The organism is Actinomadura chibensis NBRC 106107 (assembly GCF_001552135.1).
Taxonomy (GTDB): Bacteria; Actinomycetota; Actinomycetes; order Streptosporangiales; family Streptosporangiaceae; genus Spirillospora; species Spirillospora chibensis.
Genome location: NZ_BCQP01000032.1, coordinates 56,373 through 112,082, shown reverse-complemented (window position 1 = coordinate 112,082; position 55,710 = coordinate 56,373). Strand labels below are relative to the sequence as shown.

Genomic DNA, 55,710 nt, shown 5'->3' with positions numbered 1-55,710 from the left:
TACAACGTGAACACGCTGGCCGTCCAGGTGCCGACGAAGGACCTGGTCACCGGCCAGGACCCGGTGATCGGCGTCAACTCCACCGTGCAGCGGCAGACGGCGGGCGGCGACTGGGCGCAGGTCTCGCGGCTCGGCGCCCCGCTGGTGAACGAGGTGGTCATCCCGCGCGGGAAGAAGGACACGTTCAACGCGTCCAACCCGTGGGCGGACGCGCAGTTCGCCCAGTTCGTCACCGATCCCGAGGTGCCGAAGCTGATCCAGCAGCTCTACAAGATCCCGGCGCCCGCGACGCCGCGCAAGGACCTCGTCCAGGCGTTCCTGACCGGCGTGCCGGGGCTGAACCAGCCGAAGAACGTGCGGCCGGCCGAGCTGCTGCGGCTGAACACCTCGATCAAGCCGAACCCGAAGCCGGACCGGCTCGGCGTCCTCGGCGGCGACGTCCAGGGCTTCCCGAACGGGCGGCGGCTCACCGACGACGTCACCGACATCATCCTCCAGGTCGCCGAGGGCGAGCTGCTCGGCAACAAGAACGACCTCGGCGACGCGGTCAACGCCAACGACCTCCCCTTCGACAAGGCGTTCCCGTACGTGGCGGCTCCCCGCTCCGGGACGGACGCCCGCGGCAGGACGCCGGGCGCCAGGACGTCCGGGCAGCGCACGGGCGCGGACGGCAAGCCGATGAGCTTCCTCAACGCGGGTGCGACGCGGAGCACGGCCGGCGACGGCGACGGCGGGTCGGCGCTGCTCGGCGCGCTGCCGGTCGCGGCGCTGGCGGGCGGCGCGACGTTCGTGCTGACCGGCGGGCTGCTGTGGTGGCGGCGCCGGAGCCCCGAGCCGGGACGGCGCGCGAGCTGATGCGCCGTCGCCCCCTGATCGCCGGGGCCTCGGCCGCCGGACTCGCCGTGGCGTTGACGCTCGGAGCGGCGGTGGCCCCCCACCGCCCCTCCGATGTGCGCGCCACGGCCGGGTCCGGCGCCGCCGGGGCCCCGGCCTCCGGCGTCGCGGGGCTGCAGGCGCGGCTCCGCGACCGGCCGCGCGACGCCGCCGGATGGGCGTCGCTCGGCCTCGCGTACGTGGAGCTGGCCCGGACCACCGGCGACACGACCTACTACCCGAAGGCCGACGGCGCGCTGCGGCGCTCCCTGAAGGAGGCGCCCGGCGACGACGGCGCGCTCGCCGGGCTCGGCGCGCTCGCCGCCGCCCGGCACGACTTCCACGGGGCGCTGCGGCACGCCGACGCCTCGCTCGCGGCGAACCCGTACGGGCAGCGGGCGGCGGCCGTCCGGGTGGACGCGCTGGTCGAGCTCGGCCGCTACGACGACGCCCTCGCGGCGGCGCGGCACGCGGACGCGGCCCGGCCGGGCATCCCGATCTTCACGCGGCTCGCGTACGTGCGGGAGCTGCGCGGCGAGGTGAAGGAGGCGCGCCGCGTCCTGGGCCTGGCGCGGACGTCCGCGACCGACCGGGGCGACCTCGCCTACATCGCGACCGCGACCGGCGAGATCTCCTGGAACGACGGCGACCTCGGCCGGGCCGGGCGCGAGTTCGCGGAGGCGCTGCGCGCGTCGCCCGGCTCGGTGCCCGCGATGGCGGGCGCCGCCCGCGTCCGCGCCGCGCGGGGCGACGTCGCGGGGGCGCTCGCCGGATGGGCGGAGATCGTCCGGCGGCTGCCGCTGCCGCAGTACCTGACCGAGTACGGCGAGTTGCTGGAGGCGGCCGGACGCCGCGCCGAGGCGGACCGCCAGTACGCCGTCGCCGCGACCTGGGCGCGGATCGCGAAGGCCGACGGCGTGGACGCCGACCTGGAGACCGCGCTGTTCGAGAGCGACCACGGCGACCCGGCGGAGGCGCTGCGCGCGGCGCGGGCCGAGTACGAGCGGCGCTGCCCGGGGGCGGCCCGCGCGAAGCAGTGCAGTATCCACGCGGCGGACGCGCTGGCCTGGGCCCTGCACCGCAACGGCAGGGACCGGGAGGCGCTCCGCTACGCCCGCCAGGCGACCGCGACCGGATACCGCCGCGCCGAGTTCCGCTTCCATCTCGGCGTCATCGAGAAGGCGGTCGGCGACCGCGCCGCCGCCCGCCGCGACCTCGCCGCGTCGCTGCGCCGCAACCCGCGGTTCTCCCCGCTGTGGGCACCTCGCGCCAAGGCCGCGCTGACCGACCTCGGAGGCACGCCGTGATCACACTCGCGCTCGCGGCCGGGCTCGCCGCCGCGCACCCGCTCGGCAACTTCACCGTGAACCACTACGACGGGCTCGTCGCGGCCCCGCACGAGCTGCGGATCGACCACGTCGAGGACCTCGCGGAGATCCCCGCCGCGCAGGCCCTGCCGGACCTCGACGCCGACCACGACGGGCGTCCGTCCGGCGCCGAGCTGGCCGCCTGGGCGGCCGGGACGTGCCGCCGCGCCGCCTCGTCGTTCCAGGTCACCGTGGACGGGCGGGCGGTGGCCGCGACCGTGCGGGCCGCGTCGGCGACGGCGCCGTCCGGGCAGGCGGGGCTGCCGACGCTGCGCGCCGAGTGCCGGATCACCGCCCCGGCCGGGCCCGGCGCGATCACCTTCCGGACGGGCGAGGCGGACGGACGGGTCGGCTGGCGGGAGGTCACCGCGCGGGGCGACCGGATGACGCTGTCCGCGTCGGACGTGCCCGCGACGTCGCGCAGCCGCCGCCTCACCGCCTATCCCGGCGACATGCTCGCGTCGCCGCTCACCCGGCGGTCGGCGACGCTCACGGTGCGGGCGGGCGGGCCGCCGCTCGCCGCGCCCGCCGCCGGAGGCGGACCCGAGCGCCTGCTCCCCCGCGGGACGGACGGCCTGACGCGGCGGTTCACGTCCCTGGTCGCGCGGCGCGACCTCACGCCGGGCTTCGCGCTGCTGGCGTTCCTCGTCGCGCTGGCGCTCGGCGCGCTGCACGCCCTCGCGCCCGGCCACGGCAAGACGATCATGGCCGCGCACGCCATCGGGTCCGGACGGCGGCGGACCCTGGACGTCCTCACCCTCGGCCTGACCGTCACCGCCACGCACACCGCCGGGGTGTTCGCGCTCGGGCTGCTCGTCACGTCCGGGACGCTGCTCGCCCCGGACGCGGTGTTCCCCTGGCTCGGCGCGGCGGGCGGCGTCCTCGTCACGGCGGCGGGCGCGGTCCTGCTGCGCCGCGCCCTCCGCGCCCGCCGCCACCCCTCCCACGGGCACGGCCACGGCCACGGCCATGGCCACGGGCACGGGCATGGGCATTCGCACGCGCCGCCGCGGCGGGGCGGGGTCGTGCTGATGGGCCTCGCGGGCGGGATGGTCCCGAGCCCGTCGGCGGTGGTGGTCCTGGTCGGCGGCGCGGCGATCGGGCGCGCGTGGTTCGGGGTCGTGCTCGTCCTCGCCTACGGGCTCGGGCTCGCGGTGTCGCTGGTGTCGGTCGGCGTGCTGGTCGCGGCGGGACGGGCCCTGGCCGGACGGCGCGTTCCGGCCATCCGGCGGTGGGTTCCGTCCGGGATGATGCCTATCGGGTCGTCCGCGACGGTCGTCGTCCTCGGGGTCGGCCTGACGCTGCGCAGCCTCGTCCTGTGACCCCCGATCCCCGGCGGGCCGCGCTGCGCGGCCCGGGTCGGGCGGCCCACCGAGGGGAGCGCGGCATGCCAGCGGAGACGGGACCGCCGGAGACGGGCGCCTCGCCGGGGCACGGCGCGGACGCGCTGCTCGGCCGGGTGGCGCGCGGCGACGAGCGGGCCTTCGAACGGCTGTACGACGTGGCGGCGGCGCCGGTGCACGGGCTCGTCCGGCGGGTCGTCCGCGATCCGGCGCTGGCGGAGGAGGTGACGCAGGAGGTCATGATCGAGGTGTGGCGGTCGGCGGCGCGCTTCGACCCGGCGCGCGGGTCCGCGCTGGCCTGGATCACGACGATCGCGCACCGCCGGGCCGTGGACCGGGTGCGGCGCGAGCAGCGCGCCGGGGACCGGGAGGCGCGGACCGCCGCCGCGCCCGGGTCCGCGCACGACCCGGTGGGCGAGCGGGTGGAGGCGCGGCTGGAGCACGAGCGCGTCCGGCGCTGCCTGCGGACGCTCACCCGGCTCCAGCGCGAGGCCGTGACGCTCGCCTACTACGCGGGGCATTCTTACCGTGAGGTCGCCGAGCTCGTCGGCGCGCCGCCGAGCACGGTCCGGACCCGGATGCGCGACGGCCTCGTCCGCCTGCGCGACTGCCTGGGAGTCGAGCGATGACCGAGGACCTGCACAGCCTCACCGGCGCCTACGCGGTGGACGCGATCGACGACCCCGGCGAGCGCTCCCGCTTCGAGGCGCACCTCGCCGGATGCGAGCCGTGCGCGGCGGAGCTGCGCGAGTTCCAGGCGACGGCGGCGCGGCTCGGCATGGCGGTCGCCGAGCCGCCCCCGCCCGAACTGCGCGACCGGGTGATGGCGAGCATCCGGAACGTCCCGCAGGCGCCCCCCGCCCCGGCGGACCGCGCGGTGGACCGGTCGCCGGGAAGGAGGGCACGTCCCGGGACGCCCTCGCGGCGGTGGCGGCGGGCGGTCGCCGCCGGGCTGGCCGCCGCCGCGTGCCTGGTCACGGCGGCGTCGGTCGCGCAGGCCGTCCGGGACCGGCAGCGGGTGGAGCGTGCCGAGGCGGCGTACCGGGACGTCGCGTCCGTGCTGTCCGCGCCCGACGCCCGCGCCGCGACGGGACGCGCCGCCGACGGCGGGACGGTCACCGTCGTCGCGTCCGCGGCGCGCGGGCGGGTGGTCGTCGCGTCCGCCGGACTGCGGGCGCTGCCGTCCGCGCGGGCGTACCAGCTCTGGCTGATCGGCGCGGACGGCCCGCGCTCGGCCGGGCTCCTGCCCGCCGACCGGAGCCGCCCCGTCGTCGCCGGGACATGGCGCCCGGCCGACAGGCTCGGCCTCACCGTCGAACCGGCGGGCGGCTCCGCGCGCCCGACCTCGGCACCGCTCGTCCTCCTCACTCCGGCCTGACCCGCGGCCCGCCCCCCCTTGTCGTCCTTCTGACGAGATGTGATCATGGCGGGATGTCGGTGAACGTCCCGCTGGGCCCGCTGCTCGATCCCGCCTTCCACCTCGGCGGTGTCCCGACGACCTGGGCGGAGCTGCTCGGCTTCGCGACGGGCGCGCTCAACGTGTGGCTCGTCGTCCGGCAGAAAATCTGGAACTGGCCGGTCGGCATCGCGAACGTGGTCCTGCTCGGCCTCGTGTTCCTGGACGGCGGCCTGTACGCCGACTCCGGGCTGCAGATCGTCTACGTCGCGCTCCAGCTCTACGGCTGGTGGGTGTGGCTGTACGGCGGGGACGGCCGCGACCGGCTCCCGGTGCGGCGCACCCGGGCGGCCGAATGGGCCGCGCTCGGCGCCGCGGCCGCCGCCGGGACGGCCCTGCTGACCTGGGCCCTCTCCGCCTGGACCGACTCGACCGTCCCCTTCTGGGACGCCCTCACCACCGCGATCTCGCTGACCGCGACGTACGGGCAGTCGCGCAAGCTGCTGGAGTCGTGGTGGCTGTGGATCGCCGCCGACCTCGTCTACATCCCCCTCTACTTCCACAAGGACCTGAAACTGACCAGCGCGTTGTACGTCGTGTTCCTGACGCTGTGCGTGTCCGGGCTGCTGGCGTGGCGGCGCGACCTGCGCTCCCGGGGCCGGGGCGCGGCGGGCCCGGCGGTCCAGCCCGCGTGAGGCACGCGCACGGGCTGGTGATCGGCAAGTTCTACCCGCCGCACGCCGGGCACCGCCACCTGATCGACACGGCCGCGGCGGCGTGCGACCGGGTGACCGTGGTCGTCGCGGCGTCGAGCGTGGAGAGCGTCCCGCTGCCGCTGCGGACGGCCTGGCTGCGCGAGGCGCACCCGCAGCCGCACGTGGAGATCGTCCCGGTGGTGGACGACACGAGGATCGACTACGGCTCGGCCGAGGTCTGGTCGGCCCACGTCGCGGCGTTCCGGTCGGGCGTCGCGACGTTGTCGGGCCTCGGCGTGCCCGTCCCGCCCGTGGACGCGGTGTTCAGCTCCGAGGAGTACGGCCCGGAGCTGGCGAAGCGGCTCTCGGCGCGGCACGTCCCGGTCGATCCGGCGCGGGACCGGTTCCCGGTGAGCGGCACCGCCGTCCGGGACGATCCCGCGGCGCACTGGGGGTTCCTCGCGCCGCCCGTCCGCGCGTACCTGGCGCGCCGGGTCGTCGTGGTGGGCGCCGAGTCGACCGGGACGACGACGCTCGCCCGCGCCCTCGCCGCGCACTACGCGGGCCGGGGCGGGGTCTGGGCGGCGACCCGCTGGGTCCCCGAGTACGGCCGGACGTTCACCGAGGAGAAGCTCGCCGCCGCCCGCCGCGCCGCGGGCGACCCGTCCCTGTGGCTGGACGACCTGACCTGGGAGCCGGCCGACTTCGTCCGCATCGCCGAGCACCACGCGGTGATGGAGGACGCCGCCGCCCGCTCGGGTTCGCCGCTGCTCGTCTGCGACACCGACGCGTTCGCCACGGCCCTCTGGCACGAGCGCTACCTCGGCGGACCAGCGCCCGCGGCGGTGGAGGCCGTCCACGAGCGGAACCCGCACCACCTGTGGATCCTCACCTCGCCGGACGGCGTCCCCTTCGAGCAGGACGGCTGGCGGGACGGCGCGTCCATCCGCTCCCGGATGTCGCGGCGCTTCGAGGAGGAACTCCGGCGACGGGGCCTGCCCCACGTCAAGGTGGCGGGCCCGCACGACCGGCGCCTGGCGGCCGCCGTCGCCGCGACGGACGCCCTCCTGGCCGAAGGCTGGACCTTCGCCACCCCGCTGACCCCCTAGCCCTGGGCCGCCTCCCGCTCGTCGGCGACGCTGAGAACCGCGTCGGCCGGACGGTCCAGGCGGAACAGGTCCTCGTCGATGCGGTCCAGGGCGAGCCGGACCGCGCCGAGGCCCACCGACTCGTCCCCCAGCTTGGACGCCTCGATCCGGACCGGGCTCGGGCACAGCGGCGCGACCCGCCTGCGCAGCTCGGCGACCAGCGCGTCCCCCGACCTGATCAGCGGCCCGCCGAGCACCACCATCTCCGGGTCGAGGACGAGCGCCATCGCCGCGATCCCGCGCGCCATCCGGGCGGCGAGCCGCTCGACCGCGTCCCGTGCGGCGGGGACGCCGCGGGCCGCGTCCTCCAGCACGCGCTTGGCCTCGTCGAACAGCGGCCCGGCGCCGGCGTCCGGGACCAGCGCGGCGGTGGTGTCGCGCAGGCCGAGCTCCGGCAGCATGCCGATCTCCCCGGCCGCGCCCCAGCGGCCCCGGTGCAGGCGCCCGCCGAGGAGCGCGCCCATGCCGGTGTGCAGCGCGGCGTGGACGCAGACGACGTCGTCGGCGTCGCGGGCGGCGCCGCGCCAGCGCTCGGCCAGCGCGGCGAGGTTCGCGTCGTTCTCCACGAGGACCGGGCACGGGAACGAGCGGCCGAGCTCGCGGCCCAGCCGCACGCCCGTCCAGCCGGGGACGACGGTGCAGGACGTGACGGTCCCGTCCGGCGCGACGACGCCCGGCGTCCCGGCGGCGACCGCCCGCAGCGACCGCCGCTCCACCGACGCGTCCCGCAGCCCCGCCCTCACCGCGGCGCGGACGGCGGCGATCCGCTCGCGCGGCGGGGCCTGCTCCGCCAGCCCGGCGCGGTGGCCGCCGACGACCGCGCCGGTCAGGTCCGCGACGACGACCCGGACGCGGCGCGCGTCGATGTCGACGCCGAGCGCGTGCCCGGCGCGGGCGCGGAAGCGGTAGCGGCGGGCGGGACGGCCGAGGCCCGCGCCGGGACGCGGCGCGTCCTCCGCGACGAGGCCGCGCTCCATCAGTTCGCCGAGCACGCCCTCGGTGGTGGGCCTCGACAGCCCGACCCGCGCGGCCAGCTCGGACAGCGTGCCCTCGCCGCCGTCGCGCAGCTCGCGCAGCGTCGCGGCGGAGTTGAGGCGGCGGAGCATCGAGGGGTCGCCCCCGCGCATGGAGTGTGGTGTCACGGCACCCTCTCGGACAGCGATCCGGCGGACGCGCCCATTATTCCAGGCCACTTATGAAAGACAGTTGCATAATTCGGCCGGGCGCCCGCGCCGCGGTCAGTAGTCGAGCCCGTGGCCGAACGGGAACAGCGGCGCCTTCCCGTCGCCCTTGTTGATCGGCTCCTGGCCGCTGTCGCGCATCCACGTCACGGGCAGGCGCCCGGTCGGGGCGGTCTCGCCGTACAGGACGTCGGCCACGCCCGCCCCCTCCGTGCCGGGGAGCCAGGCCGCGACCAGGGCGTCCCACCCCGGAAGCCGGTCGGCGACGTCCAGCGGACGTCCCGACACCAGCACGACGATCAGCGGAATATCGGCGGCGCGGAGCCGCTCGATGGTCTTCACATCGTCCGGGTCCAGGCGGAGGCCGTCCGGACGGTCGCCGTGGTACTCGGCGTACGGCTTCTCCCCCACGACGGCGATCGCCGCGTCGTAGGAGCCGTCGACACCGGCGCCGTCCCTCTCGTAGGTGATGTTGTCCGGCGTCTGGGCGACCTGGCGGATCCCGTCGAGGATCGTCGTCCCCTTGGTGATCGGGCCCGGCCCGCCCTGCCAGGTGATCGTCCATCCGCCCGACTGCATGCCGATGTCGTTCGCGCTCCGCCCGGCCACGAACACCTTGTCGTCGTCGTCCAGGGGCAGGGCGTTGTTCTCGTTCTTCAGCACCACCTGCGACTTCGCGACCGCCTGCCGCGCGAGCGCGCGGTGCGCGGCGCTGCCGACCGTCCTCATGTACGAGCGGTCCGCCAGCGGATGCTCGAACAGTCCGAGCTCGAACTTCTTCGTGAGGATCCGGCGGTTGGCGTCGTCGACGCGGGACATCGGGACCCTGCCGCTGTTCACCGCGTCGCGCAGGTAGTCGATGAACCTGCGCCATTCCGTCGGCACCATCACCATGTCGATCCCGGCGTTGACGGCCGCGACGACCTCGTCCTCGGTGAAGCCGGGCTTGTCGTCGATCCGGTCGATGCCGTTGTAGTCGGAGACGACGAACCCCTTGAATCCCAGCTCGCCTTTCAGCACATCAGTGATCAGGTAGCGGTTCTGGTGCATCTTCAGCCCGTTCCACGAGCTGTAGGAGACCATCACCGAGCCGACCCCGCGCCGCACCGCCTCCCGGAACGGCGGCAGATGGACGGCGCGCAGCTCCGGCTCCGTGATCCGCGCGTCGCCCCGGTCCTCGCCGCCCGCCGTCCCGCCGTCCGCCACGAAGTGCTTCGCCGTCGCGAGGACGGACGCGGGCCCGCCCTGCAGGCCGTCGACCAGCGTCGTCATCATCGAGGGCAGCTCCGGCACCTCGCCGAACGACTCGTAGGTCCGTCCCCAGCGGTCGTCGCGGGCCACGCACACGCAGGGCGCGAAGTCCCAGTTCACGCCCGTGCCCGCCAGCTCCTCGGCCGTCGCGGCGCCGATCCTGCGGACCAGCTCCGGGTCGCGGGACGCGCCGAGCCCGATGTTGTGCGGGAAGATCGTCGCGCCCGGAACCGTGTTGTGGCCGTGCACCGCGTCCACGCCGTACACGATCGGGACGCGCAGCGGCGAGGCGAGCGCGCCCCGCTGGTACCCGTCGTACATGTCCGCCCAGCCCGGCGGCGTGTTCGGCGACGGCGCCGACCCGCCGCTCGACAGCACCGCGCCGAGCCGGTACCGCGTGACGTCCTCGGGCGTGACGTACCTGCGTTCGGGCTGCGTCATCTGGCCGAGCTTGTCGTCCAGGCTCATCCGGCCGAGCAGGTCCCGGACCCGGTCCCCGACCGGGAGCCGCGGATCCAGATACGGCGCGGGACCGGGCTCCGCCCGCGCGGGCCCGCCGCAGACGGCCAAGGCGACCACCGCCGCGAGCCCGGACGCCAGCAGAGCCTTCAGGGCGGAACCACGCATACCTCGGGCTTTTCCCAGCGCCGATCAAAAACAATGCAACCTGATTCCAGCCCTTGGGCAATATCTACCCCCGAAAGGGCCCCCGATCGGGATCGAACCGACACTTCCAGGACCACAACCTGGCGTGCAGACCACTACACCACGAAGGCCGCGTCTCCGGCAGGACTCGAACCTGCGTCCTCCGGGTCCGCAACCCGGCGCGCTCTCCACTGCGCCACGGAGACCTGCGTGCTGAGCGCAGGAATCGAACCTGCCTGATGCGGCTTATGAGACCGCCGGACGCACCAGCGTCCCTGCTCAGCGCGGAGGGTGCGAGACTCGAACTCGCGCAGGGGGCGACCCTGACCACGGCTTAGCAAGCCGCTGCCTTCCCACTCGGCCAACCCTCCGAAAAACAAAAGACCGCCCGCGATCAGCGGGCGGCCGGAGCCGGGACGCGCGATTCACGTCCCCCGGCGGCACCCGAGATCGGAACGACGGCGATGCATTCGCTGACTGCGCATTTCCCCTGCCCCTTCCGATCCCGTTTCGGCTTCGTCCCTCATTCTGCCGGGGCCGCCTCCGCCCCGGCAAACCATTTTCCGGCGGCCCGCCGAGGGACGCCGGGCACGCCGCCGCGCCCGCACGCGGCCGCCCCGGCTGGATACCCCAGGGGGTATTTGCCATCGCGCCCGTCGCTCGGCTACCGTGGCGAACATACCCCCAGGGGTATCCGACGGGAGGAGGTCCAGTGATCGAGATCGTTGCGATGGACACGCCGTCGCTGGGAGACCGCAGCTACCTGGTGACGGACGGGACGGTCGCGTTCGTCGTCGACCCGCAGCGCGACATCGACCGGATGCTGGCGGCGGCCCGCGAGCGGGGCGTGCGGATCACGGACGTGTTCGAGACCCACGTCCACAACGACTACGTGACCGGCGGCCTGGCGCTGGCCCGCGCCACCGGCGCCGCGTACCGCCTCAACGCCGCCGATCCGGTGGCCTTCGCGCACGACCCGGTCCGCGACGGCGACGTGGTCGAGGTGGGGACGCGGATGCGGGTCCGGGCGCTCGCCACGCCGGGCCACACGTTCACGCACCTGGCCTACGTGCTGGAGGCGCCCGGACGCGCGCCCGCCGTGTTCACCGGCGGGTCCCTGCTGTACGGATCGTCCGGACGGCCCGACCTGCTGGGCGCCGAGCACGCCGCCGAGCTGGCCGCGGCGCAGCACGGCTCGGCGCACCGGCTGGCGGACGAACTGCCGGACGAGGCCGAGGTCTTCCCGACCCACGGGTTCGGCAGCTTCTGCTCGGCCACCCAGTCGCGGGCCGCGTCCTCGACCATCGGCCGGGAACGGCGCGGCAACCCGGTGCTCACCCTGGACCAGGCGGCCTACGTGGAATCGCTGCTGGCCGGGCTCGACGCCTACCCCGCCTACTACGCCCACATGGAACCGCTCAACACCGCCGGACCTCTGGCGCCCGACTTGTCGCCGCCGCGCCGCGCCGACGCGGCCGAGCTGCGCCGCCGCGTCCAGGACGGCGAGTGGGTCGTGGACCTGCGCTCGCGCACCGCGTTCGCCGCCGGTCACCTGGCCGGGACCCTCAACTTCGGGCTGGACGGGAGCCTCGCCACCTACCTCGGCTGGCTCATCCCGTGGGGGACGCCGCTGACCCTGCTCGGCGAGACGTCCGACGACGTGGCGGCGGCCCAGCGGGAGCTGGTGCGGATCGGCATCGACCGGCCCGCCGCGTCCGCCACCGGCGGGCCGGAGCGCTGGGCGGGCGGCGAGCGGCTCGCGAGCCACCCGGTCGCCTCGTTCGCCGAGCTGGCCGCCGTGCGGCACCACCGCCCGGTCACGGTCCTGGACGTCCGGCGCGATCTGGAATGGAACGGGTCGCACATCGACGGGGCCGTCCACATCCCGCTGCACGACCTGCCCGTCCGCATCGACGAGGTCCCGCCGGGCGAGGTCTGGGTGCACTGCGGCGCCGGATACCGCGCGTCCATCGCCGCCTCGCTGCTGGCCGCCGCCGGGCGCCGCGTCGTGGTCGTCGACGACGAGTACGGCTCCGCCGCCCGGACCGGACTGCCCCTCGTCACGGCCGCGTGACCCGCGCGGCCCCGTCCGCCCCGGTCCCGGACCCGGCCCGCACCGGGCCCGGGACCGGCCCGACACCGACACCCCGTTCGAGGTGAGACCGAGATGACCACCCTCCCCGCCGCCGTCGAGGCCGCGGACCTGCGCGAGCGCCTCGCCGCGCCGGACGCCCCGCGGATCCTGGACGTCCGCACGCCCGGCGAGTTCGCCGCCGCGCACATCCCCGGCTCCTACAACGTCCCGCTCGACACCCTCCGCGAGCATCGCGCCGACCTGCGCGCCCATCTGGACGAGATCGTCCTGGTCTGCCGGACCGGCAACCGCGCCACCAAGGCCGAGCGCGTCCTCGCCGCGGACGGGACGACCGGCGCGCACGTCCTGACCGGCGGGATCCTCGCCTGGGAGGCGGCGGGCGCGCCGCTCACCCGGGGCCGCGCCCGCTGGGACCTGGAGCGGCAGGTCCGCCTGGTCGCGGGAGTCCTCGTACTGGCCGGCGTCCTCGGCGCGCTCGCCGTCCCCCCGCTGGTGTGGCTGGCCGCCGCCATCGGCGCCGGGCTGACCGTGGCCGCGCTGACCGGCACCTGCCTGATGGGGACGCTGCTGGCCCGGCTGCCCCACAACCGCGCGCCCGGCTGCGACGCCGCCGGACTGGCCGCCCTGCTGCGGGACCGGGCCCCGCGATGACGCTCGCCCTCACCCTCGCCGCCGCGCTGGCGATCGGCGCCTCGCTCGGCCTGCTCGGCGGCGGGGGCTCCATCCTGACCGTCCCGCTCCTCGTGTACGTGGCGGGGGTGGACACGAAGCAGGCCATCGCGATGTCGCTGTTCGTCGTCGGCGCGACCGCCCTTGCCGGTGTGCTGCCGCACGCGCGCGCCGGACGGGTCCGCTGGCGCACCGGGCTGCTGTTCGGCGCCGCCGGGATGGCCGGGGCCTACGGCGGCGGACGGCTGGCCGCCTATCTCCCGGCGGGGGTCCTGCTGGCGGCGTTCGCCGTCATGATGGCCGTCACCGCCGCCGCGATGCTGCGCCACCGCGGCCCCGGAACGCCCGAGGGCCCCGAGGCTCCGGCGGACCGGCCCGCCGGACGGCCGGTCGCCCGGATCGTCCTCGAAGGCGTCTCGGTCGGGCTCGTCACCGGGCTGGTCGGGGCGGGCGGCGGGTTCCTGGTCGTGCCCGCCCTGGTGCTGCTCGGCGGCCTCTCGATGCCGACGGCCGTCGGCACCTCGCTGCTGGTCATCGCGATGAAGTCGTTCGCGGGCCTGGCCGGGTACCTGCACGGCGTCCAGTTGGACTGGAGGCTCACCCTCGCGGTCACCGCCGCCGCCGTCCTCGGCGGCGTCCCGGGGTCGCGCCTCGCCGGACGCGTCGACCCCGCGCGGCTGCGCCGCGCCTTCGGCTGGTTCGTCCTCGCCATGGCCGCGTTCGTGCTCGCCGGGCAGGCGCCGCCCGGGGCCCGCCACGCGCTGACCGCCCTCTCCGGCACCGGGACGGCGCTCGTCGCGGTCGCGCTGGCGGCCGGAGCCGTGGCGGTGCTCGGCGGCAGGCCCTGCAAGGCCCCCCTTCGCGCCGCCCCGCCACGACGGTGTTGGCGGCGCTGGCTGGACGTGGGAATATCAGCCGTCCGACGTGCGTCCGGATACCCATAGGGGTATATCTGAGGACGGCGCGGCCGAGCGCCCGAGGAGGAGAGCGGACATGCGGTTGGACAAGGACGACCTGGCCGACGTCGCGGTGCGGCTGCGCCGCGCCCAGGGCCAGATCGGCGGCATCGTCAAGATGATCGAGGAGGGACGGGACTGCGCCGACGTGATCACGCAGCTCGCCGCGGTCTCCCGCGCCCTCGACCGCGCCGGTTTCAAGATCATCGCGACCGGTCTGGAGCAGTGCGTCTCGCGTGAGAACGCGGGCACCGAGCAGAGCGAGATCGACCGCGCCCAACTGGAGAAGCTGTTCCTGGCCCTCGCCTGAACGCTGCCCGCCCTCAGCCGCTCGTCCCGCTCTCCAGGATGGAGACGATGGAGAACAGCGAGAAGCAGATGCCGCCGAGCCCCACGAGGACTCGGGCCGCGACGAGCACCGCCGGGTCGGCCGACTCGAAGAGGAACGCCGAGAGGTACAGGCACGCCAGCGCCGTGCCGACCGGGATCAGCGGGACCCGGTTCGCCAGCGGGGCCTTCCGCCGCCAGACGAGCGCGAGCAGCAGCACCTTGCTGAGGATGCTCCAGCAGATGAGCCCCAGCCCGATCAGCACGTAGAGCGCGGCCGGTTGCGAGGACCGGGTGTGGACGGCGATGGCGATCACCGCCCATCCGATCCCGACGGCCCCGAGGACGGCGGCGGCGCCGGGCCACAGGACGCGCTCCCGCGGCGTGTAGGTGTTCTGGATCTGCCGCAGAATGCTCGCCACCAGTCCGATGAGGCAGGTGCAGACGAGGGCGAGGCCGCCCATCACGTGCGCGGCGGTGAAGCGTCCCGCCGCGGCCCCGCCGCCCCCGCCCGCCAGCAGGAGGAACGCCCACGCCCAGGTGGCCAGGGCCGCGCCGACCGGAAGCGCCAGCAGGATCCGCGCGGCGGACGGGCCGAACGGCGCCGGGGACCGCGGCGGCGACCCCTCGGGCAGCGCCGAGTTCTCGCTGATCAGGAGGAACCGGGTGGAGGCCGTGGCGACGCACGAGACGCACACGCAGACCATGCCCACGCCGAAGATCACATGCCCGGCGACGAAGTCGGGCGGCGGCCGCGGGGTCCTCGCGAGCAGGTAGAGCCCGTACCCGGTGGGGACGGCGCCGACCGCGAAGCCGAACACCGGGTAGAGCAGCCGGTCCAGCGCGGTGTAGCGGCCGATGAGCTGCCTGATGATCGTGGCGGCGGTGGCGAACAGGCAGAGGCAGATCGCCGCGAGGAAGATGAGCACCAGACCGGCGACGCGTGCGCTCGGCCCGGACGAATGCGCGAGGACGTATCCCCCGAGCGCGGCCGATACGGCTCCCATGACGACGGGTATCGCGCGGAACAGAACGCTGATGTTGTAGTTCATCGAGCCCTCTGGGGAACGGCGTCGAGATCCGTCATCGTGCCGCTCCTTTCACATCATCAGGTGAGGGCGATGCAGAGAACGGCGATGGCGATCGCCACGGCGGCCAGCAGCGGCAGCCAACTTCGGAGGGCGGATTCCCCCGCCCCGGGGACGGCCTCCTTCGGCGCGACTCCCCCGCCGGTCCGCCGCGCCCGGAGAGCGGCGCCCCTGACGCCGCCCGCCACCGCCCCGACCAGGCACGCCGCCGCGACCAGGAGGATGCCGCCCGCCCAGTCCCCGGTGCCCACCCGGTAAAGGACCTGCGCGCCCGCCAGGACGGACGCGCACAGCCAGAACAGCGGCGGCGGGCGGCGCATCGGTCATTCCCTCCCGGCCCGGGGCTCGCTCGGGGGAAGGTAGGCGTCGGCCAGCTCGGTGCCGAGATGCGGATGGTGCAGGTCGAACGCCGGACGCTCCGAGCGGATCGCCGGAATGGAGTTGAAGTTGTGCCGGGGCGGCGGGCAGGACGTCGCCCACTCCAGGGAATTCGCGGTCCCCCACGGGTCGTCCGACTCCACCCTCCTCCCCCTCTTCCACGTCACGTAGATGTTGAGGAAGAACGGCAGCGTCGAGGCGCCGAGGACGAAGGAGAAGATCGAGGACACGTGGTTCAGCGGCTCGAAGAGGCGGGGGTAGTCGGCGTACCGCCGGGGCATCCCCCAGGCGCCGAGCCAGTGCTGGACGAGGAACGTGCCGTGGAACCCGATGAACAGCAGCCAGAAATGGATCTTCGCGAGCCGTTCGTCGAGCATCTTCCCGGTGAACTTCGGCCACCAGAAGTAGAAGCCCGCGTACATGCTGAACACCACGGTCCCGAAGACCACGTAGTGGAAGTGCGCGACGACGAAGTAGGTGTCGGAGAGCTGGAAGTCCATGGGCGGGGACGCCAGGATGACCCCGGTCAGCCCGCCGAAGAGGAACGTCACGAGGAAGCCCACGGCGAAGAGCATCGGCGCCTCGAAGGTGAGCTGGCCGCGCCACATCGTCCCGACCCAGTTGAAGAACTTCACCCCGGTCGGCACCGCGATGAGGAACGACATGAAGGAGAAGAAGGGCAGCAGCACCTGCCCGGTGACGAACATGTGGTGCGCCCACACGGTGATCGACAGCCCGGCGATCGCGATCGTCGCGAACACCAGGCCGACATAGCCGAAGAGCGGTTTCCGGCTGAACACGGGAATGATCTCGCTGATGATGCCGAAGAACGGCAGCGCGATGATATAGACCTCGGGATGGCCGAAGAACCAGAAAAGGTGCTGCCACAGCAGCGTGCCGCCGTTCGCGCCGTCGTAGATGTGCGCGCCGAGTTTCCGGTCGGCCTCCAGCGCCGCGAGCGCGCCCGCGAGCACCGGGAAGGCCAGCAGGATCAGAATCGAGGTCAGCAGCACGTTCCAGGTGAACAGCGACATCCGGAACATCGTCATTCCGGGGGCGCGCATGCACAGGATCGTCGTGATGAAATTGACCGCGCCGAGAATCGTGCCGACGCCCGACAGCACCAGGCCCGTCACCCACAGGTCCCCGCCGATTCCGGGCGACCGGACCGGGTCGGACAGCGTGGCATAGGCCGTCCATCCGAAACTTGCCGCCCCGTTCGGGGTGAGGAACCCGCTGACGGCGATGAGCCCGCCGAACAGGTAGAGCCAGTACGAGATCATGTTCAGCCGCGGGAACGCCACGTCCGGCGCGCCGAGCTGCAGCGGCATGACGGCGTTGGCGAACCCGGCGAACAGCGGCGTCGCGAACAGCAGCAGCATGACCGTGCCGTGCATGGTGAACATCTGGTTGAACTGCTCGTTGCTCAGCAGCTGGAGGCCCGGCCGCAGCAGCTCGGCGCGGATCGCCATCGCGAGCACCCCGCCGAGCAGGAAGAAGGAGAACGAGCTGATCAGGTACATGTACCCGATCACCTTGTGGTCGGTGGACGAGAGCCACGAGGCGACGATGCGCCCCTTGGACGTCCGGGGCCGGGCCGTCCGCGGCGCCGGCGCCCGCTCTTCGAGCGTGCTCACGGGCCGCTCCGGGGACCGGCCGCGATTCGGGCCATCGGGACGCGGGCGGGGCGCCGACCAGCCGACAGATTCGCCATCCACTGATCATCTCCGACGCCATTGAAATGGCCGCCCCGGCGGGCGCCAAAATGCGGGTAATATTCATCTCCGCCTGCCGTGACGCCCCCGGCGGGATCATCCCTCGCGCAAGGAACGGGTCAAGTTTGCGAGCGCGGCGTTTTTCCGTCCGGCGCGGGTGAACATAGTCGGCTGGAACGCTCCGCCCCGGCGGCTGGAATCCAACGTGGGGACCGGAGGGAGCGGCGACCGGAAGGTCTGGAATGTCCACGGGCTTGAACACGGGCGCCTCAGCGTGGCTGATGACCAGCACCGCCATGGTGCTGCTGATGACCCCGGGCCTGGCGTTCTTCTACGGCGGGATGGTCCGCTCGAAGAACCTCCTCACCATGCTCTACATGAGCTTCATCTGCATCAGCCTGATCACCGTCGTGTGGTTCCTCTACGGCTACGGCATCGCCTTCGGCCGCGACGCGGGCGGCCTCGGGCTGATCGGCTGGGGCGACTGGCGGCTCGGCCACGTCGGCCCGGACGCCCTGCAGGGCATGATCCCGAAGCAGCTCTACGCCTGCTTCCAGCTCACCTTCGCCATCATCACCGTGGCCCTGATCAGCGGCTCCATCGCCGGGCGGGCCCGGTTCGGCCCGTGGATGCTGTTCGCCACCCTGTGGACCACGATCGTCTACCTGCCCATCGCGCACTGGGTGTTCGCCTCCACCGGCTGGCTCAACAAGTGGGGCGTCATGGACTTCGCGGGCGGCCTGGTCGTCGAGCTGAACTCCGGCATCTCCGGACTGGCCCTGGCGCTGGTCCTCGGACGCGGCGTGGAGTTCCGGCGCGGGCACGGGCCCCGGCCGGACAACGTCCCGTTCGTCCTGCTCGGGCTCGGGCTGCTGTGGTTCGGCTGGTTCGGGTTCAACGCCGGGTCCGCGCTCAGCGACGGCGCCCTCGCCACCCGCGCCTTCGTCTCCACCATGATCGCCGGATGCGCCGGGATGCTGACCTGGCGGCTCATCGAATGGCTCCGCATCCGGCACCTGACCCGGCTCGGGTCCGCGTCCGGCGCCCTGGCCGGGCTGGTCGCGATCACGCCGTCCTGCGCCTTCGTCAGCGTCGAGGGTGCCTTCGCCATCGGGGTCATCGCCGCCGCCGTCTGCACCTACGCCGTCGAGCTCAAACTCGTCGCCGGGTACGACGACACCCTCGACGTCACCGGCATCCACGGCGCGGGCGGCGTCGTCGGCGTCCTGTCCCTGGGCTTCTTCGCGACCGGCTGGGACCAGGGCTCGGCGGGCCTCTTCTACGGCGGCTCGGCCACCGTCCTCGGCAAGCAGGCCGTCGCCGTCCTGGCCGTCGGCGCGTACGCCTTCACCGCCACCTACCTCATCGGCACGGTCGTCGACCGGCTCACCCGCATGCGCATGACCGACGAGGAGCAGGCCCTCGGGACGGACGCCCGCTTCACCGAGGGCTGACGGCCGCCGCCTTTCCGGAGCGTTGACGAGTGTTTGGCGCGCCGACTCCCATAGTCCGGCGAGCGCCGGGGATCACGGAGGACGGCGATCTCCGTGGGTGACCGGGTCATTCAACGCTCCATTGGCGAGCCGCCGCGATCGGAGGGTCGATGAACGAGCCGCCCGCGCACCGCTTCCACCATCTGCACCGGCGCGAGCGGGCCGAGGCCGCCGCGCTCCGCCCGCACAAGGCGAGGCCGTCGCCGCCGGCGCTGACCCCGCGCGTCGTCGCGGAGGTCGCCGGGGGCGGCGCGGCCGGCGCGGTCGCGAGGTACCTGCTCACCAAGGCGATCCCCGCGTCCGCGACGGGGTTCCCCTGGAACACCTTCACCGTCAACATCCTCGGCTGCCTCGCCATGGGCCTGCTGACGACGTACCTGCTCGGCGGCAGGCCGCACCCGCTGGCCCGGCCGTTCGCGGTGACCGGCTACCTCGGCGGCTTCACGACGTTCTCGCACCTCATCGACGGGATCTACACCCTCGGCGACCACGGGAGGCCGGGCCTCGGGATCGGCTACGCGGCCGCGAGCGTCGTCGTCGGCTGGCTCGCGGTCGCCGCCGGGCTGGTCCTCGGCCGCCGCATCCCGCACCGCTCGGAACCGGCATGACCACCTTCGTCGCGATCCTCCTCGTCTTCGCGGGCGGGGCCGTCGGCGCGGTGCTCCGCTACGTCATGGACGGCTACGTCAAGTCCCTCGCCGGCACGGCCTTCCCCTGGGGGACGCTCACCGTCAACGTGATCGGCGCCGCGCTCCTCGGCGCCCTGCACGGCGCGGGAACCGGCACCGACACCGAGGCGCTGCTCGGCACCGGCCTGTGCGGCGCGCTGACGACGTTCAGCACGTTCGAACTCGACACCGTCCACCTGATCCAGGACCGCGCGTACGGCCGGGTCGCCGCCAACGCGATCGGCAGCCTCGCCCTCGGCTTCCTCGCGTTCATCGCGCTGCACGCCCTCGCGGCGCACTTCCGCTAGGCGCCGGCGGAGCCGGGCAACTGCCCGGCCGGTACCGGCGACCACGAGGCGAGGACGCGGGCCAGCCCCGGCACCCGCTCGATCACCCGGCGGGCGGCCGGGTCGGTGTGCCGCAGGAAGGCCAGGTGGCGGACGGCGTGCGCGGCCACGTGCTCCATCCGCGGCCGGTCCGGCGACGGGCTCGCGGGGCCGTCGCCGTGGGCCAGCGTCCGGCCGGTCAGCGGGACGGCGGGGAGGTCGGGCCGCGGGTCGGGGCAGCACGCGTAGGTCAGCAGCACGCGGCCGGACGGCTCGTGCCGCCAGCTCGTCGAGTGCAGCAGGTGCGCGGCGGTGTCGCGGGGCAGCCCGAGCAGCCCCCGCGCGACCGCGTCCGGATGCCGTCCGCCGCCCAGCTCCCCCGCCAGCGCGCGGAAGGCCAGGCCGCCGTCGCCGGTCACGCGGAAGGCGAGCGCCTCCACCACGACCACCGACTCCACCGCGACAGCTTGCTGCGACCCCATCGCAACAGCATTTCACGCGCAGTACGGTCGGCGGCGGCCCGCCCTCCTCACGGGCCGGGGCGCCACCGGGTGCCGTCCGGTGTGTCGCGCACCTCCACTCCGACCGCCCGGAGCGCGTCCCGGACGGCGTCGGCGAGCGCGAAGCACCCCGTCCGGCGGAGCTCGGCGCGGACGCCGATCAACGGCTCCACCACCGGCTCCAGCACGTCGCGCGGGTCGGCCAGGCCGCGCCCTGCCGACTGCCCCAGCCGGACGATCAGGCTGCGCATGACGTCCCTGGCCCAGTCGGTGCCGCCGTCGTCCTCCTCGGTGTCCCCGGCCCACGCGGCCACGGCGGCGTCGATGTCCAGGACGGCCCGCACGAGCGCCTCGGCGTCGCGCTCGCGGAGCCCGGCCTCGAAGCGCCGCTCGCAGCGGACGACGGTGTCCCGCAGGGTCGCGGGGGGCGCCGCCGGTTCCGCGTCCTCGCCCCGCGGCCGGGCGGCCGGGCGCGCGACCTCGCCGCGCACCAGCGCCCGCAGCTCGGTCAGGGTCACCGACCCGCCCGCGGGGACGACCACGCTCTCCCCGCTGCGCCGGACGGTCATGCCGCCCCGCCCCCGCACCTCCACCGCGTCCCGGCCGACGTCGACCAGCGCGGCCGTGTGCTCGTCCAGCCCGAGCACGGCGGCGTCACCGGGGAGCTCGCGCTCCAGCGCGCGCAGGCGGCGCTCCCCGAGGTAGCAGTAGCGGGTGTCGTGCGTGCCGCCCTCGGCGTTGTCGTAGTGCGGGATCATCGCGACCTTCAGCCCGAGACGGCCGAGGACGTCCAGGCCGTCCAGCCAGTGGGGGCGTGCGCCGGACTTGTAGATCTCATAGACCGGCAGCGCGTACGCGCCGAGCGTGCAGGCCGCCGCCGAGGCGAACACGAGGGCGGCGCGTCCCGTCCGCGCGTGGTCGGCCAGGGCCTCGCCCACCGGGCCGTCCCGCCACTGCGCCAGCGCGTACGACGGGCTGCCCGGGCCCGCGAACACCCAGTCCGCGCCGCGCACCGCCGCCAGGCCCGCATCGCCGCGGGCACCGTCCGCGCCTATCGCGGCGGACCCGCGCAGGCCCGGCGCGACATCCACCCGTAACCCGACACTGCGCTCGAAGTAGGCCCGCGCCCGCGCCGAGATCTCCACGACGTTCTCCTGGAAGCCGTAGGGCGTGTCCAGCAGGACCGCCGACGCCGGACGCACCCGGGCCACGAGGTCGCGGTGCACGCTCACCATCGTCGGGGCGGTCTCCCCGGACCCCATGAGCGCCAGGACGGGTCTCCGCGCCCCGGCGTTCACACCGGCTCCCGGCGTCGCAGCCCCAAGTCTCCGGAGAACCCGCGCATGCCCGCAAGCATCGCACGCGGGTCAGGCGATCTCCCAGGGCGCTCGAACGGCCCGACCCGAGCCGTTCATGGCGAGCCGGGTGGTCAGGTGAGGAAGAACAGGCGGTTGAGCGGGAGTTCCGTGGCCGGTTCGATGTGGGCCGGCTCGCCGTCCACCGAGACCTTGTAGGTCTCCGGGTCGACCGTGATCTCGGCGAGCGTCGAGTTGCGCACCATGTGGCGCTTGTCGACCGTCCGGCACTGGCGGATCGGCCTGATGAGCCGCCGCAGGCCGAGCCGCTCGGGCACCCCGGCCTCGATCCCGGCCTGGGACATGAACGTCACGCACGTGCTCGACAGCGCGGACGCGTGCGCGCCGAACGTGGGCCGGTAGTAGACGGGCTGCGGCGTCGGCAGGGACGCGTTCGGGTCGCCCATCTGGTACCAGCTGATCAGGCCGCCCTTGATCACCATGAAGGGCTTGGCGCCGAAGGAGTGCGGCTGCCACAGCACCACGTCGGCGAGCTTGCCGTCCTCCAGCGAGCCGATCTCGTCCGCCATGCCGCTCGCCCGCGCCGGGTTGATCGTGAGCTTCGCCAGGTAGCGCAGGACGCGGAAGTTGTCGTTGCGGGACGAGTCCTCCGGGAGGGCGCCCCGCTTGTCCTTGTTGTGGTGGGCGATCTGGAAGGCGCGGGTGACCGACTCGCCGACCCGTCCCATCGCCTGGGAGTCCGACCCGATGATGCTGATGATCCCGAGGTCGTGCAGCACGGTCTCGCCGGAGATCGTCTCGGCGCGGACCCGGCTGTCGGCGAACGCCACGTCCTCGGGCACGTCGTAGCTGAGGTGGTGGCAGACCATCGTCATGTCGAGGAGCTCGTCGACCGAGTCGGCCGTGTAGGGCAGCGTCGGGTTGGTGGAGGCGGGCAGGACGTTCGGCTCCCCGGTGATCCGGAGGATGTCGGGGGCGTGCCCGCCGCCCGCGCCCTCGGAGTGGTAGGTGTGGATGGAGCGGCCGTTGATCGTGTTGATGGTGTCCTCGACGAAGCCCGCCTCGTTCAGCGTGTCGGTGTGGATGGCGATCTGGATGTCGTAGACGTCGGCGACCGACAGGGACGTGTCGATGACGGCGGGGGTCGTCCCCCAGTCCTCGTGGACCTTCAGCCCCGCCGCCCCGGCGCGGATCTGCTCCTCCAGCGGCGCGGGAAGGCTGCTGTTGCCCTTGCCGTACACCGCGACGTTGATGGGGATGTCCTCGTACGCCTGGAGGATGCGGGCGAGGTTCCACGGGCCGGGCGTGCAGGTGGTGCCGCGGGTGCCGTCGGCGGGGCCGGTGCCGCCGCCGACCAGGGTGGTGATCCCGTTGCTCAGCGCGTGCTGCGCCTGCTCCGGCGCGAGGAAGTGGACGTGGGTGTCGATCGCGCCGGGGGTGGCGACGAGGTTCTCCCCGGAGATCACCTCGGTGTCCGCGCTGATGATGAGGCGCCGGTCCACCCCGTTCTGGGTGTGCGGGTTGCCGGACTTGCCGATCCCGACGATCCGGCCGTCCTTGATGCCGATGTCGCCCTTGACGATGCCGATCATCGGGTCCATGACGACGGCGTTGGTGATCACCACGTCCAAGGCCACCGTGCTGGTCGACGCGGGGTCGCTCGCCATGCCGTCCCGGGCGGTCTTCCCGCCGCCGTACTGGGATTCGTCGCCGTAATGCCCTTCGCTGTGGTCCTTCTCCACTTCGACGATGAGATTGGTGTCCCCCAGGTGGAAACGATCCCCCACCGTCGGGCCGTACATGGACGCATATTTCTGGCGGCTGATGGAGGTCATTCGGGTTCACCTTCCTGACGAATTTCATTTCGTTCGTTCATCGCCCCGGCGGGCCTCGCGACGCGGCGGCGGGCGGCCGGGAAGGCGCGGCTAACTCGCCCCGATCGGGTCGTGGCAGGAGACCAGTTTGGTGCCGTCCTTGAAGACGGCCTCGACCTGGAGCAGCGGCAGCATCTCCCGGACGCCGGGCAGCACCTTGTCCGGCCCGAGGACCTGTTTGCCCAGCTCCATGCAGTCGGCGACGGACTTGCCGTCGCGGGCGGCCTCCACGATCTCGTGCGTGATCAGCGCCACCGACTCGCTGTAGTTCAGCTTCAGGCCGCGGTCGCGGCGCTTGAGGGCCATCTGCGCTACGGTGAATATGACCAGTCGGTCCATCTCCCGTGGTGTGAGATTCATCGGCGATCCTTTCGACGGACATTGACGAGACGACCAAAAGCGGCATACGGCCCCTGATGGGAACGGCCCGGTGATTTCTAGGCGCGGGTCGGCCGGAAGACGGCTGTTAGCCTGATCTCCGTTCCCCCGCGCGGGAAAGCCAAGAGCGCGCCATGACTCATCAATGATCACGACAGCGCCGCTTTCCGCCGAGTCGGCCCGGCGGGCGATGCGGGAGCGGCTGGGCCGGGCCGCGCGCCGCGCAGCGCCGTTCCACGGCCTCGCGGCCGGGCTCGGCGTCGGCCTGCCCCTGCTGCTCGGCCTGCTGAGCGGACGGCCGGACCGGGGGACGCTCGCCGCCATCGGGGCCTACCTGATCGCCGTGGCCGCGCCCACCGGCCCCTACGGGGCGCGGGCCCGGTCCATGGCCGAGTTCATCGTGGTCGTCGCCCTGGGCGGGGGGCTCGGCGGGCTGCTCGCCCCCTTCCCCTGGACGGTCGTCGTCGCGCTCGCCGCGATCGTCGCGGGCGCGGTGCTGCTGGGCCAGGTGAAGCCGGTCCCGGAGTTCGCCGTCCTGTTCACCGCGGTCCGCCCGCCTCCCGCGCACCCGCTGGAGAACATGGCGTTCATGGCCCTCGGCGGGCTGTGGGTCGCCGTGATCCTGCTGAGCCCCTGGCCGTTCCGGCGGCTGCGCCCGCTGGGCGGCGCGCTCGGGGCGGTGGCCGACGCGGTCGCCGCGATGCTGGACGCGGCGGCGGCCGAACTGCGCTCCCCCGGGACCGGCGCCGCCGACTGGGAGGCCCGGCGCAAGGAGGCGGCGGCCGCCATGCGGAAGGCCGCCACCACCTACAGCCTCTACCTGAGCGGGCAGCCGGAGACGCCGAACGCCCGGCCGCGGCGGCTCCTCGACGGGTTCCGGCGGATGATCCACCGGACGGTCGGCCTGGAGGCGCGGATACGGGCGCTGACCGCCGGTGGAGCACTGCCCGCGTCCGTGCCCGCTGCCTGGCGGTCGGAGACGGTGGCGGCGATCGGCGCGCTCGCGGCCGAGGCCCGGCGGCTGTCCGCCGGACTGGCGGGGACGCGCCCGCCCGCCGGCGGAACGGCCCCGCCGATGCCGCCCGACCGGGCCGAGGAGGTCTGGCGGGCCGCCGGAGACGACAAGGACGGCCTGCTGAACGCGGCGATCACCGACGGGATCACCCGGAGCGTCGACCGGCTGCAAAGCGCGCTGGAGTCGGCCCGGGGCGCGCTCGACGACCCGGCGCTGCCCGCGCCCGCCGTCCGCGTGCGCCCGGTGGCGCGGGCGGCGGAGGCCGCCGCCGAGGTCCGGCACCGGTCGGCGCTGTTCCAGCAGGCCGTGCGCGTCTCCCTGATGGTCGCGCTCGCGATGTCGGTCTCCACCGCGTTCCGGATCCGGCACGGGCAGTGGATGGCGATGACCGTCCTGGTCACCCTGCACGCCACGTACGGGGAGACGATGTCGCGCGTCGGCCAGCGGGTCGCCGGCAGCGCCGTGGGCTGCCTGATCGCGGCGGTGGTGCTGGCGCTGACGCCCGGCCGTCCGCACGCCGCGCTCGCGATGACGCTGTTCGCGGTCGTGGCGTTCACCCTGCGGCCGCTCGGCTACACGTACTGGAACGTCTTCGTCACCCCGCTGAGCCTCATGCTGATGGACCTCAGCTTCCTGGCGAACTGGTCCATCGCGCTGCGGCGCATCCTGCTCATCGCGGCGGGCGGCGCGATCGCCCTGGTGGGGACGCGGGTGCTGTGGCCGCGGCAGGCCGCGCGGGAGGTCCCCGGGCGGGTGGACGACCTCCTGTCCGCGTGCGCGGAGCTGGCCCGGGCCGCGGCGGCGGTGGCCGAGGGCGAGACGTCCCGGCTGCCGGACGGCCCGCTCACCGCGACCCGGAAGGCCATCGACGGCCTCGCGGACCTGCGGGACCGGATGGAGAACGAGCCGGACCACGACCCCGAGCGGATCGAACGGCTGACGACGGTCGTCCGGGCCTGCGGGCGCATCCGCGACCGCCTCATCGCGGTGGCGGACATCACCGGCGTGGCCTTCGGCTCGCGGAGCCCCGTCGCGCGCGTCCTCGACCGGGCGGCCGACGCCGTCGAGAACGCCGCCGCGCCCGGCGGCCCGCCGCCGGGGCGGTTCGACGTGAGTGAACTGCTGGACGACCTGGACGACCGGCTCGCCCGGGAGGCCCGCCGCCGCGGCGCGGAGCGCGAGCCTCCGGACCGGGCGGTGCGCGGCCTCGCCGCCGCCCGGCGGATCCTCGACGGCCTCGTCGCCGACGTCGACGACCTGGTCGGCGCGCTCGCCGCGCCGCCGCGCCCGTGACCGGCCGGGCGGATCACCGGCCCGCGGGGTACTCCGGCGCGGGCACGTGGAGGAGCAGGCGGCGCACCGCGTCCCACGTCCGGACGAAGGCCGCGTCGACCTCCGGCGACCGGTCGCCGAGGATCCGCGCCCACGCCCCGCGGTCGTCCGGCAGGACGCTCGCGCCGCCGCGCAGCCCGGTGGCGGCGATCGCCGCGTGCATGGCGTCGGCGACGACGCCCGCGGGCGCGGCCCCGGTGACGACGTAGAGGGTGGCCATGACCCCGAAGTCGTCCAGCACGGCGGGCCCGGTCACCGGCCGTTCGCCGGGCACGAGCCGGAGCGGGTCGGCGAACAGCGGGCGGCCCCGCCCGTCCCGGACCTCCAGGTCCGTGCAGTAGGCGGCGTAGGCGTGGCGTTCGCCGCGGGCGAGGCGTCCCGCCATCAGCCTCTCGCCGAGGACGACGGTCGCGCGGTCCCCGACGGTGACGCGCATGTGCTGGTAGAACCGCGAGTCCCGGAACGGGATCGTGGTCGCGGGCAGGTACTCGACGTAGCTGTCGGGCCCGGCGTCCAGCTCGACCACCTGGGTGGCGTAGTCGTGTTCCATCCGGTAGAGCCGCGTGGCGGTCTGGGTCGTGAAGTGCGCCGACGTCCCCCGCCCGCACTCCAGCGCGATGCGGTAGCGGTCGCCCTGCAGCACCCCGCCGCCGGACGTCAGGAACATCACGTACGGCATGTCGGGCAGCGCGGGGTCCACGAACAGGGGGCGGGCGATGTGCAGCGGCGCCTTCTGGAACCGGCGGGTCAGCTCGGTCCGCCCGCCGAGCAACTCGAACCCGAGTTCCAGGACGCCGACCTTGCCGGGCGTGCCGACGGGCAGGGTGTCGGGGACGGCCGCGTGCCGGGCCACGGCGAACGGGATCCGCTCCGGGGCGCAGTAGGCCGCGCTCATCCGGTCGGGCCGCCCCGGCCCGGCCGGGTCCGCGGACACCACCGCCGCGGTCACCCCGCCGGTGAGCACATCGCCTCCCTGCGCTCCAGGACGAGGTCGGCGACCTCGGGGACGCCGGTCCCGGTGAGGCAGTCGGTCAGGATGACGGGTTTCGAGCCCCGCACCGCGCGGGCGTCGCGCTCCATCACCGACAGGTCGGTGCGCACGTACCGGGCGATGTCGATCTTGTTGATGACGAGGAGGTCGGAGTCGGTGGTGCCGGGGCCGCGCTTGCGCGGCATCTTCTCCCCCTCGGCCGTGTCCAGGACGAACACGTACAGGTCGGCCAGGACCGGGCTGAACGTGAGCGTCAGGTTGTCGCCGCCGCTCTCGAACAGCAGGACGTCGATGTCGGGGAAGCGGTCGAGCAGGTCGGCCGCCGCCGCGAGGTTCATCGTCGGGTCGTCCCGGACGGCCGTGTGCGGGCAGGAGCCCGTCTCCACGCCGACGACCCGGTCGGCGTCCAGCGTCCCGGCCAGGGTGCGGCGGACGTGCTCGGCGTCCTCCTGCGTGTAGATGTCGTTGGTGATGACGCCGGGGCGGTGCCCCCGCTCGATCAGGAGCGGCACCAGCGCCTCGATGAGGGCGGTCTTGCCGGACCCCACCGGGCCGCCGACACCGACCTTGTACACCTCTTCCAGTTCCATGTCGTCCCTCCGGACGTCGATCGGTCGCGTGCGGGTCAGGTGACGAACAGGCGCGCCTCCGCCCGTTCGTGCAGGGCCGCGACGGCGTCCGCCGCCGGGACCGAGGCGTGCAGGTCCCACGGGTCGCGGGCGGCCAGCGCCGCGTCCGCCGCCGCGACCAGCTCCGGCCGGACCTCCCGCAGCAGCGCCTGCGCCCGCCGGAAGTCGATCCGGCCGAGCCGCACCGCCGCCGTGGCGCAGCTCGCCGCGAACGCGTACAGGTCGCCGGCCACGGCGTCCCGGACGGGAACCCCGAGCCCCGCGTGCACGGCGCCGACGACGACCGCGTGGTTGCCCGGCGTCTCGCCGGCCGCGACGAGCCGGGCCAGCCGGGCCGCCGGGGCCGAGTCGAACGCGGGGCCCGCCGTGTCCAGGACCTGCCGCCCGGTGCGGACGGACGCCGTCCGCTGCTCCCGGTTGAGCTTGATCGCGTGGAGCCTGCGGTCGGCCGCGACCAGCGCGTCCCAGTCGCCCGCCGACACCGCGCGGTGCGCGAGCGCCAGCGCCGCCGCGTCGGCGGTGCCCGCCGCCCGGACCAGGTCGCGGACCAGGTCGCCGAGGCCGTCGGCGCGGACGGCGCGGAGCTGGAAGTGGCCCTCCAGCCCGTGCGACAGCGTGTACAGGCCGCTCGGGAACGCCGAGTCGGTGAGCTGCAGCTGCGCCAGCAGCGGCCCCAGCGGGTCAGTGCCCGCCGGACGATCCACCGTGCGCCCCGGTGTCCTTGTACCCCCGCACGTGCAGCCGGTGGAGCGCCTTCTTCCGCGCGGACGAGGAGCGGATGCTCCCGTCGAGGAGGCCGCCGAACCCGACGATCCGCATCCCGCCGCCGTACTCGACGAGCCGCACCTCCTTGGTGTCGCCCGCCTCGAACCGGACGGCGGTGCCCGCCGGGATGTCGAGCCGCATCCCGAAGCTCTTCTCGCGGTCGAAGCTCATCGCCCGGTTGACCTCGAAGAAATGGAAGTGCGAACCGATCTGCACGGCCCGGTCACCGGTGTTCTGCACGGTCAGCGTCTCCCTGCGCTGACCGGCGTTCAACTCGATCTCACCCTCCGCGAACATGTAGCCGCCCATGTGCGGCCCCCTCCCCTGGTTCCATGCCGATGAATTCCGAGAAATCGTCGTGATGACGCGGCTCGCCCTCGCCGCCGTGCCCGTGACCGTGGCCGTGACCGTGCCCGTGGTTCGGCGCTGAAGCGAGGCCGTCGTCGTGGCCGCGCCGCCACCGGCGCTCCGCCTCGGCCGCGCGTTCACGGACCAGCGCCGCCAGCGCCGCCCGGCCGAGCAGCGGCCCCGCGGCCCGGTCGGCCGGGGAGCAGGGCCGGAGCGGGACGAGCGAGGCGGGCACGAGCACGACCTCCCCGGCCCCCAGCCGGCGGCAGCGCTCCACGCCCTCGGCCACGTCCGGGTCACCGCCCGCGAGCGCGACCTCGACCCACCGGACGGGCAGATACCGCCTGACCAGCCGCGCGACCTTGAACAGCTCCGCGTCGGCCTCCGGGTCCGCGGCCCGCGCCACCAGCAGCACCGCGCCGCGGAAGTCCGCGCCGGGGACCGCCCGCACGACCGCCGCCCGGATCCACCCGACGAGATGCGTGACCGTGCCGAGCGGCGGGGCGAGCAGCAGGTCGCCCGGCCGCCGGTCGCGCGCGGCCCAGGCCAGCGTCTGCGCGGCGGCCCGCGCGGTGCCGGGATCGCGTCCGAGCGTCATCGGCACCACGACGGCCCGCGCGTGCTCGCCGAGGGCGGTGCGCAGCCCCCGGCCGGGGTCGCGGATCCCGCCCGTCCCGGCGGCGAGGCTCTCGTGCCCGCCGACCGCCAGGACGGCGCGGTCCCCGGTCACGGGGCCCGCCGCAGCATGGACAGGGTCGGGACGGCGGCCAGGAAGATCCAGGTGGTGAGGACGAACGGCCAGGTCAGCGCATGGCCGCCGACAATGCCGAACGTGTTGGTGATGGCGGGGGTCGCCACCGCGGCGGTCGCCGCGCCGATCGCGGCGTAGCCGATCGCGGCGGGGCCCAGCACGACGAACGTCCCCGCCAGCGCGATCCCGGTCAGCACCGAGTTGTAGCCGTACAGGCCCGCGTCGAGGTCGGCCGCCTGCGCGCCGAGCCACCAGCCCGTCAGCAGCCCGATGATGCTCCCCGCGGACGCCGCCAGCGCGACCGTCCGGCTCGACACCGCGAGGCCGACCAGGAAGAGCAGCCCCACGTACCACTTGTCCTGGAAGAACACCTGCCCGAACCCGTTGAAGAAGCCGTGCCAGACGTCGCTCCAGGAGACCGCCGTGCCGGGGTGCTCGGCCGACGGCGGCGGGTTGAGCGGATGGTGGATCCACACCCGGTGGAAGGACGGCGCGGCGATCAGCATCATCAGCGTGACCACGCAGAACGGAGCCGTGAGGGCCGGGAGGTTGTACTGCTTGAGCAGGACGACCAGCGCGGAATTGACCATGCTGGCCCCGATCGCCGTGCCGATGACCACGAGGAAGGTCACCCAGTTCGTCCCGAGGTAGAGGACCAGGGCGACGCCGACGAGCGTCCCGGAGAACCCTTCGAGACCCGCCGAGACGCGATTCCAGGGGACCCCGAACAGCCAGGCGGTGAGGGTGGCCGTGACGCAGCCGAGCAGCCCGAAGGCGCCGAATTCCCAGCCGCCGACGAAAAGGGCGATGAGGAAGATGAGCCCGGTCCAATAGCTCGGCTGGAAATCGACCTGCGCCACGCCGCGCGGGATCGCGAGAAGCCCTTCCCGCATCCGTTCCGCGGACGGACGCGAGGGCTCGCCGGGGGCGCCCGCTGGCGGCGGCGGCGTGTCCATGGATGCTCTCCCATCAGGAGCGACGGCCGCCACGGCGCCCGGCGGCGGCCTTGCGGCGACGGCTTCCAGCACGGTTCCCCGGAGGCCGACCCGCAAATACCCTTGATCGCCAACGTTTGGTCAAGCGCGGAAATCCGGGCGGCGCCGAAAAGAAGGAACGGACGCATCCCCACATAGAGGACGGGTGAACGGGGAGAAGGGCCCTGTGGGAACGGTGGTCAGGACGGTGGTCAGGGACGCACCCCGTGGTCGCGCAGCGGGCCGACGGTCAGCCCGGCGGCGCGGCACCGCGCGACGACGCCGGGCAGCGCCGCCAGCGCCGCCGTCCAGGCGCCGGGCGCCGAGGTGACGTCGCTGTCGTGCAGGAGGAGCGTCGCGCCGCCGCCGAGTCCGGGCGCGAACGCCGCCAGCACCGACTCCGGGGTCGCGGCGGCCGTCCAGTCCCTGCCCCAGGCCGTCCAGAGGACGGGGCGCAGGCCGTCGCGGCGGGCGGCGAGGAGCGCCTCGGCGCTGAGCGCGCCGTACGGGGGCCGGTACCAGGACGGGGACACGCCGCAGACGTCCTCGATCAGCCGGACCGTCCGCCGCACCTCGCCGAGGACGCGGCCGGGGCGCGCCGTGAGCGTGCCGCCGTGGCGCCAGCCGTGGACGGCGATCTCGTGGCCGTCCGCGACGATGCGGCGGCCGAGGGCCGGGTCGCGCCGGAGCATCGAGCCGAGGACGAAGAACGTCGCGTGGCAGCCGAGCCGCGCGAGCTCGTCCAGGAAGAGGGGCGTCGAGCGGGCGTCCGGGCCGTCGTCGAAGGTGAGCGCGACGTGGCGGGGCCCGCCGCGCCCGGCGACGCGGGGGGTCAGGCGCCGGACCGGGCGCAGCCAGGTCGCCGCGGGCAGCGCGTGTCCCGCGAGGACGGCGGCCAGGGCGGCGGCGACGGCACGGCGCGACATGCGGGAAGTGTCACCGGGGGGAGCTCAAGTCATGGGCAAGCGACTCCTAATTCTGACGGCGGGCATGGGGGCCGGGCACGACGCGGTCGCGGCGGAACTGGCGCGCCGGCTGGCGTCGGCGGACGTCGAGACGTCGGTGCTCGACGTGCTTGAGCTCGTCCCGCTGCGGCTCGGGGACGGGCTGCGGCGCGCGTACGAGGCCATGGTCAGGTCCGCGCCGTGGACGTACGCCGGGATCTACCGGGCGTTCTTCACCTCCCGGCGCCCGCCGCGCCCGTCCCCGCTGACGGCGGTGATCGCGGCGCGGCTGGAGCGGCGGGTCCGGGAGCTGCCGCCGGACGCGGTCGTGTCGACGTTCCACCTCGCCGCGCAGGCCGCCGGGCACCTGCGCGGCACCGGGCGGCTCGGCGTCCCCTCCCTGGTCCTCGTGACCGACTTCGCCGTCCACCGGATGTGGCTGCACGCGGGCAACGACCGCTACCTGTGCCCGGACGAGCGGGCGGCGCGGGCGGTGACGCGGCGGACCGGCCGTCCGGCGACCGGGCACGCGCCCGTCGTCCGGCCGGAGTTCCGCCGCCCGCCCGGCGGCGGCGACCGGCTGCGGCGGCTGGCCGGGGCGGGGCCGGACGAGCGGATCGTGCTGGTCTCGGCGGGCGCGTGGGGCGTCGGGGCGGTGCTGGACACGGCGCGGGGCCTCGCGGCGTCCGGCCGGTACCTGCCCGTGGTGCTGTGCGGGCGGAACGCGCGGCTGCGCGAGCGGATCCGGGACGTGCCCGCGCTCGGCTGGCGCGACGACATGGCCGAGCTGATGGCGGGCGCCTACGCGCTGGTCGACAACGCGGCGGGATTGACCTGCCGGGAGGCGTTCGCGTGCGGGCTGCCGGTGGTCTCCTACCGGCCCATTCCGGGGCACGGGCGGGACGGCGCCGAGGCCATGGCGCGGGACGGCCTGAGCGTCTTCGCCCGGTCGCCCGCCGAGCTCGTCGACGCGCTCGACCGGCTCGGCGGCGCGGCGCTGCGCGGCACCCGGGCGCTCCGGATGGCCGCGCTGTTCGACGCAGTCCCGGCCGAGCGGGTCATCCGGTCCGCGCTGGGGTGACGCCGTGCTCCTGGTGCAGCAGCGGGGACCGGGCGATGCCGACGCTGCCGAGGAGGATCAGCGCCATGCCGATGACCTGGACGATCGTCCACGGCCCGTCGCGGACGTTCTCGCCGAACAGCCCGACCCCGAGGATGATGCTGGCGACGGGGTCGGACACGGTCAGCGCGGGCTGCACGGCGACGAGCGTGCCGCTGTGCAGCGCGTTCTGCAGCAGGTAGACGCTGGCGAGCCCGGCGACGGCCATGGCGTAGAGCTGCCAGGAGGTCACGACGGCCCGGATGCCGCGCTCGAAGTCGTGCGTGGCCTCGTTCATGAACGCGGCCGTCAGCGCGAACGACACCGAGGTGCCGACGCCGAGCAGCACCGCGCGGACCGGCCCCCGGATGACCCATGCCAGCGCGACGAGCCCGGCGACGCAGCCGACCGAGGCGGCCGTCGCGATGATCCACGCGGCGGCGTGCGGCACGTGGTAGCTCTCGTCCGGCGAGAGGGCGAACAGCAGCGCGCCGAGCCCGACGGTGAGCAGGGCGACGGCCGTCCACGGCACCCGTTTCAGCCCGCGCGGCGGCAGCCACCCGATCAGCACCATCGTGAACGGCAGCTCGACCGCGAGCAGCGGCTGGACGAGCGACATGCCCCCCGTCGACAGCGCCACCGCCTGCAGCAGGAACGCGGCGATGAGCGCGCCGATGCCGCCGAGCCACAGCGGGTTGCGCAGCATGTCCAGGATGAGCGCGGGCTTGAACGCGTCCGACTCCGGCGCGGTCTTGGCGGCCCGCCGCTGCAGGACGGAGGCGAGGGCGTTCGAGGCCCCGGCGAGGATCCCGAAGATGACGGGGATCATCGGCATCCCACCTCGTCAGCCGACGCCGACGGGTGCTCGCCCGGCTTGCCCAGGTGCGGCGACCGGCCGAGGATGACGATGCCCGCGACCATCCCGGCGAGCCCGAGCGCCTCCAGGGCGAGGTCGCCGACCGACAGCCGCACCCGCTCCCCGAAGATCACGATGCTGAGCGCGATGCCGGTGAGCGGCTCGGCCGCCGTGGTGGCGGGCAGCGAGATCCGCAGCGGCGCCGCGTCGAACGCGCTCTGCGCGAACAGCAGCCCGAGCGCGCCCATCGCGACCAGCGCGTACGGCTGCCAGGTCACCAGGGCGCGGACGAAGCCGTTGTCGCTCACCAGCAGGACGCTGCGGGTCAGGGTGTCCATGAGCCCGTAGAGCAGCCCGGCGCCGCAGGCCAGCAGCATCGCGCGGACGCGCAGGTCGCGGTGCAGGCTGCCGAACGCGCACAGGCAGACGAGGGCGAGCACGGCCGCCCCGGCCAGCCAGCGCGGCGAGTGCACCCCCGGCAGGGCGCCGCCGTGCGGCACCCCCACCCCGAGGAACAGCGCGACGCCGCCGGTCAGCAGCAGCGCGCCCCACCATTCGCGGGGGCCGAGCCGCTCCCGGTAGATCACGTGCGCGGCGAGCAGCGCGAAGATCAGGTTGACGGTGAGCACGGGGGTGACCTCGGCGACGTCCGCGATGTTCAGCGCGAACGCGAAGATGAGCTGGCCGATGATCATCGAGGCGATGCCGGTCAGCCACAGCCGGCTGCGCAGCAGGTCCAGGAGCAGCCGCGGGTGCAGGATCTCCGACAGCGGCTCGCGGAACGCCGCGTGCTGCTGCGCCACGAACCCGAGCCCGATGAAGAACGCCGCCGCCACGGCGACGGCCATCCCGAGAATGCTCATCCGAATCCACGATCTCCCCCGACCGATTCGTCAGAACCCGCACCTACCCCAGGCCACCGGACGGAACCCGCCCCGCGGGCGGCGAGCGGAAAAGGGTGCCCGGAGCGGGGGGCGCTGCGGCCCCGCCGACCCTGGACACCCTCTGCCGTACGGGTTCCGGATCAGGATCCGAGAGTGATCCCGTTGTAGTAGTACTTCAGGATCCTGGAGTAGCTCCAGCCCGCGTTGGCCTTGTCGCGGGAGCCGTACTGCGACAGCCAGTCACCGTCGACCCATCCGCCGCACGCCGTCGTGGTGGAGCAGTAGTGGGCCTGGAGGATCTTCCCGCCGCGGGTCATGCGGGTGCCCCACGTCGCGTCCACCGCGTCGTTCGTGGACGCCTTCGCCGACCCGGGCTTGTAGACCTGGCTCGACGTCGTGTCGTAGACGTCGAAGCATTCGCCCCAGGACGTCTTGTTCGTCGAGTGCAGCGCCCAGTACCAGCCGAAGTTCTTGACGGCCATCGCCCCGGAGCGGAGCGACTCCTTCGGCCAGCTCGGCACCCATTCGTTGGGCAGGACGTTCTTGACGTAGGTCTTGAACGCCACCCGGTCCACGCGCCCGAGGGAGACCCGGTAGACGAGGATCGTCGTGGGAAGCTTCGTCTGCGTGCCGTCGGTCTTGCAGCCGGTCGGCCCGGACGGCAGGAACTTGTGCGAGGCGTTCTGGTTCTTAAGGCTGGAGTTCAGGTTGCCCTTCGCACCCGCCTTGAAGTCCTGGTAGGTACCCCCGTAGTTGCTGTTGTAGTACACCCGGACGGTCTTGCTGCTGCGGTTCCAGACCGAGGCGGCGGCATTCTTGACGCATTTGCCCTTGCCGTTGCCCGGGCCCTTGAAGTCGTAGCAGGAGGGCTGCGCGGTGCCGTAGTCGGCGACCGAACCGGTGAAGTCCGAAAGCGAGCCCTGGTTGTCGCTGTTGAAGTAGTAGCAGAACTCGCCGCTTTCGCAGGTTCCGTTCCGGGTCGCCGCCGAGGCGGGCGACGCGACGGCGGCCAGCGCCGCCGCACCGAGCGCCATCGCGGCGGTCATCGCGCCCAGGCGCGACATCAGCCGAGCGGTTCGTGTTGACACGGTCGTCCTTTTCTCCCCGTCGCGGTACGGACCGCGTTATCGGACGTTGTAGCCCTGCGACTGCCAGAAGGAGGTCGGGTTCGGGTTGTCGAGGTGCGGGTCGTTGACGCTCTTGGCCGCGTGGGTCTGGCGCCCGAGGCGCATCTCGACGTGGGTGTGCGCGCCGGAGCTGGAGGACACCCCGTGCCACGACTCGTCCGCGATGATCTGGCCGCGGCTGATCGTCTGGCCGACGGCCAGCGACGACCGCGGAGCGGTGTGCAGGTAGATCACCGTCTTGTTCGCCGAGGCGTTGTAGACGGAGATGGTGGAGAGGCCCGAGCTGCCGGTGGCCCCGCGCGCGATGTAGATGATCTTGCCGCTGACCAGGGCGCGGACGTCCGAGCCGATGCCGCGGGCGATGTCGATGCCCTCGTGCCGGCCGGGGGTGCTGGTGTAGCCGTCGAAGCCGCAGGTGATGCGGCCGCCGCTGGCCTGGTACAGCCCGTACGACAGGTTCGTCCGCGACGCGGGCGAGAACTGGTGCGAGGCGTTCTGGTTCTTAAGGCTGGAGTTCAGGTTGCCCTTCGCGCCCGCCTTGAAGTCCTGGTACGTGCCGCCGTAGTTGCTGTTGTAGTACACCCGGACGGTTTTGCTGCTGCGGTTCCAGACCGAGGCGGCGGCATTCTTGACGCACTTGCCCTTGCCGTTGCCGGGGCCCTTGAAGTCGTAGCAGGAGGGCTGCGTCGTGCCGTAGTCGGCGACCGAACCGGTGAAGTCCGAGACCGAGCCCTGGTTGTCGCTGTTGAAGTAGTAGCAGAACTCGCCGCTTTCGCAGGTTCCGTTCCGGGTCGCCGCCGAGGCGGTCGAGGCCGTGGCGAGCGTCGTCCCGCCGATCGCCACCGCGGCGGCCGCCACGGCGAGGACCTTGTCGAGCGTTGCCATTCCGTTCTCCTTTTCTCTGACTTTCCTCAGCGGGGTCTGGAGCGGCGGCCGGTCAGCCGCGCTGGTACTCCTCCCAGGTGCGGATCGCGACCTTCGGGCCGTCGTCCGGGCCGCGGTTGGCGAGCCCGTTCCGGCCGAGGTAGTAGTCGCCGATCTGGTTCTGCGCCTGGCCGGAGAGATCGGTGTCGCTGATCGCGGCGGCGTGGATGTGCCAGGGCCAGTCGCCCTGCTGGGGGCTGCGCACCCAGGCGGCGAAGCCGACGCGGCGCAGCGCGCGGGCCACCGACACGCGGGTGGCGGCGCTCATCCCCTTCACCGAGACGTCGACGACGCCCCCGCCGTCGTGGGTGCCCGCGGACGTGGGGTCGCCGCCGGGGTTGTACGAGCCCTGGTCCAGGACGAGGGTGCGGCCGAGCAGCTTCTCCGCCTCGGCGAGCATGCTCCGCGTGCGGGTGTTGACGACGAAGCCGCCGCCGACCGTCACCTTCGTCCCGGGCGTGATGACGTGGGCGACCGTGAACCGGCTGGTGCCGAGCTTGGCGAGCGAGGTCTTGCCCGGCATCCCGTTGGCGTCCAGGCCGGTGTATCCGAGCGACTTCTGGTACTTCGCGTAGGCGGCGACCGTCGTGGTGCCGAAGTAGCCGTCCACCCACTTCTTGTCGAGCAGCTTCCGGTCCCGCAGCGCCTGCTCGACGAGGAGCACGCTGGCCTTGGCGCCCGGGGTCAGCGTGTCGTCCGGCCGCCGCGGGTCGATCTGGGCGGCCTTGACGAGGGCCTCCATGTTCACGCTCGGCAGCGCCTGGACGCCGGCCGCCCGCGCCGCCGGCGTCCCGGACACTCCGGGCAGGGAGGCGAGCAGCGCCGCCGTCGCCGTGACGGCGGCGGCGTAGGGAAGCAGTTTCATCGGTTCTCCTGGTTTCGGGCGCCGGGGCGCGAAGCCACGGCGGAACAGGCCGTCACGGATCGCTCACGTGGCGGAAATGGGGAGGCGGGCGCCGTCGGCCCGCGCACCGGACCCCCGTCAGGGCATGGGTGCGCCCCTGGCGGGCGGGTTCCGGTGAGCGGGCCGACGCGGCGGGACGGACCGGCGTCCCGCGCGCGTCGCCGCGTGAAGGCGGTCCCTTCGCGGGACCGGTTCGGTCAGCTCGGACGCGGTCGTCCAGACCGTCGACCGTGCGGCCGTCGAGGGGCCGGGCCGGTCACGCGCGGGCCCGGTGGTCGCGGACGGCGCCTGTCAGCAGCGTTCGCTGGTCTTGGCGCTTGGCCCGTCCGGGATCCAGCCGATCGCCTGCGTGCAGTGCGCCAGCGTGTTGGTCCCGAGCGACCAGATCTCCGTCGTCCGAGTCCGGCACTGGGTGCCCTCAAGGCTCCGGTCGGAATTGTCGCCGACCGCCACGCAGGCGTCCCAGGTGCGGTGCGAATTGCGGTAGCCGGCCCAGACGTAGAGATAGGCCCAATTCTTTCCGCATCCCTTGAACTGCTTCACCGACGCGAACGTCTGCCCGCCGGAATTGATGTGGGCGGTCGAGCCGATCTGCACGGTGCTGCCGCAGCCGGGTGCGGACTCGGCGTACGCGGCGGTCGGAACCGCCGCGATCGCCGGTACCGCGAGAAGCGCGGCCAGTGTCCCCTTGGCGAATCTCATCTTCGTCGAAGCCCCCTTGTGTCGCCGCCCGCAGCGGTGCGGGCAGTGACCACCCTGCCGAGGGCGGCGACGTGTCAGGTACCCCCCGTGACAGGTTCTGACATGCTCTTACACGGCGGGCGCGGCTACCTGGCGGCTACCTGGGGACTACCTGGCGACGTTCACCACGAAGTACACGGGACGCGCGCCGGGAAGGAGCTGCCGTCCCTCTCCGTCGACCATCTTCCAGCCGACCCAGCACGATCCGGGAGAGGCCGGAGCGGTGACGTGAACGCTGACCCGGACATGCGCGCCCGGTTTCGTATCGCGAATCGGGACCTTTCCCGGAGTGGAGCACGTGCCGTTGTCCGCGGGCAGCGTCGCGCGCGCCAGGAATCGCCCGTGCCACGGCACCGTGCCCGCGTTGGCGAGTTCCCAGGTCTTGATGAATTGCTGCCCGGTCTTCACCACCGTGCCATCGGGAATGGTCACGTCGCCGATGAACACGCTCCTGTCGCCGGCGATCACCGGGGCGCTCGCGACCGCCGGCTGCCCGGACTTGACGGCGGCCTCCTGGGGGCGTCCCGGCCGTCCGCCGGAATCACGGATCAGGGACGCGCCCGCCACCGCGCCGCCCACCGCCGCGCCGCCCAGGACGATCGCGAGGACGCGGCGCCGCCGCCTCCGCCCGGGAGGGGACGCGGGTACCAGCGTGGTGACGGCCGCCCGCTCGTCCGCTTCGACCGCGGAGACCTCGTCCACGTCCCCCGCGGGGACCAGGGCGAGCGGTGCGGGTGAGGCGGCCGGGGCGGATTCGCGCTGCTCGGCAGGGTCGGAGCGTTCGGCGGCGCCGTCCGAGTCGAGCACGGCGCACCAGTACTCGCGCCACTCCTCGACGTCGCCGCCGCACGCCTCGACGAACGCCTGCGTCGTCGTCCAGCTCGGGAACCTCGTGCCCCGGGCCGCCTCGTGCAGGGTCGCGTGGCTGACCGACCGCGACTTGCTCGCCATGACCCGGAACGAGGGGTTTCCGGCCTCCGCTCGTAACCGGCGGAGCCGCTCCGCGAACCGGTCACGCCCTTCCTGACCTCCGGCGGAGGACAGCACACCAGAGTCACCCATGGTCCACCTCACCAACCCGGTCGCCAGCGGCAAGCATGGACAATCTAGCCGAGAGACGAGTGCCGCAGCCGCGCGGCTCGAACGGTTTGCCGCGCCATTTCCCTTTCCGCCGAGATGACCGGTCGAGGGGTAATGCCGCCGGCTACGCGGCACCCCCGCCCTTCCTTCGCATACTCACACAATGCGCCGCCGCGAGCGCTTGTCGCCACGTCCCACGTGATCACCGATCACGCGCCGTGTTCGATAGCAGATTCACATGGAGTGCGGTGGGACCAAAGGGGCAGGCGCAATGAACAATTTTTCAACTAACTCGTGCTTTGCGCGCCCGCCGGGGGCCGCTCGCCCTCGGCGCTGGTCCGGGCGGGACGGCCCGCGCCGCCACGGTGACCTGCTCCGATCCGGCCGTGCGGCTAGATTCCCTCGGCGCCCAACTGGCGCAGGAGGGCGCGGTCGTCGGCGCGCACCCACTCCTCGACGAGGCGGCCCTGGTCGTCGAAGCGGAAGATGTTGATGAGGTCGAACACGACCCGTCGCCCGTTGGGCGGCAGCGGGCCCGTGGGCGAGTGGGTGAACTCGCGGACGAACGTGCCCTCGATCCAGGTCTGGCAGGCGAGGTGGTCGCCTTCGGCCACCACGATGCCGCGCCGGATCGTCCGGTCGTCGAACGCCGCGCGCACCGCGGCGAAGTAGTCGTCGAGGCCGTCGAAGCCGGACTCGACGCCGTCCGGGCCGTGGAAGCGGAACTCGTCGGTGTCGAAGTACGTCGCGGCGGCGGCGGGGTCCTCGCCCGACACCTCGAGCTCACCGGCGCGGACCAGGCGCGCCACGAGTTCGTCCCGAGTGAATCGCTGTGTCATGGCTCCAGCCTGCCCGGCGTCAGCCATGCGGTCCAACGATGCTTCGGCATCGATTCCATGAGCAGAACGCATGCAAGGTTCCGGGCATGGCCGAGTTCACCCTCACCGGGCTCCGCGTCGTCCAGCAGGTCGCCGCCACGGGGTCGTTCACCGCGGCGGCCGAGAAACTCGGCTACACCCAGTCGGCCGTCTCGCGCCAGGTCGCCGCCATGGAGGCGGCGGCCGGAGCGCCGATCTTCGACCGCGGGCGGCGCGGCGCGGCGCTCACCCCGGCGGGGCGGGTGCTCGTCCGGCGCGCGACCGAGATCCTCGCCGATCTGGCGGCGGCCGAACTGGAGCTGGCCGGGCTGCGGGACCGGCTCGCCGGCCGCCTGGCGATCGGGGCGTACCCGTCGGCCGCCATGGCGCTGGTGCCGCGCGCGATGGCGCGGGTGGCGTCGGGCCATCCGGGTCTCGATGTCGTGCTGGACGAGGCGTCGACGCCCGTCCTGCTGCGGCGGCTCCGGGCCGGTCGGCTGGACCTCGCGGTCATCGGGGTCGGCCACGGCCTGCCCGACTACGACCTGGACGGACTCCGGCAGACGACCGTGCTCGAGGGCGGCCTCCTGGTGGCCGTCGCGGACGCGCACCGGTTCGCGGGCCGCGCCGTCACCGTGGCGGACCTGGCCCAGGAGTCCTGGATCGCGGGCGACGGCGCGGCGGACGAGCCGCAGTTCGGGGCCTGGCCCACGCTGAGCGACCCGCACATCGTCCACACCGCGCGGAGCTGGTCGACCCGGCTCGGCCTGGTCGCCGCCGGGTTGGGCGTCACGGTCGTCCCCGAACAGGCGGCACCGGCACTGCCGAGGGGCGTGCGGACGGTGACCGTCACCGACGGCCGCTGGACCGGACGCGCGACCGTCGCCGTGACCGGGCCGCGTCCGTCCGCCCGGGCGCAGGCGATGGTGACGGCCCTGCAAGGCGAGGCCGCCGAACTCCGCAACGGCTAGGCTTCGCCCCCGAAAGAGGGGTGCACACGTGAAACGCATTGTGCTTGTGATGATCTGCTCTACGGTGGCCTGTTTGGTCGCTTTGACCGTTTCTGGATTGGTTTCCGGCTCCACGTCAACGTCCGTCTCCACCTCGGCCGCCGCCGCGCCGTCGGCCGCTTTCAAGCCGCAGCGGATCATCGGCCCGCGGCCGCCGAAAACGGGGATCGACCACAACGTCGTGGCACTCGGCACGGTGCGGCTGGCAATGGCCGCGAACCAGACCGGATACGTGGTCTCGTCGCTGCGCGCGAACGCGGCCACCGTTCGGACGATGGTGGACAACGAAGTCCGCTGCACCTGGCCGGGCGGCGGAAAGAATCTCGTGATGGGCCAGAACGTCTACGCGGGCACGGGCGAGAACCCGCAATGGGAGGACATCTGGATCGTCACCAAGTTCCTGCTGCACCCCGGCGTGGCCGTGACGGCCACCTGCACGACGTACGCGCGGGTCGCCTCGCTCTACAAGCAGCCGTCCTCGGTGCGGATCGCGGGCGGTTCGCTGCGCTTCGCCGACACCTCGGTCGCCAACGCGGCCAACGGCGAACCGTTCGAATACGCGATCCCTTACGGCGACCTGCCGGTGGACTCGGCCAAGGCCCACCGGACCGTGAGGCAGCCCGCCCTGCCGATCACCACCGCGCCGGCCGGATTCCGCGAACTGAACGTCTTCGGCGACGTGGACTACCAGGTATGCCAGCGGAACGTCGCGTGCAACAAATCCGGGTCGTCGACCGCCCGATTCACGCTGGTCATCAATCAGTGGAACAAGGAGGGCACCAAGCCCTGCCACACGGATTCGTCGACGAGCGTCACCAAGACGATCCCGTACTGGGTCCACCACGCCGTGGTGCCGCTGTACACCCCGCATTTCAAGGTATTGACGACACCGGGCTGCGCGCCGGTCTTCAACGCCTACGTACGAGTGGACTGGCTGCGCGGCGAGGCCGGCGCGCTCCAGGGCACGGCGGTCGGCCTGCCCGACTCGCGCGGCTCCGCCTCGACGCACCGGTCGGCGATGAGCCACCTCTACATCGTCCCGGCCTGACCCGCCTCGCCAGTCGCGGCGTAGGCGGGAACGGCCTCGCACGGCCGCCCACGTCACGGGGCCAGGCGCCGGCCCTCGTGCTGGGCGGCCGTCGCCGCGCTCAACGCCCGGAGCGCCTGGTAGACGCGGAGCTTCACCACGTCCACCGGCAGGCCCAGCGAGGCCGCGGCCTCGTTGACCGAGCGGTCCCTGAAGACGGTCTCCACGAGGATCTCGCGATGCGCGGACGGCAACGCCTGGAAGGCCCGGGCGACCACCGCGCTTCGCGTCCGCTCCCCCGCCGCGCCGGGGGCCGACGAACCGGCACTCCTACCCATTCGCACTGCCACGCCTAGAACTTCGCACCCCGCCCCACCCCCGACCCCCTCCTTATGCCCGCTTTAAGGAAGAGTTGAGGGTGGGATCGGGGGGTGTCAGGCGCGGGTCTTCAGGGCGTAGGCGGTCAGGCGGGTGGACAGGCGCAGGGCGGCGCGGCCGTGCCAGTCGGCGCGGCTCGGCGGGCGGGCGTAGCAGGGGACGCCGCCGCTGGTCAGGGCGTCCATTCCGGGGACGGCGAGGGAGCCGGCCGCGAACTCGAACAGGGCGGCCAGGCGCGGGACGATGACGCCGTAGTCGAGGGCGCGCGGCAGCGGGCCCTCGGCCGCGACGAGGTCCTCGACGCGGAGGCCGCGGAGCGGGTACCGCTCGGGGAACGCGCGGCGCAGGTCGAGGAAGAGGCCGACCGAGCCGCCGCGCGGGTCGCCGAGCGGGGCGCCGAGGGGCGCGAACACGCCGAGGGCGAGGCGGGGGCGCGCCACCAGCGCGTGCGCGTACAGGACGCGGACCAGCGCGACGTTCATCATGAAGCGCTCGGCGGGCAGTTCCTGGAGGGCGAGGGGTTCGCTCTCCAGGTATCCGGTGACGACGCTGGCGTTGTGGGCCCGGTACCAGGCGGCGGGCGACGGGCGGCGGACGAACTCCGTCCAGAGCAGGACGGCCCGGGAGGACGGCTCGCCCCGATGCCCGTCCGCGAGCAGCGCGGCCTCGGCCTTGTCGCGCAGGAGGCGGTCGTTGACGGCGCGCCACCAGGGGCTTCCCGGCGGGCGGTGCGTCGGCGGGTTGAGCACGCCCCGGGCGATCTCCCAGCGCAGGAAGCTGAGTTCGGCGCGGCCGTAGCGGCTCCGGTCGCCGACGTAGAAGTCCGCCGCCAGCCTGAGCCGCCGCGCCGCGCCGTCCGCGGCCCCCCGGACCCTGGCGGCGGCCGTTCCGGCCGCGTCGATCATGCCCCTGCCTCCATACGGGTTTCAGTGCCCCTTCCTTCAAGCACGGAGACGTCCCGGCCACGGGTTCAGCGCTTAGGATGAGCGCCGGGGGTGGTGGACGGTGGGCAAGCACAACAAGCCGGCGACGCGCGCCTGCCCCGGCTGCAACGGGACCGGCACGAGCACCGCCACCGGCGACAAGTGCCCCGTGTGCCGGGGCACCGGCCGTATCTGAGCCCGCGGGGCCGCACTCCGGACGTCGCCGCTGGTGCGCCTCTGGGGGGCTCCGCTGGTGCGCGCCGCGCTGATGGACGCGCCCCGCGCGGGCACTTGCGGCGGCGGGGCGTCCTACCAGCGGGAAGATCGTGAAGCGCTGACGTAGATACCCGACAAATGATTGAATCGCGTCCTATGTGGCACGCGTCACAACGATCTTCCCCGTGGCTGCGGCGGTATCCGCCCGGCGTTCCCCAGGAAGTGGACATCCCCGACGTCCCCGTGACCCGGTTGCTCGACGACGCCGCCGAGGCGCATCCGCGCCGTCCCGCGCTGCACTTCTTCGGCCGCCAGATCTCCTACCGGGACCTGCGCGAGGCCGTGGACCGGTTCGCCGACGGCCTGCACCGCCTGGGGGTGCAGCCGGGCGACCGGGTCGCGCTGATCCTGCCGAACTGCCCGCAGCAGGTCATCGCGTTCTACGGCGTCCTGCGCAGGGGGGCCGTCGCGGTGCAGCACAACCCGCTGTACACCGAGGAGGAGATGCTCCACCAGCTCGCCGACTGCGGGGCGCGCGTCGCGGTCGTGCTGGATCGTTCCTACGCGACGGTGCGCGCGGTCCGCGCCAAGCTCCAGCTCGAACACATCGTGGTGACGTCGCTGACCGACTTCCTGCCGCTGGCCAAGCGGGTCGCGCTGCGGCTCCCGCTGGTGCAGGCGCAGCGGCGGCGCGCGGAGATCACGGCGGACGTGCCGCCCGACCCGGACGTCCTCCCTTTTCGCGAACTGCAACGGCCGCCGCGCCGGCGGGTGCGGCAGCTCGATGTCGAGCCGTCCCGGCACCTCGCCGCCATCCAGTACACGGGCGGGACGGAGGGACGCCCGAAGGGCGCGATGCTGACGCACCGCAACCTCGTCGCGAACGCCTGCCAGCAGCACGCGTGGGACACGGCGGGCCGTCCGGGGACGGACGTGACGCTGGCGGTGCTGCCGCTGTTCCACTCGTTCGGGCTGATGAGCTGCCTGGTCGCGCCGGTGATGACGGCGGGGGCGGTCGTCCTGCTCCCCCGCTTCGACCCGGACCAGGTGCTCAGCGCGATCCGCCGGTACCGGCCGACGATCTTCCCTGGAGTGCCGACGCTGTACGAGCAGGTGATGGACAACCCGCGGTTCACGCCGTCCGACCTCAGCTCGCTGCGCATCCTCATCTCCGGTGCGATGGGGTTGGCGCAGAGCACGATCGACCGGCTCACCCGGGTCGGCGCCAAGGGGCTCATCAATTGCTATGGGCTCACCGAGGCGTCCCCTGCCGTCACGGGCAACCCGCTTGGGGGCGGGGCACGGAACCTGACCGTTGGGCTGCCTCTCCCTATGACCGAGGCCGTCATCGTGGACCAGGACGAGCCGACGAGGGTGCTGCGGCCGGGCGAGCCCGGCGAGCTGGTCGTGCGCGGCCCGCAGGTGTTCGCCGGATATTGGAACGCGCCGCTGGCCACCGCGCAGACCCTCTCGAAGGGCTGGCTCCGCACGGGTGACATCGCCGTCATGGACGAGGACGGTTACTTCACCATCCTCGACCGGCTCCGCGACATGATCAAGGTGAGCGGTTTCAGCGTGTTCCCGACCGAGGTCGAGAAGGTGCTGCACCGGCATCCCGCCGTGCACGACTGCGCGGTCGTCGGCGTGCCGGACGCCCGGCGCGGGGAGCGCATCATCGCGCACGTCGTGGAGCACCCCGCCTACCCTTTTTCGGCGGACGAGCTGCGGCGGCACTGCGAGCGTTATCTGTCGCACTACAAGGTCCCGGCGGAATTCCTGCCGCGCACGGAACTGCCCCGCAACATCCTGGGGAAGGTCGTCCGCCAGCGGTTGCGGGACGAGGCCGCGGACTCGCCCGCGCGGGCGGCGGGCGGCTCGCTCTGACGGCGGCGGGTGGTTGACTGGGCGGGTGCACACCGAGACCGTCCGCCCGGGGCTGTTCGCCCGCCTCGTGGAGATCGGGCGCGCCGCGTCGCCGTCCGCCGCAGCGGCGGCGGCGGAGCCGGAAACGCTGTACGACCGGCACGGCGTCCTGGTCGTGCGCGTCGGTGACGTGGCGGTCAAGGCGCATCAGGCCGACCGCGGGCACGGGTTCGCCGAGCGGGCGAGGCTGGCGGGCACGCTGCCCGGAATTCTGGTCGGCCCCCTGGGCCCGCCTCTCGATGTGGACGGCCGGATGGTCACGGTCTACCCGTTCGGCGTCCCGGTGGACCCGCGCCAGGAGCTCCCCTGGGAGGACGGCGCGCGCCTCTTGGCCGCACTCCATTCCGCAGCGGTCCCGGCAGATGCGCCGTCCTGGGGACGTCCCACGCGAGTGGCACGCCTGGTGTCCGAACTGGGTCACGGCCATGGCCATGGCCACGGCCCGGCGGCGGACGAAGTGCGACGGGCTTTCGCCACCCTCCCCGCCTGGATACGCGGTGAGGCAGTGGAATCTTCCAAAGAAGGAACATGCGTCATTCACGGTGACTGGCATCTAGGCCAGATGGTCCGCGCACAGGACGGGCAATGGCGCCTCATCGACATCGAAGACCTCGGTAGGGGCGACCCCGCCTGGGACTTGGCGCGTCCCGCCGCGCTCTACTCGGCGGGCGTCCTCTCCCCCGACGAATGGGGCCGCTTCCTGGGCGCTTACACGGAGGCGGGCGGTCCCGCCGTCCCCGCCGACGCCGATCCATGGACGACCTTGGACATACCCGCTCGAACTCTGGCGATCCAGATCGCCGCCACGTGCGTCCAAACGGCGGGGAGGGAAGATCGGCCGCTGGACGGAGCGGAGCAGGCGATGGTCGACGCCTGCGGGAGAATATCGGCGGCGGGTGACGCGGCATGACGTGGCGCGAAACCTGCCCTACATTTAGCCTCTACCTGGGGATCCATACCGGAAGGATGACAAGGCGATGCACTGCCCTAAGTGTCGTGGCGTGATGCGGACCTACAGCCGCAGCGGCGTCCACATCGAGCAATGTGACAGTTGCCGGGGCATCTTCCTCGACTACGGCGAGCTTGAGGCTCTGAGCCAGATGGAGTCGCAGTACCGGGCGGCCCCTCCGCCCGCCGCGGCGCCGGGATGGGGAAGCCCGTCACAGGTCCACCATCACCACCACGGTGGGCACCACCGCCCCCACCACGGGAGCGTCTTCCACATGCTCTTCTCGACCTGATCGGTTCTCCGGCTCCGTCCGGGACGACGGTCTTTCACGGGCCCGCCCCTGGGGAACGCCCCAGGGGCGGGCCCGCGCGCGCTCTGCACGGGTCAAAGGCGCGGGTCAAAGGCGCGGGTCGACGGGCTCCGACTCCAGTGCGAGGACGGCGAACACCGCCTGGTGGACGCGCCACAGCGGCTCGCCCCCGGTGAGCCGGTCGAGCGCCTCCACGCCGAGCGCGTGCTCGCGCATCGCGAGCGAGCGCTTGCGTCCGAGCGACCTGCGGCGCAGCCGTTCGAGGTTCTCCGGCTCGCGGTAGTCCGGGCCGTAGATGATGCGCAGGTATTCCGGTCCCCGGCATTTCACGCCCGGCTGGACGCGCCTGTCGTCCGGCGGCGGGCCGAGCGGCTTGACGACCATGCCCTCCCCTCCCCCGGCGGTGAGTTTCTCCCACCATTCGGTGACGGCTGCCTCCGACTCGGGCGAGTTCAAATCGACGGTCATCGACGCGGTCCGCTTCAGCAGGCCGCTGGTGTCGGCGTCCGCGAGGCGCCCGGCAACGGCCATGTGCCATTCGTGGTCGCGTGCCACGGCCCAGGAGCGGCCTTCCCCGGCGAGGATCTGGAACGGCGCGAGCCGCAGCCCGGACAGGCCGTCGACCGTCCAGCAGTAGCGCGCGTAGGCGTCGCGGAAGCGGGACGCGTTCGCGGCCCGCCGGTCGACGTGCTCGCGGAGCGCGCCGACGTCGAGGCCGCGCCCGGCCGCGCGGGCGAGGGCGTCGGACGCCATCGGCAGGGCGGCGCCGGCGGCGGCGCCCGTCGCGGCGTACTGCGTGCGGATGAGGTCCATGGCCTTGGCCGACCAGGGCAGCAGTTCGCTGTCGATGACGAGCCAGCCGGTGTCCAGCTCGTCCCAGAGGCCGGCCGTGTCTACCGCGCCGCGGACCCGGTCCAGTACTTCGGTCGTGCGGGACGGGTCGCGGAAGAAGGAACGTCCCGTGCGGGTGTAGACGGCTCCGGTCGTCCCGTCTGTGACACCGAAACGGGTGGCGGCGACGGACTCGTCCCGGCAGACGACGACCACGGCCCTGGAACCCATGTGCTTCTCTTCGCACACCACGCGGTCGATCCCCTTTTCCCTGTACGCGGCGAGGGCTTCGGCGGGGTGCTCCAGGTATCCGGGCAGCGGCGACGTCTCGGCGGGGGCCATCGTGGGCGGGAGGTAGACGAGCCAGCGCGGGTCCACGGCGAACCGGCTCATCACCTCCAGCGCGGCGAGCGCGTTCTCCTCCCGGACGGAGACGCGTCCCATCAGGCGGGTCTCGACTCCGCGCGCGCCCATCACGTCCTCGATTTTGAGGACGTCGTCCTCCCGGTGCCCGGTGGACGACGGCGCGTCCAGCGGACGCGTGGGCTCGTACCAGACCTGCTGCGCCGGGACGGACGTCAGCTCACGCTCGGGATAGCGCAGCGCGGTCAGTTTCCCGCCGAACACGACTCCGGTGTCCAGGCAGATGGTGTTGTTGACCCATTCCGCTTCGGGGACGGGCGTGTGCCCGTACACGACCGTCGCCTTGCCTCGGTAGTCGCGCGCCCACGGGTAGCGCACGGGCAGCCCGTATTCGTCGGTCTCCCCCGTGGTGTCGCCGTAGAGCGCGAAGGAGCGGACACGTCCGGACGCACGTCCGTGGTACTCCTCCTTGAGCCCGGCATGGGCGACGACGAGACGGCCGCCGTCCAGGACGTAGTGGCTGATGAGGCCGTCCATGAAACGCAGCGCCTCTTCGCGGAACTCGTCCGGTTCGGCGGCGAACTGCTCCATCGACTCGGCCAGGCCGTGGGTGAGGCGGACCTTGCGCCCGCGCAGGGCGCGGACGAGTTTCGCCTCGTGGTTGCCCGAGACGCACAGCGCGTCGCCCGCGTCCACCATGCCCATCACCAGGCGCAGCACGCCCGGCGTGTCGGGTCCTCGGTCGACGAGATCGCCCACGAACAGGGCCGTGCGGCCGCCGGGGTGGTGCGCGCCCACGGCGCGCCCCTCCGCGTCGCGGTCGATCGCGTAGCCGAGGCCGGTGAGCAGGTCTTCCAGCTCGGCGCGGCAGCCGTGGACGTCGCCGACGACGTCGAACGGGCCGGTCAGGTCGCGGCGGTCGTTCCACGCCCGCTCGTACACGATCGTCGCGGCGTCGATCTCCTCGACGCCGGTGAGGACGTGGACGCGGCGGAACTCGCGGGCCAGCGACCGCATCCCGCGCCGCAGTTCGCGCCGCTGGCGGGGGATCACGTGCGGGGGCAGGTCCCGGTCGGGGCGGACGGCGTTGCGCTCGGCGGCGACGCTCTCAGGGACGTCCAGCACGATCGCCACGGCGCGCACGTCGTGCTCGGCGGCGAGCCGCAGCAGCGACTGCCGCGCGTGGCTCTGCACGTTGGTGGCGTCGACGACGGTGAGCAGGCCGCGCCGCAGCCGCACGCCGACGATGTAGTGCAGGAGGTCGAACGCGTCGCCGGTCGCGGACTGGTCGTTCTCGTCGTCCGACACGACCCCGCGGCAGAAGTCGGACGACACCACCTGCGTGGGCTTGAAGTGCTTGCGCGCGAAGTACGACTTGCCCGATCCGGTCACGCCGACCAGCACGACCAGACCCATGTCGGGGATGCGGAGCTCGGTCATCGGGTGAACACCCCCATCTGCGTGGGCGCGCCCACGTCGGGATCGTCGTCGCCTACGGGCACGTGCCGGACGCGGTAGCCGTGCGCGCCCGCGACCCTGTCCGCCCATGCGCGGAACTCGTCCCGCGTCCATTCGAAGCGGTGGTCGGGGTGGCGCATCGACCCCGGCGCCATGCCCTCGTACCGGACGTTGTGCTCGGCGTTGGGTGTCGTCACCACCACCACGCGGGGTTTGGCGTGCGCGAACACGACCCGTTCGACCGCGCCGAGGCGCGGCGGGTCGATGTGCTCGATGACCTCCATCAGGACGGCCGCCTCATAACCGCGGAACCGTTCGTCGGCGTAGGTCAGCGCCCCCTGGAACACGTCGCGGACGCGGTCGTTGGCGGGACGCCGCCCCTCGTCCCAGCGGAGGCGTCGCCACGCGTGGGTGAGGGCGCGGTGCGACACGTCCGTTCCGGACACCTCGCTGAAGAAATCGTCCTTCGCCAGCCGCGCGAGCAGTTTCCCTGAGCCGCAGCCGAGGTCGATGACGCGGCGGGCGTCCTCATCGCGCAGCGCCTGGACGACCGACTGGAGGCGATGCTCCGCCAGGGAAACGTGCTGCTCCTCGCCGTCCTCGGGAGCGGGCTCCTCTTCCACCTGCGCGGGGTCGAGCGTCTCTTCGGACGACTCGTCCGCGTCGGCCAGCCGACCCAGCGCGGTACGGACGAGCCCACGCCGGTTGGCCAGATAGCGGCGGGTGATGGTTCCGCGGTCAGGGTGCGTGGCAAGCCAGCCCTCTCCCGCGCGGATGAGCTTGTCCACCTCGTCGGGCGCCATCCAGTAGTGCTTGGCGTCGTCCAAGACGGGCAGCAGGACGTAGAGCTGGTTGAGCGCGTCGGCGAGACGCAGAGTGCCGGTGAGCGTGAGCGTCACGTACCGGGAGTCGCCCCAAGCGGCGAACTCCGGATCGAGCGGGACGGGCACGGCCGACACGTCCCAGCCGAGCGGCGCGAAGAACCGCTCGGCCTGACCCGGCCCGCCCCTGCACGGGAGCGCGGGAAGGACGATTTCCAGCGGGATCGGTGTCTCCGCCAGGTCGGGACGCGGTTCGCACCGTCCCCGCATGGCGGTGCGGAAGACGCCCGCCATGGCGGATGCCAGCAGCGACGACGCCGCGTACGGACGGTCGTTCACGTACTGGCCGAGGGAGAAGTCCGGTGTGCCTCTGCCGCGCGTGCGCACGAGCTTGACCGGGTCGACGTCCAGGAGGAGGGCGGCGGTGCACCGCCGTGGGTCCGCGTCCGGGTAGAAGACGTGCGCCGTGCCGAAGGACTGCTCGAACCGCTGGACGCGATCGGGATGCTTGTAGAGGAGATAACCGAGGTCGGTCGCCGGGTCCATTGTGGTGGTGATCGTCAGAAGCACGACGACAAGTGTGACGGACGGCATCGCGCCGCCCCATCGATTTTCAACAGGCCCCAGCCGTTCGGGCGCCCGCGAAAAGGATTTGCGGCGCGCTTCCCCGTGCCGTCAGAATCCGGAGCGTTATGAGCAGACATCCCCGGCGGCAGATCGCGCAGGAGACCGTGTCCATCATCGAACGCGGCGGCTACGCGGGGCCGTCCGGCCGAACCGTGCCGCTCGCGGACGGCCTGGCCGAGGCTGTGCGGGGCACCGTCCTGTACCGCCCGGACGAACTCGACGACCTGCTCCGAGGGCTCCCCACGCCCCGACCCGGCGTTGAGACGCGCATCGAAGTCACCGACGAGACCACCCTCGCCGCGGCGCGCCGATTGCGCGCCCGGGGAACGGTCCCGTTCGCGCTCAACTTCGCCTCCGCGAAGAACCCCGGCGGCGGATTCCTGAAAGGCGCGCACGCGCAGGAGGAAGGGCTCGCCCGGTCGTCCGGCCTGTACGCGTCACTGCGTTCGGCGAAGGAGTTCTACGACTTCCACCGCGCGCAGGGAGATCTGCTCTACAGCGACCACATGATCTATTCGCCCGGCGTTCCGGTCTTCAGGGACGACGAGGGCCGCCTCCTGGACGAGCCCTACGAGGTCGCTTTCCTCACGTCCCCGGCCCCCAATCGCGGCGCCATTCGGGACGACGCCAAAGCGGCGCTCATCCGCGACGTCCTCCACCGGCGGGCGCGCAAACTCCTCGCCGTGGCGGTGGCCAATGACCACCGGCGACTCGTGCTCGGCGCCTGGGGCTGCGGCGTGTTCGGCAACGATCCCGTGGAGGTCGCCGAGGTCTTCGCCGATCTGCTCCGGCCGGGCCGGGAATTCGACGGACGTTTCGAGCACGTCGTCTTCGCCGTCTGGGACACCGCCCCGGGTTCCCCGAGGCACGCCGCGTTCCGCGACGTCTTCGCCTAGCGCGTTCCGCCCGGGCGCTCGACGTAGGACGCGATTCCGCGGATCAGGATGTCGATTCCGAACTCGAAACGCGTGTCGCCGCCCTCGACCGTCAATTCGTCCACCATGGAGACGATGTTCGGATAGCGGTCGACCGGTAGCGCCTTGAAATACTGGCGCACTTCCTCGATGTAGCGGCCGAAGTGCTCCCACGGGTCTTCTCCGGCGGGGAGGCTCGCGGTGTAGACGACGTCCTCGTAGGCGTCGGCGTCGATGAACATGCCGAGGGTGTCGACGGCGAGCGCCGCGATCCTCGGGGGCACGCCGCCCGCGCGCATGAGGGCGAGCTGCGCCTCGCCGATGGCGAGCACGTTCGGCAGCGTGGGGATGAGCCCCATCGACACCTTCGAGATGTCGCGGTGCCCGGTGTAGACGCGGCGGATCTCGTTGGCCAGCTCCTTGAGCTGCTCCTGCCAGCGCGCCGGGTCGACCTCGGCGGGCAGCCGGATCTCCGCCGCGACGCGGTCGAGCATCAGCTCCCGCAGCTCCTGCTTGCCCGAGACGTGCGCGTACAGCGAGGCCGGGCCCGTCCCGAGCTCCTGGGCGACGCGGCGCATCGTGACCGCGTCCAGGCCCTCGGCGTCCAGGACGCGGATCGCGGTCGCGACGATCGCCTCCTGCGAGAGCGGCTGCCGCGGCGGCGCCGCCCGGCGGGGCTTGCGGCCGGGCGGGGTGGGCATGTCCGGGCGTTCGTCGGCCACCGCGGGGACCTCGCAATCTCGCGATACATCTTGACATGGCCGGGACGCGATATATCTTCTCTAAGCGAGAGAAGAATCGATCCGGCAACGAACAGCGTACTTGACGCGAACAGCGTTCTGCTTTAGAACAGTGTTCGCGACTAACGAACACTGTTCCCCCCACTCGGAGGCATCGATGACCGAGACATTGACGGGCCCCGCCAGGGGCGCGGCGCAGGCCGCGTACCGGTGGCGCTGGGCGGCCCTCTTCGTGATCCTCGCCGGCGAGATCATGGACATGCTGGACGCGCTGATCACCAACATCGCGGCCCCCACCATCCGCGGCGACCTGGGCGGCTCCGCCGCCACCATCCAGTGGCTCGCCGCCGGCTACACCCTGGCCATGGCGGTCGGCCTGATCACCGGCGGCCGCCTCGGCGACCTGTACGGCCGCCGCCGGATGTTCCTCGTCGGCGCCGCCGGGTTCACCGTCGGCTCGCTGCTGTGCGGCGTCGCCGTCTCCCCCGGCATGCTGATCGGCGCCCGCGTCCTGCAGGGCCTGTTCGGCGCGCTGATGCTGCCGCAGGGCATCGGCATGATCAAGCAGATGTTCTCGGCGAAGGAGATGGGCGCCGCGTTCGCCATGTTCGGGCCGGTCATGGGCCTGTCCGCGGTCGGCGGCCCGGTCCTCGCCGGCTGGCTGGTCGACGCCGACTACTTCGGCACCGGCTGGCGGATGATCTTCCTGATCAACCTGCCGCTCGGCGCCGCCGCCGTGCTCGCCGGGCTGCGCTTCCTGCCCGCCGGACGGGCCGAGCACGCGTCCCGGCTGGACCTCGTCGGCGCGGCGCTCGCGTCCGTCGGCGCCGCCCTGCTGATCTACCCGCTCGTCCAGGGCCGCGAGCACGACTGGCCCGCCTGGACGTTCCTGATGATGGCCGCGTCCGTCGCCGTCTGGGGCGTCTTCGCCTGGTACGAGACCCGCAAGCAGCGCGCGGGCGGCGACCCGCTGATCGTCCCGAGCCTGTTCCGCAAGCGCGGTTTCACCGGCGGGCTCGTCGTCGGCATCGTGTTCTTCTCCGGCATGGCGGGCCTCGGCCTGGTCCTGTCGCTGTTCTTCCAGATGGGCCTCGGCTTCTCGCCGCTCAAGGCCGGTCTCGCGCAGATCCCCTGGTCGGTCGGCATCGTCCTCGGCTTCGGGATCATGCAGGCGGTGCAGCGCTTCGGCCGGACGGTGATCCACGCGGGGGCGATCATCATGGCCGGCGGCATCGTCGCGACCTACGCCACCCTCCAGCAGGCCGGGGCGGACGTCACCCCGTGGCAGCTCATCCCCGCGCTGACCGTGACCGGGCTCGGCATGGGCCTGCTGATGGGGCCGTTCTTCGACATCGTCCTCGCGGGCGTCGAGCCGGCCGAGACCGGGTCGGCGGGCGGCACGCTCACCGCCGTCCAGCAGCTCGGCAGCGCGCTCGGCGCGGCCGTCCTCGGCACGATCTTCTTCGGCCTGCTGGGCGGGCACGTCGCTTCGGCCGCCGACGACGGCGCGGGCGCCCTGCGCAAGGACCTCGCCGCCGTGTCCGTCCCGGCCGCGCACCAGGAGCGGATCGCGGCCGGGGTGCGCGACTGCGGCCACGACCGGGCGACCGCCAAGGACGCCGCCGCCGTGCCCGCGTCCTGCGCCCGGTTGGAGGGCGAGGTCAGGGCCGCGATCGCCGCCGCGCCCCAGTCGGCGCCCGCCGTCCAGAAGGCGGTGGCGCGGGCCGGGGAGGACTCCGCCAAGAACGGTTTCAGCGACGCCATGAAGATCACCCTGTGGGTGGAGGTCGGGCTCCTCGGGCTCACCTTCCTGGTGACGTTCCTCTTGCCGATGCACGCGCGTCCCGAGGAAGAGGTCGCCTGACCTTGCTGGACGCGAAAGGCCCGCGGAGTTCCCTCCGCGGGCCTTTCGGTGCTCCGGTTCGGCTGCTCTGCGGGGCAGGCGGTCAGACCTTGGTGAGGACTTCCGAGGCGAGGAGTTCCAGGTGGTCCAGGTCGTGCATGTCGAGGACCTGGAGGTAGGCGCGCTCGGCGCCCAATTCCGTGAACTGGCCGATCTTCTCGACGAGCTCGGCGGGGGCGCCCGCGAGGCCGTTGCGGCGCAGTTCGGACACGTCCCGTCCGATCGCGTCGGCGCGGCGGCGCACCTCGGCCTCGTCCCGGCCGCAGCAGACGACCTGCGCCACCGAGTACGTCAGCGGCCTCGTCCGGCCCGCCCGCGACACCGCCGCGCGGACCCGCTCGAACGCCTCGCCCGTCTCCTTCACCTGGTTGAACGGGACGTTGTACTCGTCGGCGAAGCGGGTCGCGAGGCGCGGCGTGCGCTGCGCGCCCGTCCCGCCGATGATGATCGGCGGGCCGTCCGGGCGGACGGGCTTCGGCAGCGCGGGCGAGTCGGACAGCGAGTAGTGCTCGCCGCTGAAGGAGTACGTCTCGCCGGGCGGCGTCCGCCAGAGGCCGGTCACGATCTCCAACTGCTCTTCGAGGCGGGCGAACCGCTCCCCCAGGCTCGGGAACGGGATGCCGTAGGCGGTGTGCTCCTCCTCGAACCAGCCCGTGCCGAGGCCGAGGTCGACGCGTCCGCCGCTCATCTGGTCGACCTGCGCCACCGCGATCGCGAGCGGACCCGGATAGCGGAACGTCGCGGCCGTGACCAGCGTGCCCAGCCTGATCCGGCTGGTCTCCCTGGCGATGGCGCCGAGGGTGATCCAGGAGTCGGTCGGACCCGGCTCGCCGGTCACGTCCCCCATCTTGACGAAGTGGTCCGAGCGGAAGAACGCGTCGAACCCGAGGTCCTCCGCCGCCTTGGCGACGGCCAGTTGCGTGTCGTAGCTCGCCCCCTGCTGGGGCTCGACGAAGATCCTTAGTCGCATGATCACATCTTGCTACCCGCGCGTCCGGTGTCCGACACCGGCCACGGCGGACCGGCCGCGACACGTGTGGACGGCGGGCGGCTCAGCGGGGCCGGGTGATCTTGGTGCGGACGGCCATGGCGTTGTTCGCCGGGTCCGGGTCGGCCGTCGGCGAGGACGCCCGCCAGGACGACTCCAGCACCGTCCCCGCCCGGACGTCGCGTCGCGGCACCGCCTTGACGTGCACCGTCCGCGACCGGCCGGGCTTCAGCGTGCCGACCGAGCAGAGGTTGCCGCGGCCGTAGGGCAGGCAGGCGGTGTCCCGTCCGACGATCTTCACGGGCCCGGCCGACCAGATGGTCACGTTCGTCGCCGTCCCCGGGCCGAGGTTGCGGACCTTCAACGCGTACGGGATCGCCGCGCCCGCCCGGGCCCGCGACGGCGCGGACTGGCTGAGCGCGAGGT

The 55,710-nt window shown here is 73.3% G+C and carries 54 protein-coding genes and 4 tRNA genes (2 of these 58 running past the window's edge); 23 read left to right on the top strand and 35 right to left on the bottom strand.

Annotation, left to right across the window (positions count from 1 at the left end):
- The 7 genes from ACH01S_RS19565 to ACH01S_RS19535 form a co-directional block, all read left to right on the top strand.
- Window positions 1–855 carry the 3' portion of a DUF4331 domain-containing protein gene (locus tag ACH01S_RS19565; RefSeq protein ID WP_067893209.1) on the top strand. It extends 714 nt beyond the left edge of the window, so only the last 855 of its 1,569 coding nucleotides appear in the window; its start codon lies off the left edge, out of view; its stop codon occupies window positions 853–855.
- Window positions 855–2,180, top strand: coding sequence for a tetratricopeptide repeat protein (locus tag ACH01S_RS19560; RefSeq protein ID WP_067893253.1), 1,326 nt, complete (start codon window positions 855–857; stop codon window positions 2,178–2,180). The genes ACH01S_RS19565 and ACH01S_RS19560 overlap by 1 nt, the downstream gene beginning before the upstream one ends.
- The gene (locus ACH01S_RS19555; protein ID WP_218010322.1) at window positions 2,177–3,562 is read left to right on the top strand and encodes a High-affinity nickel-transporter; all 1,386 of its coding nucleotides are present in this window, start codon (window positions 2,177–2,179) and stop codon (window positions 3,560–3,562) included. Before ACH01S_RS19560 ends, ACH01S_RS19555 begins: the two co-directional genes overlap by 4 nt.
- Window positions 3,563–3,627: 65 nt before the next feature.
- Window positions 3,628–4,212, top strand: a complete 585-nt coding sequence (gene sigK, locus ACH01S_RS19550) for an ECF RNA polymerase sigma factor SigK (RefSeq protein WP_067893205.1) — start codon at window positions 3,628–3,630, stop codon at window positions 4,210–4,212.
- Window positions 4,209–4,961 carry an anti-sigma factor gene (locus ACH01S_RS19545; RefSeq protein WP_067893203.1) on the top strand — a complete coding sequence of 251 codons (753 nt, stop codon included), beginning with the start codon at window positions 4,209–4,211 and terminating at the stop codon, window positions 4,959–4,961. Before sigK ends, ACH01S_RS19545 begins: the two co-directional genes overlap by 4 nt.
- 53 nt (window positions 4,962–5,014) lie before the next feature.
- A complete protein-coding gene (pnuC, locus tag ACH01S_RS19540; RefSeq protein WP_067893201.1) occupies window positions 5,015–5,674 on the top strand; it encodes a nicotinamide riboside transporter PnuC in 660 nt (219 codons plus the stop codon).
- On the top strand, window positions 5,671–6,783 hold the full coding sequence (locus tag ACH01S_RS19535) for an AAA family ATPase (RefSeq protein WP_067893199.1): 1,113 nt from the start codon (window positions 5,671–5,673) through the stop codon (window positions 6,781–6,783). Before pnuC ends, ACH01S_RS19535 begins: the two co-directional genes overlap by 4 nt.
- Here ACH01S_RS19535 and ACH01S_RS19530 read toward each other — a convergent pair.
- The 6 genes from ACH01S_RS19530 to ACH01S_RS19510 form a co-directional block, all read right to left on the bottom strand.
- A complete protein-coding gene (locus ACH01S_RS19530; RefSeq protein WP_218010321.1) occupies window positions 6,780–7,964 on the bottom strand; it encodes an ROK family transcriptional regulator in 1,185 nt (394 codons plus the stop codon). The two genes, ACH01S_RS19535 and ACH01S_RS19530, sit on opposite strands and share 4 nt — an antisense overlap.
- A 96-nt stretch (window positions 7,965–8,060) precedes the next feature.
- A complete protein-coding gene (locus ACH01S_RS19525; protein WP_083980880.1) occupies window positions 8,061–9,881 on the bottom strand; it encodes a glycoside hydrolase family 3 protein in 1,821 nt (606 codons plus the stop codon).
- Window positions 9,882–9,958: 77 nt separating this feature from the next.
- Window positions 9,959–10,030 (bottom strand) — tRNA-His (locus tag ACH01S_RS19520).
- A gap of 2 nt (window positions 10,031–10,032) precedes the next feature.
- Window positions 10,033–10,105: transfer RNA gene (locus ACH01S_RS19515), tRNA-Arg, on the bottom strand.
- Window positions 10,106–10,110: 5 nt separating this feature from the next.
- Window positions 10,111–10,183: transfer RNA gene (locus ACH01S_RS43670), tRNA-Met, on the bottom strand.
- Window position 10,184: 1 nt separating this feature from the next.
- A tRNA-Ser gene (locus ACH01S_RS19510) sits at window positions 10,185–10,270 on the bottom strand.
- A gap of 341 nt (window positions 10,271–10,611) precedes the next feature.
- Here ACH01S_RS19510 and ACH01S_RS19505 point away from each other — a divergent pair.
- The 4 genes from ACH01S_RS19505 to ACH01S_RS19490 all read left to right on the top strand — a co-directional run bounded on the left by ACH01S_RS19505 (window position 10,612) and on the right by ACH01S_RS19490 (window position 13,929).
- Complete coding sequence (locus tag ACH01S_RS19505; RefSeq protein WP_067893195.1) at window positions 10,612–11,973, top strand: MBL fold metallo-hydrolase; 1,362 nt, start codon at window positions 10,612–10,614, stop codon at window positions 11,971–11,973.
- Window positions 11,974–12,066: 93 nt separating this feature from the next.
- Complete coding sequence (locus ACH01S_RS19500) at window positions 12,067–12,645, top strand: rhodanese-like domain-containing protein (RefSeq protein ID WP_067893193.1); 579 nt, start codon at window positions 12,067–12,069, stop codon at window positions 12,643–12,645.
- A complete protein-coding gene (locus tag ACH01S_RS19495; RefSeq protein ID WP_067893191.1) occupies window positions 12,642–13,607 on the top strand; it encodes a sulfite exporter TauE/SafE family protein in 966 nt (321 codons plus the stop codon). Before ACH01S_RS19500 ends, ACH01S_RS19495 begins: the two co-directional genes overlap by 4 nt.
- 49 nt (window positions 13,608–13,656) lie before the next feature.
- Window positions 13,657–13,929 (top strand): metal-sensitive transcriptional regulator, encoded by a 273-nt coding sequence (locus ACH01S_RS19490; protein WP_067893189.1) that lies wholly within the window; start codon window positions 13,657–13,659, stop codon window positions 13,927–13,929.
- 13 nt (window positions 13,930–13,942) lie between these two features.
- Here ACH01S_RS19490 and ACH01S_RS19485 read toward each other — a convergent pair whose 3' ends face one another.
- Genes ACH01S_RS19485 through ctaD form a run of 3 tightly spaced genes read right to left on the bottom strand, consistent with a single transcriptional unit; the run spans window position 13,943 to window position 17,049 of the window.
- On the bottom strand, window positions 13,943–14,998 hold the full coding sequence (locus ACH01S_RS19485) for a DUF2776 family protein (protein ID WP_067893187.1): 1,056 nt from the start codon (window positions 14,996–14,998) through the stop codon (window positions 13,943–13,945).
- Between the two features lie 56 nt (window positions 14,999–15,054).
- Window positions 15,055–15,354: a hypothetical protein gene (locus tag ACH01S_RS19480; protein WP_067893186.1), complete on the bottom strand. Its 300-nt coding sequence runs from the start codon at window positions 15,352–15,354 to the stop codon at window positions 15,055–15,057.
- 3 nt (window positions 15,355–15,357) lie between these two features.
- Entirely contained in the window at window positions 15,358–17,049 is a 1,692-nt protein-coding gene (gene ctaD, locus ACH01S_RS19475; RefSeq protein ID WP_067893184.1) for an aa3-type cytochrome oxidase subunit I, read from the bottom strand.
- Window positions 17,050–17,408: 359 nt separating this feature from the next.
- Here ctaD and ACH01S_RS19470 point away from each other — a divergent pair, with 359 nt between their 5' ends.
- The 3 genes from ACH01S_RS19470 to ACH01S_RS19460 all read left to right on the top strand — a co-directional run bounded on the left by ACH01S_RS19470 (window position 17,409) and on the right by ACH01S_RS19460 (window position 19,596).
- Entirely contained in the window at window positions 17,409–18,581 is a 1,173-nt protein-coding gene (locus ACH01S_RS19470) for an ammonium transporter (protein WP_246237011.1), read from the top strand.
- Between the two features lie 149 nt (window positions 18,582–18,730).
- On the top strand, window positions 18,731–19,228 hold the full coding sequence (locus ACH01S_RS19465) for a fluoride efflux transporter FluC (RefSeq protein ID WP_083980879.1): 498 nt from the start codon (window positions 18,731–18,733) through the stop codon (window positions 19,226–19,228).
- Window positions 19,225–19,596: a fluoride efflux transporter FluC gene (locus tag ACH01S_RS19460; RefSeq protein ID WP_067893179.1), complete on the top strand. Its 372-nt coding sequence runs from the start codon at window positions 19,225–19,227 to the stop codon at window positions 19,594–19,596. The genes ACH01S_RS19465 and ACH01S_RS19460 overlap by 4 nt, the downstream gene beginning before the upstream one ends.
- On the opposite strand, the gene ACH01S_RS19455 is transcribed toward ACH01S_RS19460, so the two are convergent.
- The 4 genes from ACH01S_RS19455 to ACH01S_RS19440 all read right to left on the bottom strand — a co-directional run bounded on the left by ACH01S_RS19455 (window position 19,593) and on the right by ACH01S_RS19440 (window position 23,664).
- A complete protein-coding gene (locus ACH01S_RS19455; RefSeq protein ID WP_148344618.1) occupies window positions 19,593–20,096 on the bottom strand; it encodes a hypothetical protein in 504 nt (167 codons plus the stop codon). The genes ACH01S_RS19460 and ACH01S_RS19455 overlap by 4 nt on opposite strands.
- Window positions 20,097–20,143: 47 nt before the next feature.
- Window positions 20,144–21,412, bottom strand: coding sequence for a hypothetical protein (locus tag ACH01S_RS19450; RefSeq protein WP_148344619.1), 1,269 nt, complete (start codon window positions 21,410–21,412; stop codon window positions 20,144–20,146).
- Window positions 21,413–21,543: 131 nt separating this feature from the next.
- On the bottom strand, window positions 21,544–23,265 hold the full coding sequence (gene ureC, locus ACH01S_RS19445) for an urease subunit alpha (RefSeq protein ID WP_067893174.1): 1,722 nt from the start codon (window positions 23,263–23,265) through the stop codon (window positions 21,544–21,546).
- A 90-nt stretch (window positions 23,266–23,355) separates the two neighbouring features.
- Entirely contained in the window at window positions 23,356–23,664 is a 309-nt protein-coding gene (locus ACH01S_RS19440; RefSeq protein ID WP_067893172.1) for an urease subunit gamma, read from the bottom strand.
- 163 nt (window positions 23,665–23,827) lie between these two features.
- Between ACH01S_RS19440 and ACH01S_RS19435 the strand changes: the two genes are divergently transcribed.
- The gene (locus ACH01S_RS19435) at window positions 23,828–25,990 is read left to right on the top strand and encodes an FUSC family protein (RefSeq protein ID WP_067893170.1); all 2,163 of its coding nucleotides are present in this window, start codon (window positions 23,828–23,830) and stop codon (window positions 25,988–25,990) included.
- Window positions 25,991–26,003: 13 nt separating this feature from the next.
- Here ACH01S_RS19435 and ACH01S_RS19430 read toward each other — a convergent pair whose 3' ends face one another.
- From ACH01S_RS19430 to ACH01S_RS19400, 7 genes are all read right to left on the bottom strand, one after another.
- Entirely contained in the window at window positions 26,004–26,993 is a 990-nt protein-coding gene (locus tag ACH01S_RS19430) for an urease accessory protein UreD (RefSeq protein WP_246237013.1), read from the bottom strand.
- Entirely contained in the window at window positions 26,975–27,610 is a 636-nt protein-coding gene (gene ureG, locus ACH01S_RS19425) for an urease accessory protein UreG (RefSeq protein ID WP_067893168.1), read from the bottom strand. The genes ACH01S_RS19430 and ureG overlap by 19 nt, the downstream gene beginning before the upstream one ends.
- Before the next feature lie 35 nt (window positions 27,611–27,645).
- Window positions 27,646–28,353 (bottom strand): urease accessory protein UreF, encoded by a 708-nt coding sequence (locus ACH01S_RS19420; protein ID WP_083980878.1) that lies wholly within the window; start codon window positions 28,351–28,353, stop codon window positions 27,646–27,648.
- Complete coding sequence (gene ureB / locus ACH01S_RS46665; protein WP_067893166.1) at window positions 28,331–28,723, bottom strand: urease subunit beta; 393 nt, start codon at window positions 28,721–28,723, stop codon at window positions 28,331–28,333. The genes ACH01S_RS19420 and ureB overlap by 23 nt, the downstream gene beginning before the upstream one ends.
- Window positions 28,695–29,492 carry a CbiX/SirB N-terminal domain-containing protein gene (locus ACH01S_RS19410; RefSeq protein ID WP_067893164.1) on the bottom strand — a complete coding sequence of 266 codons (798 nt, stop codon included), beginning with the start codon at window positions 29,490–29,492 and terminating at the stop codon, window positions 28,695–28,697. Before ACH01S_RS19410 ends, ureB begins: the two co-directional genes overlap by 29 nt.
- The gene (locus ACH01S_RS19405) at window positions 29,489–30,406 is read right to left on the bottom strand and encodes an urea transporter (RefSeq protein ID WP_067893243.1); all 918 of its coding nucleotides are present in this window, start codon (window positions 30,404–30,406) and stop codon (window positions 29,489–29,491) included. The genes ACH01S_RS19410 and ACH01S_RS19405 overlap by 4 nt, the downstream gene beginning before the upstream one ends.
- Before the next feature lie 293 nt (window positions 30,407–30,699).
- Entirely contained in the window at window positions 30,700–31,413 is a 714-nt protein-coding gene (locus ACH01S_RS19400) for a polysaccharide deacetylase family protein (protein WP_067893162.1), read from the bottom strand.
- A gap of 31 nt (window positions 31,414–31,444) precedes the next feature.
- On the opposite strand from ACH01S_RS19400, the gene ACH01S_RS19395 reads away from it, so the two are divergent.
- Window positions 31,445–32,512, top strand: a complete 1,068-nt coding sequence (locus tag ACH01S_RS19395; RefSeq protein WP_067893160.1) for an MGDG synthase family glycosyltransferase — start codon at window positions 31,445–31,447, stop codon at window positions 32,510–32,512.
- Here the strand turns inward: ACH01S_RS19395 and ACH01S_RS19390 are convergent.
- From ACH01S_RS19390 to ACH01S_RS19355, 8 genes are all read right to left on the bottom strand, one after another.
- A complete protein-coding gene (locus tag ACH01S_RS19390; RefSeq protein ID WP_067893242.1) occupies window positions 32,490–33,359 on the bottom strand; it encodes a DMT family transporter in 870 nt (289 codons plus the stop codon). The genes ACH01S_RS19395 and ACH01S_RS19390 overlap by 23 nt on opposite strands.
- A complete protein-coding gene (locus tag ACH01S_RS19385) occupies window positions 33,356–34,249 on the bottom strand; it encodes a DMT family transporter (protein ID WP_067893158.1) in 894 nt (297 codons plus the stop codon). Before ACH01S_RS19385 ends, ACH01S_RS19390 begins: the two co-directional genes overlap by 4 nt.
- Window positions 34,250–34,410: 161 nt before the next feature.
- Entirely contained in the window at window positions 34,411–35,358 is a 948-nt protein-coding gene (locus ACH01S_RS42400; RefSeq protein WP_218010320.1) for a peptidase inhibitor family I36 protein, read from the bottom strand.
- A 36-nt stretch (window positions 35,359–35,394) separates the two neighbouring features.
- Window positions 35,395–36,282: a peptidase inhibitor family I36 protein gene (locus ACH01S_RS19375; RefSeq protein ID WP_067893157.1), complete on the bottom strand. Its 888-nt coding sequence runs from the start codon at window positions 36,280–36,282 to the stop codon at window positions 35,395–35,397.
- Between the two features lie 52 nt (window positions 36,283–36,334).
- Entirely contained in the window at window positions 36,335–37,186 is an 852-nt protein-coding gene (locus ACH01S_RS19370; protein WP_067893155.1) for a peptidoglycan-binding domain-containing protein, read from the bottom strand.
- Window positions 37,187–37,516: 330 nt separating this feature from the next.
- Window positions 37,517–37,927: a hypothetical protein gene (locus ACH01S_RS43665; RefSeq protein WP_067893153.1), complete on the bottom strand. Its 411-nt coding sequence runs from the start codon at window positions 37,925–37,927 to the stop codon at window positions 37,517–37,519.
- 147 nt (window positions 37,928–38,074) lie between these two features.
- Window positions 38,075–39,028: an NBR1-Ig-like domain-containing protein gene (locus tag ACH01S_RS19360; RefSeq protein WP_148344620.1), complete on the bottom strand. Its 954-nt coding sequence runs from the start codon at window positions 39,026–39,028 to the stop codon at window positions 38,075–38,077.
- Window positions 39,029–39,438: 410 nt separating this feature from the next.
- Window positions 39,439–39,885 (bottom strand): ester cyclase, encoded by a 447-nt coding sequence (locus tag ACH01S_RS19355; RefSeq protein WP_218010319.1) that lies wholly within the window; start codon window positions 39,883–39,885, stop codon window positions 39,439–39,441.
- Between the two features lie 86 nt (window positions 39,886–39,971).
- Here ACH01S_RS19355 and ACH01S_RS19350 point away from each other — a divergent pair, with 86 nt between their 5' ends.
- Both ACH01S_RS19350 and ACH01S_RS19345 read left to right on the top strand, forming a co-directional pair.
- Window positions 39,972–40,874, top strand: coding sequence for a LysR family transcriptional regulator (locus tag ACH01S_RS19350; protein WP_067893148.1), 903 nt, complete (start codon window positions 39,972–39,974; stop codon window positions 40,872–40,874).
- 28 nt (window positions 40,875–40,902) lie between these two features.
- Entirely contained in the window at window positions 40,903–41,961 is a 1,059-nt protein-coding gene (locus ACH01S_RS19345; RefSeq protein ID WP_148344621.1) for a hypothetical protein, read from the top strand.
- Window positions 41,962–42,014: 53 nt separating this feature from the next.
- Here ACH01S_RS19345 and ACH01S_RS19340 read toward each other — a convergent pair whose 3' ends face one another.
- Window positions 42,015–42,290, bottom strand: coding sequence for a sigma factor-like helix-turn-helix DNA-binding protein (locus tag ACH01S_RS19340; RefSeq protein ID WP_246237015.1), 276 nt, complete (start codon window positions 42,288–42,290; stop codon window positions 42,015–42,017).
- Between the two features lie 84 nt (window positions 42,291–42,374).
- Complete coding sequence (locus ACH01S_RS19335) at window positions 42,375–43,223, bottom strand: hypothetical protein (protein WP_067893144.1); 849 nt, start codon at window positions 43,221–43,223, stop codon at window positions 42,375–42,377.
- A gap of 456 nt (window positions 43,224–43,679) precedes the next feature.
- On the opposite strand from ACH01S_RS19335, the gene ACH01S_RS19330 reads away from it, so the two are divergent.
- From ACH01S_RS19330 to ACH01S_RS19320, 3 genes are all read left to right on the top strand, one after another.
- A complete protein-coding gene (locus ACH01S_RS19330; protein WP_246237017.1) occupies window positions 43,680–45,341 on the top strand; it encodes an AMP-binding protein in 1,662 nt (553 codons plus the stop codon).
- A 25-nt stretch (window positions 45,342–45,366) separates the two neighbouring features.
- Window positions 45,367–46,290 carry a phosphotransferase family protein gene (locus tag ACH01S_RS19325; RefSeq protein ID WP_067893140.1) on the top strand — a complete coding sequence of 308 codons (924 nt, stop codon included), beginning with the start codon at window positions 45,367–45,369 and terminating at the stop codon, window positions 46,288–46,290.
- A gap of 67 nt (window positions 46,291–46,357) precedes the next feature.
- The gene (locus tag ACH01S_RS19320; protein WP_067893138.1) at window positions 46,358–46,621 is read left to right on the top strand and encodes a TFIIB-type zinc ribbon-containing protein; all 264 of its coding nucleotides are present in this window, start codon (window positions 46,358–46,360) and stop codon (window positions 46,619–46,621) included.
- 105 nt (window positions 46,622–46,726) lie between these two features.
- Here the strand turns inward: ACH01S_RS19320 and ACH01S_RS19315 are convergent, their stop codons facing one another.
- Both ACH01S_RS19315 and ACH01S_RS19310 read right to left on the bottom strand, forming a co-directional pair.
- Entirely contained in the window at window positions 46,727–49,273 is a 2,547-nt protein-coding gene (locus ACH01S_RS19315; protein ID WP_067893136.1) for a polynucleotide kinase-phosphatase, read from the bottom strand.
- Window positions 49,270–50,682 carry a 3' terminal RNA ribose 2'-O-methyltransferase Hen1 gene (locus ACH01S_RS19310; protein ID WP_067893240.1) on the bottom strand — a complete coding sequence of 471 codons (1,413 nt, stop codon included), beginning with the start codon at window positions 50,680–50,682 and terminating at the stop codon, window positions 49,270–49,272. Before ACH01S_RS19310 ends, ACH01S_RS19315 begins: the two co-directional genes overlap by 4 nt.
- A 122-nt stretch (window positions 50,683–50,804) precedes the next feature.
- Here ACH01S_RS19310 and ACH01S_RS19305 point away from each other — a divergent pair, with 122 nt between their 5' ends.
- Window positions 50,805–51,635, top strand: coding sequence for a TIGR02452 family protein (locus ACH01S_RS19305; protein ID WP_067893134.1), 831 nt, complete (start codon window positions 50,805–50,807; stop codon window positions 51,633–51,635).
- Here the strand turns inward: ACH01S_RS19305 and ACH01S_RS19300 are convergent.
- Complete coding sequence (locus tag ACH01S_RS19300; RefSeq protein ID WP_246237021.1) at window positions 51,632–52,375, bottom strand: TetR/AcrR family transcriptional regulator C-terminal domain-containing protein; 744 nt, start codon at window positions 52,373–52,375, stop codon at window positions 51,632–51,634. The two genes, ACH01S_RS19305 and ACH01S_RS19300, sit on opposite strands and share 4 nt — an antisense overlap.
- Before the next feature lie 175 nt (window positions 52,376–52,550).
- On the opposite strand from ACH01S_RS19300, the gene ACH01S_RS19295 reads away from it, so the two are divergent.
- Window positions 52,551–54,257 (top strand): DHA2 family efflux MFS transporter permease subunit, encoded by a 1,707-nt coding sequence (locus ACH01S_RS19295; RefSeq protein ID WP_067893132.1) that lies wholly within the window; start codon window positions 52,551–52,553, stop codon window positions 54,255–54,257.
- Window positions 54,258–54,339: 82 nt separating this feature from the next.
- Here ACH01S_RS19295 and ACH01S_RS19290 read toward each other — a convergent pair whose 3' ends face one another.
- Together ACH01S_RS19290 and ACH01S_RS19285 are read right to left on the bottom strand one after the other, a co-directional pair.
- A complete protein-coding gene (locus tag ACH01S_RS19290; RefSeq protein WP_067893236.1) occupies window positions 54,340–55,266 on the bottom strand; it encodes an LLM class F420-dependent oxidoreductase in 927 nt (308 codons plus the stop codon).
- Window positions 55,267–55,348: 82 nt separating this feature from the next.
- Window positions 55,349–55,710 carry the end of a DUF11 domain-containing protein gene (locus tag ACH01S_RS19285; protein WP_067893131.1) on the bottom strand. Its footprint extends 721 nt past the window's final position, so 362 of the gene's 1,083 nt are visible here — the last part of the coding sequence; its start codon lies off the right edge, out of view; its stop codon occupies window positions 55,349–55,351.

Coding starts and splice junctions, on each gene's coding strand:
- ACH01S_RS19545 (WP_067893203.1), top strand. CDS start 4,209: ATGACCGAGGACCTGCACAGCCTCACCGGCGCCTACGCGGTGGACGCG.
- ACH01S_RS19290 (WP_067893236.1), bottom strand. CDS start 55,266: ATGCGACTAAGGATCTTCGTCGAGCCCCAGCAGGGGGCGAGCTACGAC.
- ACH01S_RS19405 (WP_067893243.1), bottom strand. CDS start 30,406: ATGCGGGAAGGGCTTCTCGCGATCCCGCGCGGCGTGGCGCAGGTCGAT.
- ACH01S_RS19320 (WP_067893138.1), top strand. CDS start 46,358: ATGCACTGCCCTAAGTGTCGTGGCGTGATGCGGACCTACAGCCGCAGC.
- ACH01S_RS19495 (WP_067893191.1), top strand. CDS start 12,642: ATGACGCTCGCCCTCACCCTCGCCGCCGCGCTGGCGATCGGCGCCTCG.
- ACH01S_RS19350 (WP_067893148.1), top strand. CDS start 39,972: ATGGCCGAGTTCACCCTCACCGGGCTCCGCGTCGTCCAGCAGGTCGCC.
- ACH01S_RS19360 (WP_148344620.1), bottom strand. CDS start 39,028: ATGGGTGACTCTGGTGTGCTGTCCTCCGCCGGAGGTCAGGAAGGGCGT.
- ureB (WP_067893166.1), bottom strand. CDS start 28,723: ATGGGCGGCTACATGTTCGCGGAGGGTGAGATCGAGTTGAACGCCGGT.
- ureC (WP_067893174.1), bottom strand. CDS start 23,265: ATGACCTCCATCAGCCGCCAGAAATATGCGTCCATGTACGGCCCGACG.
- ACH01S_RS19315 (WP_067893136.1), bottom strand. CDS start 49,273: ATGACCGAGCTCCGCATCCCCGACATGGGTCTGGTCGTGCTGGTCGGC.
- ACH01S_RS19455 (WP_148344618.1), bottom strand. CDS start 20,096: ATGGGGTCGCAGCAAGCTGTCGCGGTGGAGTCGGTGGTCGTGGTGGAG.
- ACH01S_RS19460 (WP_067893179.1), top strand. CDS start 19,225: ATGACCACCTTCGTCGCGATCCTCCTCGTCTTCGCGGGCGGGGCCGTC.
- ACH01S_RS19440 (WP_067893172.1), bottom strand. CDS start 23,664: ATGAATCTCACACCACGGGAGATGGACCGACTGGTCATATTCACCGTA.
- ACH01S_RS19390 (WP_067893242.1), bottom strand. CDS start 33,359: ATGATCCCCGTCATCTTCGGGATCCTCGCCGGGGCCTCGAACGCCCTC.
- ACH01S_RS19560 (WP_067893253.1), top strand. CDS start 855: ATGCGCCGTCGCCCCCTGATCGCCGGGGCCTCGGCCGCCGGACTCGCC.
- ACH01S_RS19400 (WP_067893162.1), bottom strand. CDS start 31,413: ATGTCGCGCCGTGCCGTCGCCGCCGCCCTGGCCGCCGTCCTCGCGGGA.
- ACH01S_RS19470 (WP_246237011.1), top strand. CDS start 17,409: ATGACCAGCACCGCCATGGTGCTGCTGATGACCCCGGGCCTGGCGTTC.
- ACH01S_RS19525 (WP_083980880.1), bottom strand. CDS start 9,881: ATGCGTGGTTCCGCCCTGAAGGCTCTGCTGGCGTCCGGGCTCGCGGCG.
- ACH01S_RS19435 (WP_067893170.1), top strand. CDS start 23,828: ATGATCACGACAGCGCCGCTTTCCGCCGAGTCGGCCCGGCGGGCGATG.
- ureG (WP_067893168.1), bottom strand. CDS start 27,610: ATGGAACTGGAAGAGGTGTACAAGGTCGGTGTCGGCGGCCCGGTGGGG.
- ACH01S_RS19370 (WP_067893155.1), bottom strand. CDS start 37,186: ATGAAACTGCTTCCCTACGCCGCCGCCGTCACGGCGACGGCGGCGCTG.
- sigK (WP_067893205.1), top strand. CDS start 3,628: ATGCCAGCGGAGACGGGACCGCCGGAGACGGGCGCCTCGCCGGGGCAC.
- ACH01S_RS19395 (WP_067893160.1), top strand. CDS start 31,445: ATGGGCAAGCGACTCCTAATTCTGACGGCGGGCATGGGGGCCGGGCAC.
- ACH01S_RS19465 (WP_083980879.1), top strand. CDS start 18,731: ATGAACGAGCCGCCCGCGCACCGCTTCCACCATCTGCACCGGCGCGAG.
- pnuC (WP_067893201.1), top strand. CDS start 5,015: ATGTCGGTGAACGTCCCGCTGGGCCCGCTGCTCGATCCCGCCTTCCAC.
- ACH01S_RS19485 (WP_067893187.1), bottom strand. CDS start 14,998: ATGAACTACAACATCAGCGTTCTGTTCCGCGCGATACCCGTCGTCATG.
- ACH01S_RS19480 (WP_067893186.1), bottom strand. CDS start 15,354: ATGCGCCGCCCGCCGCCGCTGTTCTGGCTGTGCGCGTCCGTCCTGGCG.
- ACH01S_RS19305 (WP_067893134.1), top strand. CDS start 50,805: ATGAGCAGACATCCCCGGCGGCAGATCGCGCAGGAGACCGTGTCCATC.
- ACH01S_RS19295 (WP_067893132.1), top strand. CDS start 52,551: ATGACCGAGACATTGACGGGCCCCGCCAGGGGCGCGGCGCAGGCCGCG.
- ACH01S_RS19385 (WP_067893158.1), bottom strand. CDS start 34,249: ATGAGCATTCTCGGGATGGCCGTCGCCGTGGCGGCGGCGTTCTTCATC.
- ACH01S_RS19355 (WP_218010319.1), bottom strand. CDS start 39,885: ATGACACAGCGATTCACTCGGGACGAACTCGTGGCGCGCCTGGTCCGC.
- ACH01S_RS19500 (WP_067893193.1), top strand. CDS start 12,067: ATGACCACCCTCCCCGCCGCCGTCGAGGCCGCGGACCTGCGCGAGCGC.
- ACH01S_RS19335 (WP_067893144.1), bottom strand. CDS start 43,223: ATGATCGACGCGGCCGGAACGGCCGCCGCCAGGGTCCGGGGGGCCGCG.
- ACH01S_RS19375 (WP_067893157.1), bottom strand. CDS start 36,282: ATGGCAACGCTCGACAAGGTCCTCGCCGTGGCGGCCGCCGCGGTGGCG.
- ACH01S_RS19490 (WP_067893189.1), top strand. CDS start 13,657: ATGCGGTTGGACAAGGACGACCTGGCCGACGTCGCGGTGCGGCTGCGC.
- ACH01S_RS43665 (WP_067893153.1), bottom strand. CDS start 37,927: ATGAGATTCGCCAAGGGGACACTGGCCGCGCTTCTCGCGGTACCGGCG.